Below are 57,671 nucleotides of genomic sequence, written 5' to 3'. Positions count from 1 at the left end.
CGACACATGGTGTGCCTCCGGTATAACCTTGCCTGGGACGAGCTGGATTCCCTCGTGAAATGCCGGTGGGATTACGCGGTACCGGCCCACCTTGCGTGGTGCATGGAGGTTGCCCGGGGGTACGGGCAGCTGAGCCAGGGACTTCCGCTCGCAGCCCGGGGCACCTTGGAGCCTGTGGTCGCTGAACTGCACGACGCCGGCCTGCCGCCTGTATCGTGGTTGGCGTCGTCGCTGCTGGCCTACTCGGAAGCGATGTGCGGCGAGCTTGAGCAGGCCATGTCACGGGTCGACCCGGTCCCGGCGGCAACCGAGGACGTGAAAGGCAAAGACCTCCTCCATCAACTCAGCGCTCTGTTTGCTGCGGCCGCACGCGACACGTCGTCTTCGCAACGTGGACACCTTTTTGATTTGGCCGAAGACTTCCACAAGGGGCAAAGCCCTTTGCTGGAAGCCGAGGCGTTGTCCCTCCTGACGCTCAATGCGAGCAGTACCGCCGTCGACGATCTTGTCCTGCAGCGCCGCCTGGGTGAGCTGAGCCGCGCCGTGGAGGGTGCGGGCGGAGCGTCGATGAGTGCCTTTGCTTCCGCTTTGCTGGGTAACGATCCCAGGACGCTGGAGTCGGCCGGGCGCAGCCTGTCCACGGACCGGCAGTTCGCGCAGTCCGCCGTGTGCTATTCGCGGGCTGCCACTGGCTATGAGGCACGGATGCGCAGCGCAGCAAGCCGCCGCGCGATGGTGATGCGCGGGCGCCTGCAGGCCGTCTTTGAAAGCGCGGATGTTCCTTCCCCGGGATGGTTGCCGGGGACGGCCGGCCGTTGACGTGCTGCACGGCACATCCCGGGGGACGGTTCACCGTGGGATAATTGAGTGTCCCTGAAGGATCCCCAAGGAGCGCCCCTTTGACCGTCGTATCAACGCCCGCCTCGCTGCAGCAGTCCGTGCCCGCCATGGACAATGCCGAGGTCTTGCGGATCCGGAACGACTTTCCCGTCCTGGACCAGCTCGTCAACGGCAAGCCGCTGGTCTACTTGGATTCCGGGGCAACTTCGCAGAACCCCCTGAGCGTCATCGAGGCTGAGCAGGAGTTCTACGAGCAACGCAACGCAGCAGTTCACCGTGGAGCGCACCACCTAGCGGTAGAGGCCACGGATTCTTTTGAGGGCGCCCGGCAGACCGTTGCGGACTTCATCGGGGCCCGGTACGAGGAAACCGTGTGGACTTCCAACGCCACCGAGGGCCTCAACCTCATCAGCTACGCCCTCTCCAACGTCGCCTTGTGGGCTGCCCAGGGTCGCGGCAGTTCGACGCTCAAGGATCTGGCGATCGGTCCGGGCGACGAAATCGTGGTCACGGAGATGGAGCACCACGCCAACCTGATCCCGTGGCAGGAACTGGCTTTCCGGACCGGCGCCACGCTCAAGTTCATTCCCATCACGGACCAAGGTGCCCTGCAGCTCGACGCCGCCGCTCACATCCTTGGGGAGCGGACCCGCCTGCTTGCCTTCACCCATGCTTCCAACGTGCTTGGCACCATTAACCCCGTCCGGGAGCTCGTGGCGCTGGCCCGCGAGGTGGGTGCCTTGGTGGTTCTGGACGCGTGCCAGTCCGTGCCGCACATGCCCATCGACGTCAAGGAACTTGACGTCGACTTCGCGGTTTTCTCGGGGCACAAGATGCTGGCACCTACGGGTGTCGGGGTCCTGTACGGCAAGCAAGAGCTGCTGGACGTGCTGCCGCCGTTCCTCACCGGCGGCTCGATGATCACCACGGTCACCATGGAACGCGCGGAGTACCTCCCTGCACCCCAACGCTTCGAGGCCGGCACCCAGCGCATTTCCCAAGCGGTGGCACTCGCCACAGCTGTCAACTACTTGTCAGAGACCGGCATCGACCGCATCCACGCGTGGGAGGCTTTCCTTGGGCAGCGCCTGGTGAAGGGCTTGGAAAGTATCGACGGAATCCGCGTTGTGGGTCCGGCATCCGGGGCCGAGCGGATTGGACTTGCTGCCTTCGATGTTGCCGGCGTCCACGCGCACGACGTCGGACAGTTCCTTGACGATCGGGGGATCGCTGTCCGCGTGGGCCACCATTGCGCCCAGCCGCTCCACCGCCGCTTGGGCCTGACCGCCACAACCCGGGCGAGCACCTACCTTTACAACACCACGGACGACGTCGATGCGTTCCTGGACGCCGTTTCCGGAGTCCGGGCCTATTTCCAGGCCTGATCCCGCCGGACCAGGGACCATCACACTTCCACGAACAGGCAACTTTCACCATGAGTCTTGACCAGCTGTACCAGCAGATCATCCTTGACCATTCCAAGCAGCGACACGGCAGCGGACTCGCCGGGACCGAGGCTCCCCCCGGAACAGTTACGGGCCAGTCGCACCAGCTCAACCCGGTGTGCGGGGATGAGGTAACGCTTCGCCTTGCAGTCTCGGACGGGACCGTCCGGCAGATCAGTTGGGACGGTGCGGGCTGCTCCATCTCCATGGCGTCAGCGTCGGTGTTGACGGACCTCGCGGAGGGCATGTCCGTTCAGGAATTGCACACCGTGATTGATAACTTCCGGGATGTCCTGCGTTCCCGCGGAAAAGTCCAGGCAGACCCCGAAATCCTGGGGGACGCAGCTGCGTTCGAAGGTGTGGCCCGTTATGCCGCCCGGGTCAAGTGCGCCATGATTTCCTGGGTGGCCGCTGAGGACGCCCTCAACCAGGCCACCGCCTAGCTCCCAGCGGGCAGGTCCCCGCAAGTACCTCCCCGTCAGGTGCGGGAAAAGACGTCCGGTACGCCATCGCCGTCGTCGTCCCGCTGCTCTTCTGCCGCCACCAGCCGGTACCGCTGGTTACGGGCTTTTAGCACGACGGCGGCAAGCAACGCCGAGATCAGGGAACCTGCCAGGATGGCCACCTTGGCGTGGTCGTTGTGAGCCGAACCTGCCCCGAAGCTCAACTCGCCGATCAGCAGTGACACGGTGAACCCGATGCCGGCCAGGAGTGCCAGGCCGAACAGGTCGATCCAGGCGATGCTGGAGTCCAGGCTGGCGCGGGTCGTCTTGGTGACCAGGTAGGTGGTGCCGAAAACGCCCACGGCCTTGCCCGCAACCAATGCGGCCACTACACCTACAGCAACAGGGTCGGTGAAAGCGGCAGCCATGCCGTCGAATCCGCCCAAGGCAACGCCAGCGGAGAAGAAGGCGAAGACAGGCACGGCGAAGCCCGCGGAGAAGGGGCGCAAACGGTGTTCAAAGTGCTCGGCGAGTCCCTCGGCGGGTTCGTCCTTCCTGCCGCTGCTGACCACCGGCACGGCAAAGCCAAGGAGAACACCGGCCACTGTGGCGTGGATTCCGGACGCGTGGACGAAACCCCACGTCGCCAGGGCGAGGGGGAGCAACAGGTACCAGCTTCGGATGCGTTTTTGGACGAGGAGCGTGAAGAGTCCAAGAGGGACCAGCGCAGCCAACAACATGAGCGGCTGCAGGCCCGTGGAATAAAAGAAGGCGATGATGCCGATGGCGATGAGGTCGTCCACCACGGCAAGGGTGAGCAGGAAAGTCCTTAACGCTGCCGGGAGATGCGTGTTGATGACAGCGAGCACGGCCAAGGCGAAGGCGATGTCTGTTGCCGTAGGGATTGCCCAGCCCTTGAGCGTTTCCGTGGCGGAGCCCAGGTTGAAGAGCACGTAAATCAGCGCAGGGACCACCACGCCGCCCACCGCTGCCGCAACCGGGACGACTGCCCGGGCTGGCCTGCGGAGTTCCCCGGCTACGAACTCCCGTTTGAGTTCAAGGCCTGCCAGGAAGAAGAAGACAGCGAGCAGGCCGTCGGAGGCCCAGTGGCCGAGGCTAAGCTCCAGATGCAAGGGTTCGTAGCCCAGTTTGAGGTCGCGAAGTGCGAAGTAGCCGTCAGCTGCGGCCGAGTTGGCCCAGATGAGGGCGACAACCGTGGCTGCCAGCAGGAGTGCGCCGCCCACGGTTTCAGTCCGGAGGATCGCGAGGATCCGGCGGTACTCGGGGTAGGTGGAGCGGGAGAAGACGGTGGTAGCCGGGCGTTCAGCCACAGTGGCTCCTTGCGGTAGTCGGGTATCACGAATCAACCGCCGACCAGGCTTCCCGGCACACCAGTCACCCATTCTACCCAACTGAGTCGCAGTAGTGCGCGTTTTGGACGTGCAAAACGTGCTCTGCTGCGACTCAGTTGGGTGAAACTTAGGCGACGAGGCCCACGACGCCGATAATCGCCGTCGCGAGTCCCAGCACCATGGACACGGTCACCAGGACGACGTGCACAGTGAGGAACTTGGTGGCCTTGCCTGAAGCGTCGCGGGCGCGGGGGTCCTTCATGACACGCTTAAGGAACTGCGGCCAGACGACCAAGGACCAGACGCCCGCCACGATCAGGATGATCGCGAGGATCGCGGGAATTTCCACGTTAGTGGCTTTCGAGCCAGGCCTGTGCCTGCTGCGACTGGATGTTCAGTGCCTTGCCGACCATTGGCTCCGCAGCGTCGGCGATCTTGCCGCCCAGGAACGGAACCGAGGACGTGACGTTGCCCTCGAGCTCGATCCGGGTGCTGCCACCTTCGGCCACGAGGCGCTGCACAGCGGTGACATCGAGGGGAGCGCCGGCAACCTTGAGTGCGATGTTGCTGGTGCGCGAGCCATCAGCGGCCGGCGCCTCCCACTTCTCGGTCTGGGTGACCTTCAAGGTTTCGCCAACGAACTTGCGGGCGATGTCCGGCAGCCGCGTGGTGGGCAGTGTCCGGACGGTGGTGGTGGTGAAGGCACCGGCGGTGTCGCCGTCGATCGTGAACGATTCCAGGGAGCCGCCCACCAGTTCGCTCGTGTGACGCAGGAAGTCTTCGTCAACGAATACAGCAGCTACGCGGTCAACGCTATGGGGCAGGGTGGTGGATGCGCTCAGGGCCATGGGTCCTCCGTGGATTTGGTGGTGTGGAGCTCTTTTAGCTCCCAACATCCTACGGGTTGTCGCTGGCCACTCCCGAACTCCGGGGCTCTCCCGCCTCTGGTTTTGCCTGATGTTCAGCCTGCTGTAAGGCAGTAGCCGCCGCAGAGATGTTCCTGGCCATGGAAGGGAAGATGACGCCGTGGAACGGGTAGACACCCAGCCAGTAGAGCCTTCCGCTCAAGCCGCGGGGAAAGAAAATGGCGCGCTGCTTGTAAAGGCTCCCGCCGCCGTCGGGCTCTACCGCCAACTCCAGCCATGCACGGCCCGGCGCCCGCATTTCGGCGCGGAGCCGCAGGAGGCGGCCACGGTCGATGGCCTCAACCCGCCACCAATCCACTACCTCCCCGGTGCCCAGCGTCTTCGGGTGGCGGCGCCCGCGCAGGAGCCCTGCGCCGCCCTGCAGCTTGTCCAGCCAGCCACGGACCCGCCAGGCAAGGGGCAACGAGTACCAGCCGTTCTTGCCGCCGATTCCCTCGATGACAGTCCAGACGTGCCCGGGACCGGCGTCGCTGTGGAACGTCCGCTCGTCCACATAGACCTTGTAGCCTGCCCAGTCGGGGTCGCTCGGCAGTGGATCGGCGTCGATGCCGGCGTTTGCCCACGTCGTCTCCACCTGCCCGTCCCGCTCCTTGCCCAACGCCAAGGCGACGGCACGCCGGTACGGCGTCAGTCCGCCGTCGGGTTGCGGAATGTAACGGTCGACGTCGTGCTCCCGCGACACAGCATCGTGCTGCAGTGACTGCACCAACGGCAGGGACATGGACCACGGAATGGGCGTCACCAAGGCCACCCACATCCCGGCCAGCTTGGGTGCGGGAACCGGGAGGGCGATCACCAAGCGGCGCGGCAAGCCCCGTTCCAGGGCGTACTCGTTCATCATGTCCTTGTACTTGAGGACGTCACGGGAGCCGATGTCGAAAGTCCGGTTCAAACGGTCCGGGAGCGTTGCTGCGGCCACCAGGTAGTGCAGAACATCCCTGACGGCGATCGCTTCGATCCTGTTCTTGACCCAGCTCGGGGCAGGCATCACAGGCAAGGTGTCGGCCAAATGCCTGATCATCTCAAACGACGCCGACCCCGAACCGATCACGACGCCGGCCTGGAACACAATGGAGTCCACCCCGGACTCAAGGAACACACGCCCCACGGTCTCCCGGGAACGCATGTGCGTGGAGAGCAAGGCGTCGTCCGGGTGGAGACCGCCGAGGTACACCACCCGGTCCACCCCGGCGCGTTCCGCGGCACTTGCCACAAGGCGGGCCATGGCCTCTTCTTTCGCCTCGAAACCACTGCCGGAAGCCATCGAATGGACCAGGTAATACAGCACGTCAACGTCCCGCAGCGCAGCCTCCACGCTGCCGGGCTCGGACAGGGAGTCCTGAATGACCTCCACGTCGCCGCGCCACGGGACGTCGGCCAGTTTCGGCGGCGTACGCACCACCACCTTGACGCGGTGCCCGGCCTCAAGGAGCCGGGGGACCAACCGCCCACCGATGTACCCGGTGGCACCGGTAACGAGGACCGTCTTGCTCGGCTTGTGGACAGATGGCTGCAAAGGGAACTCCTGGGGCTGAGGGGAGGGGTAGGCTGGAATGACCCGGCGTTCTTTGAGAATTTCCGGGCATTTGTGTTGCCTGCCCTTGGAACCACCCTAGGAGTTTCAGCCATGAGCCTCAACGGTCTGCGCCGTGCATTGGCGGAGGACAAGACTTTTGCGCGCGTCCGGACAGAGGCTCAGCGGCCCTATTCCGCCCGCAGCACGGACTACCAGATCAGCGCCCCTACCGGGATGCGGGCCGTGCTGTTGGCAGAGATGGCCGATGCCCTGGCGACCGAAAGTCCCGGTGCCCCCGTGGTGCTGGCAGTCACCGCTACCGGCCGCGAGGCCGAAGACCTCACAGCCGCCCTCGCGTCCTATCTTCCGGCCGACTCGGTTGCCACTTTCCCCAGTTGGGAGACCCTCCCGCACGAGCGGCTCTCGCCGCGGTCTGACACGGTCGGTCGCCGCCTCTCGGTCCTGCGCCGGCTGGCACACCCTGAAACCTCGACGGCGGCACCCCTCCGTGTGGTGGTCGCTCCCGTCCGCGCCGTGGTCCAGCCGATTGTGGCCGGCTTGGGCGACTTGGTTCCCGTGACATTGAAGGTGGGCCAGGAAAGGTCCTTCTCCGAGGTGGTCCGCGCCCTGGCCGATGCCGCCTATGCCCGGGTCGACATGGTGACGCACCGTGGCGAGTTCGCGGTCCGCGGCGGGATCCTGGATGTCTTCCCGCCCACGGAGGACCACCCCGTCCGCATCGAATTCTTTGGCGACGAAGTTGACCAGATGCGGTGGTTCGCCGTGGCCGACCAGCGCTCGCTGTCCGCACCGGGGATCCACCATCCCACCGAACTGCACGCACCGCCCTGCCGGGAAATCCTCATCACCCCCTCGGTGATGTCCCGCGCAGCAAGGCTCAAGGCGGACATGCCGGCCGCCGCCGACATGCTGGAGAAGATCGCGGGCGGTATCGCGGTGGAGGGCATGGAGTCCCTGGCACCGGTCCTCGTGGATGCCATGGTCCCCTTCGTGGACCAGCTCCCGGAGGGCTCCCTCGCGGTAGTCATCGAACCGGAAAAGGTACGCACCCGCGCCCACGACCTCGCCGCTACAAACGAGGAGTTCCTGGAAGCTGCTTGGGCAACGGCGTCCGACGGCGGTGCCGCGCCCCTTGATCTGTTGGCGCGCGCATCCACGGATCTGCACGCGGCCAGTTTCCGTTCCCTCACGGATACGCGTTCCTCTGCGCTGGAACACGGAGTGTCCTGGTGGTCCATCACGTCCCTGGCATCCGACGAGGACCTGGTCCTGGACATCGACGTCCTGAACCTGCACGCCCGTGAACCCCGCGGCTACCAAGGCGACGTCGCCGAGATGCTGGAGTTCATCGGCTCACGCGTTCGCGAGCAATGGCGGGTTGTGGTGGTCACCGACGGTCCCGGCCCTGCCCAGCGGCTGGTGGAGTTGTTCCACGATGCCGACATTCCGTGTGCCCGCGTGGACTCGCTGGACAAGGAGCCCCAACCCGGCATCATCGAGGTGACGTGCGCCGCCGTCGGACGTGGTTTTGTCCTGGACGGCCTCAGACTCGGCCTGTTGACGGAAGCCGACCTCCTGGGGCGGGCGACCGCCAGCTCCACCAAGGACATGCGGCGCATGCCGTCCAAGCGGCGCAACGCCGTGGATCCGCTGCAACTGCATGCAGGCGATTTCGTGGTCCATGAACAGCACGGAATTGGCAGGTTCGTGGAGCTCATCCAGCGGAAGGTGGCGGGGACGTCGTCGTCCGATTCAGGGCTGAGGGAGTACCTTGTCCTGGAGTACGCACCGTCCAAGCGCGGTGCGCCGGGGGACCGGCTGTTCGTACCGACGGACCAGCTGGACCAAGTGACTCGCTACGTCGGCGGCGATACGCCAGCGCTGAGCAAGATGGGTGGTGCGGACTGGGCCAGCACCAAGTCGAAGGCCCGCAAGGCCGTCAAGGAGATTGCCGGTGAACTGATCAGGCTGTATTCGGCACGCATGGCATCCCGAGGCCACGCCTTCGCACCGGACACCCCTTGGCAGCGCGAACTCGAGGAAGCCTTCCCCTATGTGGAAACGCCGGACCAGTTGACCACCATCAACGAAGTCAAAGCGGACATGGAACGCGAGATCCCCATGGACCGCTTGGTGTCCGGCGATGTGGGCTACGGCAAGACCGAGATCGCCGTTCGCGCAGCCTTCAAGGCGGTCCAGGACGGCAAGCAGGTGGCCGTCCTTGTGCCCACGACGCTTCTTGCACAGCAGCACTACGAGACGTTTACTGAGCGCTTCTCCGGGTTCCCGCTTCGCGTGAAGCCGTTGTCCCGCTTCCAGTCCAGCAAGGAAGCCAAGGAAACGGCTGAAGGCGTCAAGAGCGGCGCAGTGGACGTGGTCATTGGTACGCACCGCCTCCTGTCCAAAGATTTCGAGTTCAAGGACCTCGGTTTGGTCATCGTGGACGAGGAACAACGCTTCGGCGTCGAGCACAAGGAAGCGCTGAAGAAGATGCGCACCAACGTGGACGTGCTGGCCATGAGCGCCACCCCGATTCCGCGAACCTTGGAAATGTCGCTGACCGGCATCCGCGAAACGTCCACTCTGGCCACACCTCCTGAGGAGCGCCACCCCGTCCTGACCTACGTGGGTCCGTTCACCAACAAGCAGACATCCGCTGCGATACGCCGTGAGCTCATGCGCGAGGGACAGGTGTTCTTTGTGCACAACCGGGTGTCTTCGATCGAGCGGATTGCCGCGCAGATCCGCGAGCTGGTCCCCGAAGCCCGCGTGGAAGTGGCGCACGGCCAGATGTCCGAAAGCCGGTTGGAGAAGATCATCGTGGACTTCTGGGAGAAGCGTTTCGACGTCCTGGTCTGCACAACGATCATCGAAACCGGCCTGGACATCTCCAACGCCAACACGCTCATTGTTGACGGCGCGGACAAGTACGGGCTCTCGCAACTGCACCAGCTTCGCGGGCGCGTTGGCCGAGGCCGGGAACGCGCGTACGCCTACTTCCTGTACCCGTCCGAGAAGCCCCTCGGCGAGGTGGCCCTCGAGCGGCTCAAGGCCGTGGCTGCCCACAACGAACTCGGCGCCGGCATGCAGTTGGCCATGAAGGACCTCGAAATCCGTGGCGCCGGAAACCTGCTGGGCGGAGAGCAATCGGGCCACATCCAAGGTGTTGGCTTCGACCTGTACATCCGCCTGGTAGGTGAAGCCGTGGCCGAGTACCGCGGAGAGGCGGAAGAAAAGGCGGCCGAGATGAAGATCGAACTGCCGGTCAACGCCCACCTGCCACACGATTACGTGCCCGGCGAGAGGCTGCGCCTGGAGGCCTACCGGAAACTCGCGGCCGCGGTCACCAACGAAGCCATCGACGAAGTGCTTGCGGAACTGGTGGACCGGTACGGCGAGCCGCCGCTCCCGGTTCAAAACCTCATCGCCGTGGCGCGCTTCCGGGTTGGCGCCCGTGAAGCCGGGCTGTCCGACGTCGCACTCCAGGGAAACTTCATCCGGTTCTCGCCGGCCCGGCTGCCCGAATCCAAAACCATGCGCCTCAACCGCATGTACCCGGGTTCCCAGGTGAAGCCTGCGCTGGATGCCGTGCTGATCCCCAAGCCCAAGACCGCCAGGATCGGCGGACGGGACCTGCAGGACGCAGAGATCCTGGACTGGGCCAACAACGTCATTGAAGCGATCTTCACCGATGTACCCGTAAAGGCTGGCTAAATTCAATGATGGGAGGACACCACGCCGCGTCGGGAGCCGCGGCGTGGATAGCTATTGCCTCGACCGGCCCATACGCCTTGGGCTGGTACCCGCTTGATTCAACCGGCATCCTCATCGGAGCCATGGCGACGGCGGGCACGGCCTTGGTCTGCGATTGGGACCACCGCCACAGCACGATCGCGAATTCACTGCCGCCGCTGTCCAATGTGATCGCCGTCGGCATCGAAAAGGCGAGTGGAGGCCACCGCCAAGGGACACACTCGCTGCTGGGAGCCTCGGCGTTCGTAGTGCTTGCCGCCATGGCCGCGCAGTTCCAGATGGAGACGCCGGCAGGCAAGCTCTCGGTTGGTGCGGGCTTGCTGTGCATGTTCATGATCAACTTGGCGGCGAAGGCCCTGAACCTTTTCCCCAAGTCCGGCTGGATCACCAACTGGCTCTTCGCCCTGCTGATGGCCGGGTTGGTGACGTGGTTCGCGCCGGACCAATGGGGTTGGCTCCCGCTCTCGATGCTGACCGGGGTAGTGGTGCATATCGTGGGAGACATGATCACGGTGGGCGGTGTGCCCCTGCTGTGGCCGATTGTCATCAAACCTCCCAAGTTCCTCCGGAAATCAGTAGTCAGCGGCATATGGCGGGCCAACGGCGCGTTCTCGATTCCGCTGCTGGGGAGGGCCGGCTCCCGGCGTGAATGGCTCGTCCTGATTCCTGTCTCCGGTTACGCCATGGTGGGCATGTGCGCTTCCGCCTGGACGCTCGCCCAGCAACACTGGCCAGGAATGTTGGCTGCCTTGGGAGGCGTCCTGCAACTCCCTTAAGAGAGCTACGCCCTCAAGTCGCTTGAAGCTTCCATAAAGTTCGCGTCATGACTTGCGGCCTCCTTCCACTTCCAAACGGGCACGTGTACTCAGGATGGAAAACTTGGAGGGTTTAAATGGATTTGCTCCGTTCGCACGGCATCCATACGGGCAGTAGGAAAGGTCTTCACGCACAGAGGCGCGGAAATTCGTTGCGGCGCTCCCACGTCGATCTTGAGGTCATCATTCCGGCCTATAACGAGGCCGCAAGGATTCCCGGCACGATTACACAGACAGCGGATTTCCTGTCCGGCCAGCCATGGTCCTCAAGGATCGTCGTGGTGGACAACGGCAGCGTGGACGGAACGGGTGCCGTGGCCCGGCGTCTCTCCCGCGAGGCGGGAACTGCCGTGCCGATCTCCGTCATCGGCTGTTCGCGCCGCGGTAAAGGGGCTGCCGTACGTCGCGGCCTCCTCAGTGGCACGTCACGGTTTACGGGATTCTTCGACGCCGACATGGCTACGCCCTTGGAAACGCTGACTGTGGCGATGTCCCATCTCGAAGAGGGTGCGGCCGCGGTGATCGCCTCCCGGCACGCGCCGGGGTCCACTTTGGTGCGGCCTCAGCAGCTGGGGAGACGGGTAGGCGGGAGGGCGTTCCGTGCGTTGACAAGGACCAAGGTCAAAGGGATCTTCGATACCCAGTGTGGTTTCAAGTTCTTCGAACGGGACGCGCTCACCACTGCCATGGTGCAGTGCAGGGCCACCGGATTCGCTTTCGACGTCGAACTGCTTCTTCGGCTGCAACACCAAAATGCCAGGATCATCGAGTTGCCCGTTTCGTGGACGGACGGGGCTGCGTCCACCTTCCGGCCTATCCATGACGGGTTCGCGAGCTTCGCGTCTGTTATCCAGCTGCAAAGTCGATGCCATGACTGAAGTAGCGGCACCCCCAACAGCCGTGGCCGCACTCGCTGGAAAACGCATGCTTGTCCTGAACTGGCGCGACGTCAGGCATTCACAGGCAGGCGGTGCGGAGCAATATATGCACCAGATCTCCCGCAGATGGGTTGACAACGGAATCAAGGTCACGTGGTTCACGGGCCGGGAGGCCGGCCAATCGGCCGAAGACGAGATTGACGGTATCCGGATACTTCGAGCTGGCGGGCCTTTGGCCATCTACGCCCAAGCGGCCCGCAAACTTATCCAAACAGGAGGCAAATTCGACGCAATCGTGGATTGCCAGAATGGAATTCCCTTCTTCGCCCCGCTGTTCGTCTCCGGAAAAACACCGATCGTCCAATTGGTACACCACGTGCACCAGGATCAGTTCAGCACCAGGTTCTCCCCGCCGCTCGCTGCCGTGGGGCGGTTCCTTGAGAACAACGGTGCCAAAGCGGTGTACGGGCAGCGCGCCATTGCCGCCGTGTCGCCGTCCACGAGGTTGGAACTTCGGAAACTCGGATTCAGGGGACCCATTCACGTGGTCCCCAACGGTACCATCGACGTTCCGTTGACTGTCGGGTCGAAGGCCCCGAACCCCACCATCACGGTGGTCAGTCGACTGGTGCCCCACAAACGGCTCGATCTGCTGCTGGGCCAGTTTGCCGTTGCTGCGCGGAGCGTTCCCCAGCTGCACTTGGACGTTGTGGGCGATGGTCCGGAGATGCGTCGCTTGCAGCAGCTGGCCATGGATCTGGGCCTGGACCATGCGGTGACTTTCCACGGCTATCAACCCAACGCTGTCCGGGACAACCTGCTGAGCCTTGCCTGGCTCACCGTCTCGACGTCAGCCTCCGAAGGTTGGGGATGCTCGGTGGTTGAAGCTGCAGCCTGGGGTGTTCCCTGTGTGGCACTGCACGTTCCGGGCATCAGGGATTCGGTGGTGGACGGAAGAACGGGCTGGCTGGTGGAAACCCCCAGGGAATTCGGCGCTGCCCTTGTAACTGCCCTTGAAAAGATGGCTGAAACGGAGATCGCGCGCGATGTTTCGTCCCAATGCCAGGCGTGGGCCCGCTGTTTCACCTGGGACCGCAGCTCTGAACTCCTGGCCGCCGTACTACTGGAGGAAACCCACCGCCGCCAGGGTGCGGAGCCCACAACGTTTGCTTCGGACATGACAACACTGGCACGGTTTGAGCTCCCCGAAGGGGCCGATCTCCGTAGCGTGCTCCGCCCCACCGATGAGATCCGGGAGGTCGTGGGATACGTGGAGGTCCTGCTCAAGGGACGCGATGAATTCGAAGCCTCTGCTGCGTTGAACCGCATAGGTGTTGCCGGCGCGGAATTGCGCCCGGCAGGGCCGAGCACACTGCTCGCCGGGCCGGGAAGCGGCTTCACGCCTTCCGATGCCGTTGATGACCGGTAGCGGGGTCCTGTCGAGGAAGCAGGCAAGGACCGGCCAAGGAACCCAAGTGGCGGCAAACAGTGGCTTTCTGGCCATTTCCGCCGGGCTGGTAGGGGCGGTGAGCTATGTCTGCACACTCCTCATGGCCAACATGTTGGGAACTTCCGATTACACCCGGTTTGCCGCTGCGTCGATGTTGCTGGGAATTGTCGGCATTGTCGCTTCCGCGCTCGTTCCTCTGCCGCTCTCCCATGTCGTCGCTGTTCATCCGGCGGGGTCGGAGGAGCGTCGGGACGGCATGGCGTTTTCGGCTTTCGTCTCAGGCATGGCAGGCCTGGCGGCGGCACTGGTAACAGGGGGACTGACGCTTGCAATGGCCACGCCGGAACTGGCGGCGGCTGTCGCGTTGGGTGCTTTTGCCATCTTTATGGCGACTGCACCTGCAGGATGGCTGCAGGGGGAATTGAAGTTCACGTGGTACGCCCTGGCCAACGTCGGCGAGGTGGTTCTGCGATTCGTGTTCAGCTTGGTGGTCATAGCCATGGCTTGGGGTGCAGCGGGCGGAGTGGCGGGCTTCGTTGTGGGCGCCTTGGTACTCCTCGTAGCACCGGTGTCCTTCTATCGCGACCTGCAGTGGCGTCCCGGGGTCCTTCGGCAGAAGTGGCGTTGGGCGGAGACCAGCGATGTCGCTTTGGTCCTTTGCGTGGTGTCCGTACTCGTAGGCATCGATGTCGTGGTGGCTGGCTTCCTGGACGGGGGATCTGTAGACGCAGCGGGCTTCCAGGCGTTGGCCACCATCGCCAAGGGACCCGTCTACGTGGCCGCCGGATCGGCTTTGGTGGCGTTTCCGCTGCTCCGCAGTCCGGGCGCCCACGTAGCTCAAGTCCTTGGCGCCACGTTCACTTCCTTCGGGCAGCTCGCGATAGTGGCCTTCTCCGTCATCGCCACGGCACCCCCGATGCTGGCGGGCCTCATTGTTCCGCAGAGGTATCACGGATCCCTCGAGCTACTGCCATGGCTGGCGGCGGGTGGCCTGGGTTATGCCGTCCTCATGGTTCTCGCCACTATCCTTTTGGCTCTCCGCGCTTACCGCCGCTGCCAGCTCGGCCTCGCCATCGCTTGCCTTCTGGTGTTGGGTGGCTTGTGGGCGGGTTGGCGAGTGGATGCCGTGCGGGGCATGGGGATTGGCGGCGCCATCGGAGCCGTGGCTGCGGCGTTCGTGCTCGCGGTGATAGCCCGACGGGTCCTTGCCGTAACGGGACCGTGGAAAGGAAGCTCTATATGGGTGGCCGGTGTTGTGGCCCTGGTGGTGGTGTTGGCCGTGGCCGCTCAACTACAGCCTGTTGTGTGGTTCCTGCTGGCCGCAGCCACCGGAACAGCAGTCCTTGCCCATCAGCGGGGGTTGCTGCCCACCAGGAATGATTTCCGGCCATCACGACGGCGGCGGGCCGGCACCGCGGTCAGGCGGTCGGGCCGTCGGTCCAAGCCACCCACACCGTGGAAGAGTCGTCTTGCCTGGTTGGGAAGCCGCCTCCATTCGAGCGCCCCTGCTGCCTTCATCGTGGTGGTTGCTGTCGGGTTCGGCATTCGTGCTGTGGGCCTTGAGCGGGGCTTTGAGCTGTGGGTCGACGAAATGCTGTACGTCAGGCTCGGAGAATCCTTGAGTAACGGCGAATTCCCAACGCTGCCGGATGGGCCGTTTTTCCTCCACCCACCCGGCTACTTCCTGCTGGAAGCAGCCGTGATCAATGCCTTCGGGATCTCAGGGGACATCATCGACGTGACGATCCAGCTGCGCTGGCTCAACGCCGTCCTCGGTGCAGTCACAGTGGGCTTGGGTTTCCTGTTGGTGCGCCAATTGGCGACCATTACAGCCGGATGGTTCGCAGCTGCGGTTCTGTCCTTCGAGCCGTTCGTGCTGCGCAACAACAGCCACGCCTTCTTGGAGACATCGGCCATGGTGCCGGCGCTCGCCGGCCTCTTGCTGCTGGTGGATGTGAGGGAACCGGCAAGCCCGCTTCGCTCCTTCCGGCGCCTGGCCACGGTCGGGCTGCTGCTGGGGTACTCCATCCTGTGCAAGGATTTCTTCTTTATCTGCACCGTGGCTCCCGTCTTCGCGGCCGCCATGTGGAAGAAGACGCTCCCATGGCACAAAGCCCTTGCAGTCACGGGCTTTGGCTTTCTGCCGTACGCGGTCTACCTGCTGGTGGTGTCCCTCCATGGACATTTGCCCGGTTGGGCATGGGCCAAGAGCCACGGCCTGGTGCGTATGTCCGGTGTGGAGAAGACCACCGGTTTCACCGCGGAGGGGTCACCGAGCATTGTGTCCCGGCTCATCGAACAGGTGGGGAACTTCGGTACGAGCTATCTCCTCCTGGGCTTGTGCCCGGTGGTCGGATTGCTTTTGTGCTTCAGCCATCACGCCGGGCGGCGCCTCATCGGGTTGGCTGGCCTGGCGCTCGGCGCGGCGGGAATGTACAGCGCGTTGTTCGGCACGTTTGAGGAGCAGTACGGGTACGGCGTCATGGTGGTCGGGGCCATTTGTTCGGTCCTGGTGATCACGGAGCTTCGGGAGAGGTATCCGCGGGGCCGCCGCAAGCTGGCCGTCATCAGCGTGTGCTACGTGGTGTTGACCGTGCTGCTCGGATTCCGCACAGCCTTGACGCTTGATGACGGGTTTGTCAGGGCCAATGACTGGGTGCAGGCCAACCTGCCTCCAAACGCACGGATCAGCGTCACGAACAGCACCGGACATTTCGCCTACATGCATGATCCCCGCTTTGGCATCTGGCCGTCTGCGCCTTTGATGAAACAGAACGGCGTGAGTTACATCCTCACCCAATCGAAGCCCACGAGGCAGGGTTACGGGTACGCCAACCCCACAATGCTCGCCTGGTTGGAGGCGCACGCAACACCCATGGTCACCAGCCCGGGGCCAACCAATGGCGAAACCACCATTTGGTACGTGGATCCTGCGGTTCTTGATGCGGCTGCCCTGGCAAACGTAGGGGTGCCCTCAAAGGGCTACGGAACGGAAAGGTAATGATGAGAGTTCTGCATCTGGGCTTCGAGGACCCCCGTATGCCTGGGGCAGGCGGTGGATCCGTACGAACCCATGAAATCAACCGGCGCCTTGCTGCACAAGGCTTCGACATCACGGTGCTGACCACCCGCTATCCGGGGTGGCAGGAACGGATCCAGGACGGTGTGCGCTACGTGCCGATCGGCTTTGGTGACGGGCGAAACAGGTTCTTGCGGCTCGTGGAATATGTGCTGCGGCTCCCCTTCGAAGTGCGGCAGCGCCGGGCAACGGCAGATCTGGTGGTGGAAGATTTCTTTGCCCCGTTTTCCACCATGGCCGCACCGCTCTGGACCAAGCGCCCCACTCTTGGCGTTGTCCAATGGCTTCATGCCAGGGATAAAGCCCGGCAGTACAAACTGCCACTGCATTGGGTGGAACGATGGGGCGTCCGGAAGCACCGAAGACTCATCGCAGTGTCCCACGGAATCGGAGACAACCTGAAGACACTGAATCCGGCCGTCCATGTGGACGTCATCGGGAACGGCGTTGATCCCGCAGCCTGGAACCAAGAGCCGCGCCGGGGACGGGACGTCCTTTTCATCGGGCGTCTGGAATACGGACACAAAGGCCTGGACCTCCTTATAGGGGCATGGGCACGCTGCTGTAACCAGGTGGAGGGGAGACTCCTCATCGCCGGCACAGGCCCGGATGAAGCGAGACTGCGTGCACACGTCGATGATGCCGGCCTTTCTGAGCGTGTCCAGCTGCTCGGGTGGCTGTCCGGGGACGAAAAGTTCCGGGCCCTCAGCGATGCCCGGCTGGTGGTGGTGCCTTCCCGGCACGAGACCTTCGGACTCGTAGCCATCGATGCCCTGGCTACAGGGACACCGGTGATTGCCTTCGACATCGCCTGCCTGAGGGAGATCATCCCAGCGGGCGTCGGTTGGCTTGTCGAACCCTTCGACGTCGTGGCGTTCGCGGATGAAATATCCCGCAGGTACGCACAACCCGGCCTGGAAGCCGTGGCAGAGGAAGGAAGACGTTTCGCAGCAGGCTACAACTGGGATGCACTCGCCGACGCTCAGGCCGAGGCGTACCGCGCGGCCTTGACCTCACTTACCACAACAAGCTGACAGAACAGCATCGCAGAAAGGGCTTGGATGCAACAGCAAACACGTATCGAACGTTCCATGGCAGGAGATGCGCCTTGGCTGGTCCTGTCGCCCCACCTTGATGATGCGGTGCTGTCCTGCGGCGCGCTCATGGAAGCCGAGGCACAAAGGCGCCAAATCACCGTGGTCACCCTCTTCACCGAGGCAAGCACGGTGCCGCACACCCGCGCAGCACGCTCGTTCCTCGGTCAGTGCGGCATCAGCAAGGCCGGACAACTCTTCGAAGCCCGCCAAGCCGAGGACCGGGCAGTGCTGGACGGCATGGGTGTCCAGCACCTCCATCTGGGAGCCGTGGATGCCCTCTTCCGCAAGCGTGAACCGTTCCGGAAACGCAAACCCATCCGGTTCGTCGAAAGGGCATGGAACAAGCTGCCTCCCGAGCTAACACACCGCTACCCGACGTACCGGTTCGATATCGCCTTGGGAAGAGTGGCAGCGGGCGACCATGCGCTCATTGACGAGCTCCGGAACAAAGTTGCCGGGCTCATGGCGCGAACCGAGGCGGAACTGCTCTTCTGTCCGGTGGGAGTGGGGAAGCACGTCGACCACCTCATAACGCGTGAGGCAGGATCAGCGCATCCGGACAGCGTCGTGCTGTACTCGGACTTTCCTTATGATCTCGCGTCGCCACCGGACACGGCGCTGTTGGAACGGCGAGGCTTCCAGCCTTGGACGTGGGAGAAAGGCATCGTATCCAAGCCTTCACGGATACGGGAATATGCAACCCAAGCAGACGCCCTGTTTCCCGGTGGCGAAATACCTGTCAGGGCGGAGACCTATTTCGTTACCGACTGAACCGGCAGCCGCAGGAACGTTAGCGCTGAAAAAGGCCCGGGCCATTCCGCCCGGGCCTTATGCTCCCACCACTGCGAGGAGTGCTGTGGGGTTTTAGCTTTCGCCTGCCGAGTCTGAACGCCCGAGGATGGTCTGAGGGATCCAGAAGGCCAGGGCAAAGAGGCCCAAGCACACGGCCATCGGCCACGGGTTGTCCAGCGTCAGGAAGGACAGCGAGTAAATCGCACCGAGGAACAGGACGATGATCACCAGGAACAGGACAATGCTGGTGCCCAGGTTGTTCTCTTTTTCAATCGGGGCAGTGTTCTTGGACATTCATTCCTCCTCGGCCCCGCAGGGCTCAAATTCCGCGGCGGCTTCCGGGAGCCTCAGTAGCCGGATGAACCTTGTTCACCCTTGACGATGGCAATCCCGGAGCTCGCTCCGATACGTGTTGCACCAGCAGCAATCATAGCCTGTGCATCAGCGAGGGACCGCACTCCGCCGGATGCCTTGACGCCCAGGTCCGGACCCACCGTCTTGCGCATGAGGGCAATGTCCTCGGCGGTTGCGCCGCCGCCGTTGAAACCCGTGGAGGTTTTGACGAAGTCAGCACCGGCTTCCACCGCGGCTTCACAAGCGGTCACCTTTTGCTCATCGGTCAGCATCGAGGTTTCGATGATGACCTTCAGGATGGCCTCGCCGTTGTGGACGGCCTCCGCGACGGCGGTGATGTCCTCCACCAGGGCGCCCTTGTCATTGGCGCGGGCAGAAGCAATGTTGATGACCATGTCGACCTCGTCAGCGCCGTCAAGCACGGCGCCGCGCGCCTCGAACGCCTTGACATCGCTGGGAGTGGCTCCGAGCGGGAACCCAACAACCGAGCACGTCAGTACGCCGGATCCTTTGAGCGCCTTGGTGACGGTTTTGACCCAGATCGGATTGACGCAGACGGATTTGAATTTGTACTCGATGGCCTCGGCGCACACCTTCAGGACGTCAGCCTCGCTGGCCTCGGGCTTCAACAGGGTGTGGTCGATGTAGGAGGCGATGCCGGCTTGGTTGCTCATGGGATCCTTCCGTGCCGGGCGTGGCCGGCCCGATGGCCGCAGGGTTGTCACTGCCCGTCAAAGGACCATCTTGCCACATGGGCGGAAGCCGGCCGCGGGCCGGAACCGGTAGGAAAAATCACGCGGCGACGTGAGCTTGGTGCGCCGCGGCAGCAGACCCGGCGACGGCCGCAGCCAGCAGCCCCGAGGCGCACAGCATCGCGGAGGATTCAGCGGAGAGCAGCAGTCCCAGGCGAAGACCGTCGCAGGATGCCGCGTCGCCTATTGCCCAGATGCCCGGGACGGAAGTCGCAAGGTCCCGCCCGACCGCAATACCGCCGTCGGGAGATTTGACGAGGCCGGCACTTTCGGCGAGTTCGCTGCACGCCGTCCGCTCTTCGGCCAGGACCACAAGGTCGCCGTTCATGCTGCTGCCATCCTCGAAGAGGATCCCCGTTGCAGGCAGTGCAGAGCCGGCAATGGACGGCACGACGGCGGACGGACGCAGCGTGGTGCGCACCGGGCGGACGCCGCGTGCGCGGAGCACGGCCTCGGCTTGTCCGGCGGCAGGGCCGGTACCCACAAGGATTCCAAGGGGGCGGCGGCCGACCACGCGGGTGGCGTCCTTCACAGCTTCGCCGATGGCGCCGGCGTCGTCGATCGTGGAGTAGTTCAGTCCGAAGGTGGAGCCCGTAACCGGTGGCAGCGCGGGGGTTGAGCCGGTGGCGATGACGAGTTGGTCGTAGGTGAAGTCCAAACCATCCACGGTGGTGACGATGCGGGCATGGGGGTCGATGAAGCTGGCTGCCTGACCAAAGCGGACCGACACCTGGGGCAGTTCGGCCAGTTCCAGGAGCGCTTCCGGGCACTCGTCACGGTTGCTGAGCACGGTGATGGTGCCGGCGAACGGCCGCAATGCGTGGCGGGGCGCAGAGTTACCCGTGAGGCGCCGCACCAGGGCCTGCGCGGCCGGGCCTGCACCTGCGATGACGACGTGGAGGGGTGCTGTGGACATGGTGGGTCCTTTCGCTGGAAGACCTGTTGGTGCTGTTGGTCTTCAGCGTAGGGGGCCGGTTTTTCGTGGGTGTTTCCCTGCTGTTGCCATCGCGGGTAGATCCGTAGCGTGGTGTTTACCGGGCGGTAATAACGTGGGTCACATCCAAGGCAACACCCAACGGCAGCATGGTCAGTATCGGCGTAACAGTTCCCTTAGTCCGTTGGCAGCGAACCCCGCCACGGCGTCTGCCCGGTCCACGAAACCGTGCGCACCCACGGGTTCCACGGATGCCAGGAGGCCCGCGGCGTCGGCCAGGCTCATGGTCAGTTCTGCCGTAGCGTCGCCGATCGTCAGTTGCGCACGGCGCGAGTCCATCCACGCGTCCGGGCCGGGGTCGTCATGCAAGGTGCGGGTCACCGCAACGTCCTGCCAGCCGCCGTCGAGCTTCACCCGCGCCCGATAGGTGATGTCGGCGCCCCCGGTTTCCACGTGGCCCCCGGCCAGGAAGACGCGGCCACCGAACCGGGGGTGCTCCACGTAGCCCGTGAGCTGCGGTGGTTCGTCCACGGCGGCGGAGGGCAGCACTACCGTGGCCCTGAACGTGAGTGCATGGGCGCCGATGTCTCCACGGAGGGTGTCATTGAAACGCACTCCGGCCGGTGGTTCGGTCATAGCCGTGGCACCTGGGTCCTTGGCAAGGCCCGCCGGCGTCATGGAGTCCAGGTACGCGACCGCGTCCCGGTAGCCCATCCCGATCAGTGTGTCGGCGTCGATCCTGCCAAGGTAGAACTCCGGGTCCAGCGGCAGCGGATGTTCCGGCCGAACCATATGCAGCACAAAGTCGCGCCCCGCCCCGGCAGCCGCCTCGAAGTCCGCAAGGAGGGCACCCATGGCACTCATTTCGATCATGTGCACGTACTGTTCCAGGGGGCCGTCGCCCCAATAGGGCGAGTTTCCGATACACCAGATGAGCCACACTTCGTCCGCGCCGCGGCGCAGGGCTTCGGCGATGTTGGCGTCGCGTATCCAGACAGCGTCCGTCCACACTTTGCCGTCGCGTCGCAGCGGCCTGAGGAAGATGGGGAGCGACATGCCGGCGGCCATCAGTTCGGCATCGATGGCTGTGGCGTCTATCGCATGGGATCGTTTTTCGGTGAACTCCACAACGTTGAAGGAACCTTCGACGGCGCCCGGTTCCGCCGCGCGGCCACGGATGGCGGCGTCGTTGATCCCCAAGGCGGGAAAAACCTTGTTCAGGATTCCCTCGGCGTCACCGATGGCCGGCAGCGACCATGGCCCTTTGAGGTAGTCACCGAACGGGAGCGCCGAGCCGAAGTCTTTGACGTCAACACCTGACCAGCGTGCGCACATCTCCTGGGGCGACACTCCGGAAAGCACCATGCCGGCGGTGAGGATCCCGCCTGAGGTGCCGTCGACGTGCTGGAACTCCAGACCTTCCTCGGCGAGGGCCCGGAGGACGCCGGCCTGCCACGCCACGCGCATCCCGCCGCCGGCCAGCACAAGTGAGCGTTTCATGGGGTCCGGCCCTGGGGACCCACGGGACCCAAGTCCACAGCAGCCGGGCTGATGCGGCGCCAATAGACGAAGAGGAGGACCGCCGTCGCGAGGTCGAAGAACGCGACCAACAGGGCGATCGGTGCGAAGACGCCGTTCATTACCCCTATGCCCACGGCACCGAACGCTCCGGCCTTCTGGATGCCGGACCACAGGACCACCTCGGGCGACGGGACTGCATTGAGGAGGGTGTGCAGGAGCAGTCCGCCCACGACCACCATGAACATGCCTACTGTGCCGAACAGTTGGCGGGTTTCCGGCGTGGAGTCGGCGCCGATCAGCTGCAGGACGGTTCCGCCGAACGGTACCTGCACGGCGCCTGTCACCACGGTGATGATGGCGATGGCTGCAAGGATGGCGCGCAGGGGATCGGCGCGGGACCAGGCCAGCAGCCCGGGTTGCCGTGCATGGTGCGCGGGTTGGGCGGGCTGGTGCGCGCTCATGCGAAGGCCTCCCACAGTCGCCCCCGGTCAACCAGGAGCCAAACAATCGCTGCCCAGGTCAACGTGGAGACGTAGAACCGGATGTCGTTGAGCGTCATCCATCGTTTGAGCAGGCCGCGGAGTTCCGTGTCGTCGGCGAAGTCACCGCCCCGGATACGCACATTGATCGGAATGATGATGCCTTGGCCCACCCAGGTGAGGGCGATGATTCCCCCGAGGCAGATGATGGCGGGGATGAGGCGGATGGTGCCCCACTCGGACCAGACCAGGATGCCGCCGGAGATGAACATGATGGGCACGATCGCCGTGAAGAATTTGGTGGCGGCACGTGTGGGGATGCCGAAGTAGGTGTCCACGTTGTCCCGGGACAGGCCGTGCCACGTGGGGTAGAGGAAAAGCTTCAGGACCCACATGGTGCCCACGTACATGGTGGCGCCGAACAGGAAGTACAGCGCATTGACGAGGAGGAGCCAGTTCATTGGGCACCGCCAGTGACGGCGGCGCCTCGGACCCTGCTGCGGTCCGGCGGTGCCAACCACTCTTGCCCCTGCCCGAGGCTTACTACGCTGTCCAGCATGTCGCCGCCGCGGATCGCGGCTGCGTCCGCTTCCGAAGGCGCGGTCAGGAACCAGGCCTCGTAATGGTCGTCCAGGACGCCGTGCGCCTGCGGCAGCCAGGCAGTGAAGATCGGTTTGCTCTCCACCTGCAGGTTCTTCAATGGTTCGACGCCGGGCGCGTCACCAAGGATGAGGCGCGCCTTGGCTTGTGATCCGAGGGCGATGTCGCCGGTGGCCTCGAAGTAGATGTCCGATTTCCAGAGCATGTTGCGGAAGACGCAGTAGTTGGAGGCAGCGAGCTTGAGCGGCAGGGCCAACGGTTCCGGGCGTTCGATCTCGATGTAGCAGCCCAGTTGCCCGTCCTTGTCATACTGCGCGGAGACTGTGGAGTCCGTGACCACGAAGTCCAGGTTGGCTTGGTGCTTGGGCATGCCCCATATGCCCTTCCCGCCCTTCACGGAGATCTCGGAACTGACGGGAAGGTCCACCACGAATTGGCCCAGCTTAAATGTCTTCTGGAAGAGCAGCGGCAGGATGGGCGGGGCGGGCCTGCTGCCGTGGGTGATGGCGATGGCCAGCGAGTATTCTATGTACTTGCCGATGTCAGTGGATTTGTAGTTGACCACGGTGACCACCAGGAGCCCCTTGCCCCCAAGGCTGAATGGCCTCATTTCCGTTCCGGGGAGCGCCGCGGCTGCTGCCCTCTTGTTGATGGGGAAGGCCGCCATCAGCACGGGTGAATCATCGGAATTGACGGGCATCGTGTACTTGATGCCGTCGGCCAGGGCGTGCTGGCCACGGAGCCGTTCCTGCCTGCGGGGAACGGGCGAGGGCATGAGCTTGAGCACGGGGGCGACCAGCTCGGTGATTGTTTTCATGAGTTCAGCTCCTGTGCTCCGTTTAGCTCCTGGACAATGACCGGAAAAGTGTCTTGCCATGCGTGGTCGCCGAAGAAGACGTCCAGATGGCCGTAGCCGGGGATGAGATGAAGTGAGTCTTTGCCGGGGCGGTGCTTCTGGAAGAACTCGAAGGTGCGTTGCTGGCTTTCGGGCAGGAAGCAGCGGTTGTCCAACCCCGCTATGAACGCGAACCGGGCATCAGTTCGGGGAGCTTCAGCCACGAAGTTGTCCGGCAATTCGGGGTGGTCCCCGGCAGCCACCATGTGGCCTTCCCTGATGCTGCGTCCCATTTCCTCGAAGAACGTCACGGGAACTTCTGCGAACTCGCCGCTGAGCCATTGGTGGGTGGCGTCGTCGAGGTTTTCATGGGCCCAAAGGGCCGGGCGTCCGCTGCCGTACGTGAAGCTCACCATCTTGCAGACAGTGTTGTCGCACTCGTGGTGCGTGGCTTTCACCAGGCCGCGGATGGCACGCGTGAAGTACCCTTGCGACTTGTAGCCCCACGCGGGGGACAGGTATGGCGTGAAGGCTTTGACTACGGGCGTGAGGTAGTCGATTTTGAGCCGCGAGAAAGCCGGGACCACCGGATGCAGGGAAACGGCGTTGGAGACGATCGTGTCCACCTGGGGAAGCAACCCGGCAACAGCTGACATCGTGAACGATGTGGAGCCTTGGCAGTGGATGACGGCTTTCATGGTTTCCGCGCCGGTGGCTGCGAGCACATGCTCGACGGCGGCGGGATGGTCGTTGACGGCCGCATCCGCGAGCGTCCAGGACAGGGGGTCGAGGTCGATGGATGCCCGCCAGTTCAGCATCCACACATCCCATCCGTCCTCCAGCAGGACGTCCACGACGGTGGTCCGGACAGGTGGCCTGAACAGCTCGGCCCTCACGCCGGAGCCATGGACCAACAGGACCGGACCTTTCGTGGCCTCCGCCGGCGAGGTCACATGGACCAGGCTGAGGGGCGTGTTGTCCCGGGCACGGAACGGGATGACCTCGGTCCGGTGCTCGGCACGGGTGATCATCATGATGCGGTTCCCTTCCGTGCGATGGTGATGGGTTTTTCAAGCAGCCGCACGGCGGGCAGGCCGGAGGCCGGAACCAGCCGCGCGCCGTCGTCGTTGGTTGGAAACTGCCAGTCGCGGCAGATGGTGTCCACCACCAGCGGGTAGACGGTGAGGTTGCCGTCGGCGGCGAGGTGGAGGCGGAGGAAGCCCTTGTGGTCCTCGATCGATTGCCCGGACATCTTCCACGAAGACACCTCGCCAGTGGGAGTTGTCAGAATGAAGAGCGCGAAAGCCTCGCTGCCGAGCGCCCAGCCGCCAGCGTAAACCACCGCGAGCGCCAGGACGAAGGTCAGGAAATTCGGCCAGTTTTCGGGCCAGGGAAGCAGGATGACGACGGCGGTACTCACCGCGAGCGCGGACAACTGGTAGAGCGCGCCCCGGGTGAAGACCACGATTCCCGCCTGGGCTGCACCGAGCCACCGGGCGGACAGGGAGACGACCGCGAGCAGGAGCGGCATGGCCAGAATCAGGACGACGGCGAGCAGCGGCGTGTTTCCCTGGGCGAGGCTGCGGAGGCTGTTCCCGAAGGACTCACCGCGGAACGCGCTGAGGAGGGTCCACAGTGTCAAGGCTGCGATCACGTGGAGGGTGCCCAAGGACAGGCCGAATCCGGGGTTGCGGAGGGGAAGCCATGACGGCGAGAAGGGGTTGGCGAGCCGTGGCCCCAGGAGGTGTGACTCTGCCGGGCCGGGGTAGGTGGATGGTGCGCGGGTAAACCGGCGGGCTTTTGCTGGGTTTGCTGTGTTCACTGGGTCGGGCGCGCTGGAGGTCCCGCCCGGGGCGCTCGCATGGGGTGGCAGGAGGAGGTCTTCCGGGAGCCAGTGCACGTCCGAGAGGTAGGCGCCGCCCAGGCCGCACGTCATCATTTGTGTCTTGGTGGGGTCGGGCCCGGGGCGGTCGGGTCCCACTGTTTCTTCGTAGCGGGAGTAGTGGTGGAGGTCGCCGCTCAGCCACAGCCGGACGTTTGCGCCCGTGGCCTCAAACGACCCCGTCGCCGGGTCAAAGCGCCGGCGTAGGTAGTCCTGTTCGAAGAAGTTCACTTGCCGGAACTCGTTGGGTCCTGTGTGGTTGGCAGCCGCGTCCACCGGGGCAGCGTCCACCCAAAAGGGCGCGGCGACGCAGAGAATGATGGCGTCCCCGGGTTGCAGTTGCAGGGTGACGTTCCGGTAAAAGTAGTCCAGCTGCGGTTCGTCGATGTATTGGCCAAGTTGGCTGTCCAGGCCCAGGAGCCACCAGCCGGGGGTGCCTTCCCGTCCGGGTGACGGGGGTTCGCCCGTGAGGCGGACCGCGAAGTAACTCCGGGTCTGTATGGTCCGCCACGCCCCGATGCTCCGTTGCCGGGTGAACATCCGGATGAATGACGTGAGGCCGTCGTACCAGTCGTGGTTGCCGGGGAGCGCGAGCATGACCGGTACCTCGTTGCGGGGCCTGCTCTGCGTTTCATTTCCGGCATTTGGGGCGTTATGCGGGCCCCGCAATGCAGGATTTGGCAGCGCCGTCCGGTAGGGCCCGGCCATCCGGTCCTCGTATGCCGCGGGGGAGGCCACGGGATATACCTCGTCACCACCCAGGACGAGGACTTTGGCCCGTGGAAGCTCCAGCCCCTCCACTGTCAGCTTGTCCTGGGCCAGGAGCGAGGCGACGGTGTACGTGGCGTCGAAGCCATCGCCCAGGTCTGCGGTGAAATCAAGCCACAGCTCTGCCGGAGGAACCGGCCGGTCTCCTTCGGATTCTTCAAGCGCCGCTCCGTTTCCCAGCGCCCCCGGGTGCGGCAGGCCGCGGCTCATTACCGGCGGTTGAGCGGGTTGGCCCGGGACCGGGAGCTTGTCCAGGCGAAGGGGATCTGAGGGGAAGCTGCCTTCAAGCTCCCGTTTGTCCCCAAAATCGGCGAAGACCGTTGCGGCCATGACTTTCAGTGCCGTCCTCGCCAAGGACCTGGGCGAGAGCCACCGGACCGCAGGCTGGGGAGTGAAGCCCAGGACAGCGCACTGCTTGGCGAGCTCCCGACTTTTCATTGCCCAGGCGGGGTCTCAGGAGGAACAGCATCCAGACGGGCCGTCGGCCGCGGAGGGAAGCGAAGCGGGAACGGCACCCTCTTGACCGCCCGGCCGTAAACCTGCCACAGTTCACCGGCGAACAACTTCATGAAGGCAGCAAGACCCGCGGCGGGTGCAGGTCCTTCCGCGCGGAACGTGGTCAGTTGCTTGGCGAAGTCGAGCGGACGGATGTAGAGGATGCCTGCACCCACCACTCCCTCCTCCCCGCCGATGACCTCGCCGGCTTCCGGCGGCACGTGCCCGCGCAGGATCGTGGCATAGAGGATAGTGGTGTCCTGCCAGATATCCAGCCCGGCCTCGTTGTGGATCAGTTTGTGTCCAGTGAACGTGAACGGTGTTCCACCCGGATCGCGTAGCCAGAGCCGGTACAGCATGCGCCGGGCTGGTCTGCCGTCATCTGAGGTGGCCTCGACGAACAGGTTGAACCAGCCGCGCTCCACCGGCAACCTGCCCCCGAAATAGTCCGCGAGGACATAGCCATCGGCCTTCGCAGGATGGCTCGGGTCAGCGACGAAGGCCTCAATATCCTCTGCGGTGATCGTCAGTTCGAACATGATCCTGCGGCTGCGGTCCCGGCCCAGGCTCCGGCCCTTTTCCGGATCGGTGACTCCGGGGCTGAACCAGCCATGCATTTGCTCAGTGAAGCGTACGGATGTCGCGTCTTGCGAAACGCCTGCTGCTGCGGGACGCAGGCCCCGGGCGCGAGTCTCCGGTTTCGCCTCCGCCCGGGCGGCGGGAGTTTCCTCGCGGGCGGCCTTGCCTTTCGTGGCGTCCGGTGCCAATGCCCGCGGAGCCGACGCACCGACGTCGACGACGGCGCCGGCGTAGTCGCGCGGAAGGGCGGCCCCAGTCCGGGCGGCCATGGAAGGGGTGATGCCCCGCCGTCCGGGTCCGCCATCGTCACCCAAAATGTGCGCGCACGCGCGTTCGGCGAAAGCGGAAATCGTCAGCGACGGGTTGGCCCCCACCGGACCCGGCATTGCCGCGCCATCCACGACGTACAGGCCCGGGTATCCAAACACTTCTCCGTAGGAATCGCACACCGCTTCGCCGGGGTGGCGGCCTGATGGTGCGCCGCCAATGGGATGGACAGTGATGACGCGCTTTACCCACCACAGGGGGTTGTCGATGAAATCGCCGTCGAGGTCCTTGGCGATCGAGGCCATGGTTTCGCGGACCCGGCCGAAGTACTCCTTGGAGGTGGCCATGGTCCACGCAATCGCGAGGCGGCCGTCGCGGAGGGTCATGACGCCGTCGGGAATGTCCCGGCCCATGCCAAGCAGCGGCACCGAACTGGACGACAACCGACCGTCACCCAACGCTGCGGCAAGGTCGGCGGACACGTTGGAGCGCCCGGCATCGAACAGCCTGTCCTTCAGCAATTGCCCGGCCACTTTCGCGGTGCGTTTGACGGTGGTTCCGAGCTGGGCTGTCTCGATGAGCCAGTTGATAAAGGCTGGATACCCGGCGTCCTCCACGTAGTAGCCGCGACCGTCGCCGTCGTCGTCATTCAAATCAGGGATCCTGATGGCCGTGGTGATGACGGGACCGCGGCTGCCGGTGAGCGTCCGCACGCCGGGACGGGAGCCGTTGGTCGGGGGAGTCTTGGCGTCCATGATGAACGTCAGGAGGTCGCCGTTGCCGCTGAAGCGTGTGCCAAGCGCATCGCTGAGTGCCGGGAGCGAGCCGCGGTTGCGTAGCAGCAGGAAGTTGGTTCCAAAAGTGCCCGCGCCCAGGATGAGCCGGCGGCAGTGGATGATTTGTTCTGTCAGCAGGCCGCCCTGGTTTTCCGGCCGATGAACTACGTAGCGGACCTCATAGCCGCCACCATCCAAGGGCCTGATACCCCGCACATCGTGGAACGTCCGGACGTCCGCGCCCACGGCGGCAGCAGCTGAAATGTAGTTATGGTCCAGGGTGTTCTTGGCACCGGCGTTGCAGCCGATGTCGCACTCGCCGCTGAGCGTGCACGTTGTCCGGACGGTGTTGGGGCCGTGAATGCTGCCATAGTCCGGCAACGGGAGCGGTTGGTTGGTCCTTGGTTCGCCGTCACGTTCGGCCGCGAAGGTGACGGCAATCGGCGGCCTTGAGATGGCGAGACCCAGATTGGCTGCTGTTTTCTCCATCGCCAGGGTCTTTGCCGTGTCCTTGTACGGATAGGGAACCGGGCGGAGCATCTCCTCTGCCGCTTTGTAATACGGATCAAGGTCGGCTCGGGTGAACGGCCAGTTCTCGTAGCCGCCGCCGGGAATGGGCGACTCATTGACGAACCATTTTTCATCTTTGCGCAACAGCACATTGGCGTAGATCAGGGAGCCGCCGCCCAGCCCGCTGGACACGAGCCCTTCGGTGCCGCGGAAAGTCCACGCGTCGAAGAGCCCGTACAAACCGCGGTCCGGGTCCCAGAAGTTCCGCCCCATCTCCGACGGCGACCGTGCGAAGCTCCCCGGCGGGTACGGTTTGCCTCGCTCCATGAGCACCACGGATTGCCCTGCTTGGGCCAAGCGAAGGGCGGCCACCGAGCCGCCGAATCCGGAGCCCACCACCAGGGCGTCGACTTTTTCGATGCCGTCGCTGCGGCGTGGTTGATCAAAAGCGGGTCCCGGACCCGAGTTTCCAGTGTTCGCGTTCCCCAGCCGAACCATGGCCGTTCCCCTCAACCGAGAGCTGACCTGGAGTCACCCGAGTGTGGCCGGGCGATGCCTCCGCGGATTATGGCCCTTATGTTCCCACCGGGCCGGGATTCTGTCCATGAGGTGGAGTAATCCGCGTGTAGACCATGTCGAAGTCGTGCTCCAACGGTCCGCCAGGGTAGGAGCCACGTTCCAGCCGGGCTGTGATGGTGTTGCCGTCCTCGCTGAAGCGGCCCACGAACCGCTGGGGCCAATCCGGGCCGTCCCTGAAGAGGGTCCACACGTTGTCCCTGAGCGTCATGTCGTAGATCCTGGCGACACCGCGTGAATCGAAGTAGTGCTGCTGGAATGCCCCGTCCGAGCCGGTGGCACCGATGATGCTGACCGCGTTGGGATACTCGGGCCGTTCCACGGTGGAGCGCTGGATGAGGAACCCGCCGCCCTCCAGCCACTCAAAAGTGGTCCGTCCTCCGGTCTGGGCGCTGGGGATGCTGGTTTCCCATTCGCCGACCAGGATGTTCAGTTGCTCCAATGCGGGTTCTTGTTCGCGTGCCATGCCGCTCCTTCCATCTGTTTAAGGTAAGTCGCGGAGCCCGACACGCATAGGGCCACAGCGGTGGCATGATGGGCGCATGAGCCGAGTCACCTGCGATCTCACTGTGTCCTTGGACGGCTTCGTCGCCGGTCCCAACCAGAGCCTGTCCGAGCCCTTGGGCGAGGGCGGAGAAGACCTGCACCGCTGGCAGTTCGAAGAGCGGGAAGAGAACGCGGCCGAGATTGCGGGGATCCTTGAGGCCGGGGCGTACATCATGGGCCGGAACATGTTCGCCGGTCCCGGACCGGGAGCGTGGGCTGAGGATTGGCGAGGCTGGTGGGGTGAAGAGCCGCCCTACCACGCTCCGGTTTTCGTGTTGACCCATCAGGTCCGCGAGCCGTTGGAGATGCAGGGCGGTACCACCTTTCATTTCGTCAATGACGGGATTGAGGCTGCCCTGTCCCGGGCAAGGGAAGCAGCGGGTGGCAAGGATGTGGCAATAGCAGGCGGTGCTTCGACTGCGAGGCAGTTCTTGTCGGCGGGATTGATCGATGAGCTACGGCTCCACACTGCGCCCATCGTCCTGGGCGGGGGCGAGCGCCTTTTGGACGGGGTACGCGATATCAGGCTGGAGCCAACCGCCGTGAGCAACAGCAGGTTCGCCTCCCACGTGCGCTACCGGATGCTGCGTTAGCCGCGGTGGTTGCACCCCGAATGGCTGCGGCTCTTAATTGTCCGGCGCCCGCTGTACACTAAAGTATCGAACATATATTCGAATAAAGGTGTGTTGTGGGCGTGATAGTCGGCCCCCGCGTGATAGATGCGGGCTTTTCCCTGGTTTCGGTGCTGCTGGCTCCGGTCGCGGTGGCAGCGGGGTATCCGTCGCCTGCCCAGGACTACTTCGATGGGCGGATTGACCTCAACGAGCACTTGATCAAGGACGTCACCAGCACCTTCGTTGTAAGGGTCACGGGACAATCGATGGAAGGGGCGGGTATCAGCGACGGTGACGAGTTGATCGTTAACCGGGCGTTGGAGCCCAAGGATGGGTCCGTCGTCGTGGCTGTCCTGGATGGTGAGTTGACCATCAAGAGGCTCCGCGTCACGTCCGACGGAGTGGTTCTTCAAGCGGACAATCCCAAGTATCCGGACATCAGGGTCCCGGCGTTGTCGGAGTTGACTATCTGGGGCGTCGCCACGACGTGCCTCCACCACATCTAACGTGCGGGTGGCGCCGTGGAGTTGCGAACCACCAGCTGCGGCGTCAGGCGCTTGTCCGCGACGGGAGCATCGGGATGATCGAGGCGCTCCAAGGCTACGACGCCTGCAACCCGGCCGAGCTCAACGGCGTGCAGGTCTACGGACGTGAGGTCGATGCCGTGCAGTCTTGCGATCCTTGAATCGTCGTAACCCACCAGGGAAAGGTCCGTGGGTACTGTCAACCCGCGGGCGTAAGCGGCCTCACGGACACCCAAGGCGAATTGGTCGTTGTGCGTGAAAATCGCCGTGGGGCGGTCCGGTGCATCCAGTAAGCTGGCAGCCGCGCGCGTCCCGGCTTCCTGGGTGTAGTCCTCCGCTGTGACCACCCGGGGCTCCAGGCCCGCCTCTTTCATGGCGCGTTCGTAGCTCTTTCGACGCACCGTGTGCCCCTCGTACTCCGGCCCCGCGAAGTGGGCGATGCGCTTGTGCCCCAGGGCGAGGAGGTGTTCGGTCGCCATCCGGGCGCCCGCGTCGTCGTCGGAATACACGCTGTCCACGCCATCCACCTGGCGGGTCACGCTCACCAGGGGCACCACTTGGGCCAACTCCCGCACGTCGGTGTCCGGGTCCAGTAGCGTCGCGGCGATGATGATGCCAACGCGCGCCTCAATCAGGGAGTCAATGGCGCCCTGGTCCACGCCGTCGACGGACCGGGAAACGCTGAGGATCAGCCGATTGCGGTCGTGGGGAAGCGCCATCCTGACGCCGCTGAGGATGTCGGCGTACACCTCGTTGCGGATGTCCATCAGGTAAAGGCCGACGGCGGAACGGTGCTTGCGTGCCAGATCGGCGGCTACTGCGTTGGGCCGGTAGCCCAGACGCTTGGCGGCGTCAAAGATGGCCTGCTTGGTTTCGCCGCTGACGCCGGGGGCGCCCCTGAATGCGAAGGATACGAGTGTTCGGGAGACGCCTACCTCGCGCGCGACATCGCTTTGCGTCGCGGGGCGTTGCTGCCGGTCGGGAGCCATAGCTCATCCTCCCACGCCTCGAAGGGGAAATGTTCGTCATTTGTTAGTTTGACCTTACATTTACGCCTTTCGCGCGTTAGTCTGTATTTAGAGCGGGTGAGTATGACCCGCACCACACCTGACAAAGGAGTCCTGATGTCTGCTACCCAGATGCAGCGGGATGGCGCCCCCAGCGCCGCGCTTCCTCCGCTGAGCAACGGCCCCCATCGCAAGCGGCTGGGCCTTGTTGCCCTCGTAGCCACGTTCGGCGGCCTGTTGTTCGGCTACGACACTGGTGTCATCAACGGTGCATTGCGACCAATGACGGTCGACCTCGCGCTGACGCCGCTGACCGAAGGGATCGTCACCAGCTCGCTGCTGTTCGGGGCCGCAGCCGGGGCGGTCGGCGGAGGCCGGTTGTCCGATAGCTGGGGCCGCAGGAAGACCATCATCCTCCTGGCCATGCTGTTCTTCGTCGGAACCCTCGCCTGCGTGTTTGCGCCGAGCTTCGAGGTGATGGTTATTGGCCGGGTCATCCTCGGCCTTGCTGTGGGCGGCGCGTCCACCGTGGTTCCCGTCTTTCTGGCTGAGCTGGCGCCCTATGAAATCCGGGGTTCCCTCGCGGGCCGCAATGAACTGATGATTGTCATCGGCCAGCTCGCCGCATTTGTCGTCAACGCAATCATTGGCAACATCTGGGGTGAGTTCGGGGGAGTCTGGCGGATCATGCTTGCCGTTGCCGCGCTGCCGGCCATCGCCCTTTTCTTCGGGATGCTGCGGATGCCCGAGTCGCCGCGTTGGTTGATTTCCAAGGGCCGCAACCAAGAGGCTTTGGCTGTCCTCAAGACGATCCGTTCCGAGGACCGCGCCGAGGCTGAAATGGCCGATGTGAAGCACCTGGCCGAAGAAGAGAAGGCCTCCAAGGCGACGTCGTGGGGTGCCCTGAAGGACAAGTGGATCCTCCGGATCGTCCTGGTGGGCATTGGCCTGGGCGTGGCCCAGCAGCTCACCGGCATCAACTCGATCATGTACTACGGCCAGTCCGTGTTGGTTGAGGCCGGGTTCGACTCGAGTGCCGCCCTCATCGCCAACATCGCACCGGGCGTCATTGCGGTCGTGGGTGGCATTATCGCGCTCTCGCTCATGCAGCGTGTGAACCGCCGGACCACACTGCTCCTTGGCTTCACGCTCACCACGGCATGCCACTTCCTGATCGGCATCGCTTCGATCGTCCTCCCGGTCGGCAATGCTGCCCGCCCGTTCGTCATCCTGTTCCTGGTGGTTGCCTTCGTGGGGTCGATGCAGACCTTCCTCAACATCGCCGTTTGGGTGATGCTGTCCGAGATTTTCCCGCTGCATGTTCGTGGATTCGCCATCGGACTTTCGGTGTTCTGCCTGTGGATTGCCAACGCCCTCCTTGGTCTTTTCTTCCCGACCCTCGTGGCGGGCGTGGGGATCACCGGCACGTTCTTCCTGTTCGGGGTGGTGGGCATCCTGGCACTCGTCTTCATCTACACCCAGGTTCCCGAAACGCGTGGTCGCACGCTGGAAGCCTTGGAAGAGGACGTCACCACCGGCGCGATCTACCTGGTGCACAAGAAGGAGTCCGCGAACTCCTAGTTTGCACCCAACTGAGTCGCAGTAGAGCGCGTTTAGACCCGTCAAAACGCGCTCTGCTGCGACCTACTTGGGTGGGGCGTTTTTTGTCGGGGCGTAGCAGTACAGTGGATGTATTCGAAGATCTGTTCGAATAGTCGGCGTGTCATCCAAGGGGATGCCGGCACGCCTGCTATGGCCCGAGCGAAGGATGCGCATGTCCAAACCAGTCCTCATGCACCGGATGCAGGAGATCGCCCACGTGGATATCAACTGCTTCTATGCCTCGGCCGAACGCGCCTTCAACCCGGCCCTGGAAGGCCAGCCAGTGATCGTATTGTCCAACAACGATGGCTGCGCAGTCACCAGATCACCGGAGGCCAAGAAACTGGGGATCAGTTTGGGAGATCCGTGGTTCAAGCTGGCGCCACGAGCCAAGGAGTGGGGACTCGTAGCACTGTCCAGCAACTACGAGCTTTACGGAGACATCAGCTCGCGGGTCATGGAGCTGCTGGGACGGTACTCCGCCTGGCAGGAGGTCTACTCCATCGACGAGGCCTTCCTCGGAGTGAGGGGCGAACCCGGCAGCCTCCTGGAACTTGGCCGCACCATCAAGGAAGCCTGCCGCAGGCATGTCGGAGTTCCAGTCTGTGTCGGCATTGCGCCTACCAAGACCCTCGCCAAGTTGGCCAATAAGTGGGCCAAGCACAATCCGGACTTCAACGGCGTGTGCCGGTGGGAATCCGTTCCCGAGGAACAGCGCGAAGCCCTCATGTCCCGCTTGTCCGTCATTGAAATCTGGGGAGTCGCCACGAGGCTCACCAAGCGCCTGAACGCGATGGGAATCTTCTCGATATTGGACTTGCTCCGCGCAGATCCTGTTGCGCTCCGGGACAAGTTCTCCATCGTCATGATGCGTACGGTCCTGGAACTGCAGGGCACGCCGTGCATCCCCATGGAAGAGGAAAGGATCGGGCGGGACCAGTTGATCTTCTCCCGCTCTTTTTCGACCCCCATCACGACGACGGCCGAATTACGGCAGGTGCTCAGCGTCTACGGCCAGATGGCAAGTGCCCGGCTCGCAAAGCACGATCTTCAAGCAAAGCTGTTGACGGCCTTCGCAGCAACATCCGTCTACAACCCCAGCGACAAATCCTTTCCCACGGTCAACGTCAGGCTTCCCATGCCCACCGCAGATCCGGTGCTGCTGACCAAAGCTGCGCATGCCCTGATCCCAAGGATCCAGGAAGGTGTCCGTTACGCGAAAGCCGGGATCATGGTCACGGACCTACGGCCCAGCGGCAACCAGAAACCACTGGAAACCTTCGAGAACCGCCATGAAGAACGCGGCATCGGCACACTGCTGGAAGACGTCAGCAAGCGCTATGGTCGTGGCTCCATCGGCCTGGGCCACGCGGGCATCAGGGGAGGCCCGGACTGGTCCATGAAACGCGACATGCTGAGTCCCCGCTACACCACCAACTGGGACGAGCTTCCGTTGGTAAAGGCGGCGTAGCGGGGAGGCAGGAACACCTATGCCCGGAGCCGGTATCCCCGCTTCACCACGGTTTCCACGAGCTTGCCATCCGGAAGCGAGGACCGCAGACGGCTCACGGTCATATCCAACGCGTGCACGGAACCACGGAGATCCAGGAGGTCCGAGAGCGCCTCGCGGGACAACACAGCACCGCCGGCTCCGAGGAGCGCCCGGAGCAGGAGCAGCGGCGCCGGAGCGAGTTCCACTACTTCGCCGTTGATCCGCAGGCACCGTCCGCGCAGCTCGATCGTGGCCGACTTCGTTTCCAGCCGGCGCACGTGGTTCAGGGACAAATGCTCCGTCACCAGGCGAATCAGCGCCCCCATGCGGTAACGGTCGGGAATGAGTGGCGCCAGCCCGGCGTCGACCAGTGGCTGGGCGGTGACCGGCCCCACGGCGGCAACAGTGACGGGGCCCTTCAGTGCCTCAATAAGTTGGCGGTAGAGGCCCATCTCGTGTGCTGTGCTCCACATCGCGTCCACGGCAGGGGCGCTGGTGAAGGTCAGGACGTCCAGGTTTCCGCTGCACACAGCTTCGATGAGTCGGGGCAGCTTGTCCTCGCCGTCGGGCTTCACCCAGCGGTACGGAGTCACCGTGAGCACATTGGCGCCGGACATCCGCAGCCGCTCCAGCTGGCGGACGTCGGTGTATCCGTGGAGCTGCACGGCTACGGTCTTGCCTCGGACGCCTTCGGCCAGGAGCATGTCCACCAGTGTCGCCGTGGTTTCGTCGCTGCTGATTCCGACGTCGGCAAGCCCGGCGGCGCGGACGGCACCACGGGCTTTGGGTCCACGGACGAACATGCGGCAAGCGGACAACGTTTCCAGGAGTTGCTCGCCGATGCCAAAGGAATCCGCGGCTTCGCACCAGCGGCGCATTCCGTAGGCGGTGGTGGCGATGCAGATGTCCGGCTTGGCCGCAATGATGGCGCGGGTGTCCTCAATGAGGACAACGTCTTCCTGCACCGGCGCGATCTTGAGGGCGGGCGCATGTAGCACGCTCGCACCGCGCCGCTCGAGGGCTTCGATGAGGTCCCGGGAACGGCGGTGCGAGGTGACGCCGATCCGGAAGCCGTCCAATGGTGCTTCGGCGGCCTCGGAAACGTCCGGGGAAACGGTGGCGTCCTTGGCTTCGAGAACACTTTCAACAGTCATGGGTCTACCTTCAGGCTTCAAGGAGCGAAGCCGCGAGCCGGCTCAGTTCAGCGGATGCTTCGGCATGATTACGGTTGGCTTCAGCCACCCTGACCACCTCGCCAATGACCAGCACGGCCGGGTTGCTGCAACCTGAAGCTGCAGTTTCAATCGTACCGAGATCCGCGATGGTGGTGCGTTGGCCCGGGCGGTAACCCCGCTCCACCACAGCCATCGGCATGTCGGAAACCATCCCGGCCCGGCGCAGGCCCGCGGCCAGCTGTGGCAGGGTTCCGATGCCCATGAGCACAACGATGGTGCCGCCCAGCCCTGCCAAGTGGGTGTGCTCCTTCTCGGTGAGCGGAGCATGACCGGAAACGACGGTGAACATGTGGCTAACTTCGCGGTGGGTCACCGGAATGCCCGCCGCCGCAGGGACGGAAATGGCACTCGTGACACCGGAAATAACGCGGACGGGAACGCCGGCAGCAACACAGGCCGCCACCTCTTCGCCACCGCGGCCGAAGACGTACGGGTCACCGCCCTTGAGCCGGACCACGTTCTTGCCCAAGAGGGCAGCTTCCACCATGAGCTTCTCGATATCACGCTGCGTCACCTTGTGGTGGCCCGGCTGCTTTCCCACGTCGACGAGCTCGGCAGACGTCAGGTCGGCGAGCTCCTGGTAGGGGGCAAGACGGTCGTAGAACACGACGTCGGCATCCCGCAAGGCGTCGACGGCCCCTACTGTGAGCAGATCCAGGGCACCAGGGCCGCCGCCCACCAAGGTCACCTGGCCTTCGTCGCCGGGAGCAGGCTCAAACGCTACGGGAACCCCGGCATCGCGGCACCGCTGAACCAGCGGCAGCCAGCCGGTCCCGCCGTCGTCCACAACTGCCACCAGGAAGGGACGCTCCGGCAGTGGCCCGTCACCCGGTGCCCCGGCAGGGGTGCTGAGGCGGTAGACGGTGGCGCCGGCCGCCTGGTAACGCCGCACTGCTTGGCGGGCCGTTTTCTCCGATCCCGTGACGAGTACGTCGCGGCCGGTGAGGTCAATGGTGAGCTGCATGGAGTCCTCCTAGTGTTCTGCGCCGGCAGTACTGCGGACCGGGATGGTGGAGGCGATGAGCACGCCGCCCTTTTCCTCGTTCGTCGCGGGGCGGATCTGGCCTCGCTCCGGAACGAAGGAGATGGACTCGTCCTTCTGGTTGGGGGCGTTGACGAAGGAACGGAAACGGCGGAGGCGCTCGGGGTCCTTCAGGGTTTCAGCCCATTCGTCCTCGTAGGTGTCGATGTGCTTGGCCATCGCGGCTTCGAGCTCTTCGGCGATGCCTAGAGAGTCATTCACCACCACGTCCTCAACGTGCTTCAGCCCGCCGTCGAGTTCTTCCTGCCAACGCGCGGTACGCTGCAGGCGGTCTGCCGTTCGGATGTAGTACATGAGGTAGCGGTCGATGTACTTCAGCAGGGTTTCGTCGTCCAGGTCCTTGGCAAGCAGCTGGGCGTGAGCCGGCGTGGCGCCGCCGTTGCCGCCCACGTACAGGTTCCAGCCGTCTGCCGTGGCGATCACGCCGACGTCCTTGCCGCGGGCCTCGGCACACTCACGGGCGCAACCCGAAACACCCATCTTCAGCTTGTGCGGGCTGCGCAGGCCGCGGTAGCGCAGCTCCAAGGCGATGGCCATCTGCACCGAGTCCTGGACGCCAAAGCGGCACCAGGTGGAACCAACGCAGGACTTCACAGTGCGCAGGCTCTTGCCGTAGGCCTGGCCGGATTCGAAACCGGCGTCCACCAGTTCCTTCCAGATTTCCGGGAGCTGTTCCAGCCGGGCACCGAACATATCGATGCGCTGGCCACCAGTGATCTTGGTGTAGAGGCCGTACTTCTCCGCAACAGCAGCGATGACGCCCAGGCCCTTCGGGGTGATTTCACCGCCGGCGATGCGCGGAACCACGGAGTACGTGCCGTCTTTCTGCATGTTGGCCAACGCACGGTCGTTGGTGTCCTGCAAGGTGCCTCGGCCGGCATCCAGGACATACGCGGAGTGCTGGCTGGCAAGGATGGAAGCAATGGTTGGCTTGCAGATATCGCAACCGGCACCAGTGCCGTACTTGGCCATGATGTCTTCGAAGGACGTGAGCTCCAGGACGCGGATCGCGTCGAAGAGCTCCTGGCGGGACAGGCTGATGTGTTCGCAAAGGGCCTTGGAGACCTCAACGCCGGCCTTCTTCAGTTCGCTTTCAAGGAGCTTCTTCAACATCGGGACGCAGGAACCGCACTGGGTGCCGGCACGGGTGCAGCCCTTGAGCTCGCCAAGTTCCTGCACTGGCGCGTTGCCTTCGCAGGCGCCGCAACCATTGATGGTGTCGCGGATAGTACCGGCGGCCACGTTGTTGCAGGAGCAAAGGATGGCGTCGTCGGGAAGTTCGGTTTCCGGTGCTTCGCCGCCGCCTGCCGCGCTCAGGAAGGCGCCGGGTTCAGCGGGGAGCTCGCGGCCCAGGAGCGGACGCAGGCTCATGTATGGGGAAGCATCTCCCACGAAGATGCCGCCCAGCAGGGTCTTGGCGTCATCCGTGGTGACAATCTTCTGGTACACACCGCGGGCCGGGTCGGCGTAGACGATTTCCAGGGAGTGCTCAGTCCTGGCAAACGCGTCACCAAAGCTGGCTACGTCCACACCGGACAGCTTGAGCTTGGTGGCCGTGTCAAAGCCGGGGAACGTTGCCTCGCCGCCGTGGAGACGGTCAGCCACGATCTCGGCCATGGTGTTGGCTGGCGCAACAAGGCCCAGGCACATGCCGCCAAAGTTGGCTACCTCGCCGATCGCCCAAATACCGTCCACCTCGGTGGCACAGAAATCGTTGATGACCACACCGCCGCGCTGGCCCAGGCTGAAGACCTGCTCTTCCCCCTCGGCGGCACGGAACAGTTCGTCGCGCGGTTTCACGCCGATTGCCACGATCACGAGGTCCGCAGGGATAGTGCGGCCGTCCGCCATGAGGACTCCGGTGACCTGGCCGTCGGCGTCCGTCACTACCTCGGAGGGGAAAACGCCGCCGTGCACTTCGAAACCCTTGGCTTCGATCAGGCGGCCAAGCGCCTGGCCGGCGCCCTCATCGAGCTGTGTGTTCATCAGCCATGGTGCGCCGTTGATGACAACCGGGGTTGCGCCAAGCTGCTCCGTACCGGCAGCGGACTCCAGGCCCAGGAGGCCACCACCGATGGTGACGGCGTTCACCTTGCGTCCCAGCTTCGCACCGAGGTCGGCGATCGCCTTGTTGATGGCCCACACGTCTTCGAGCGTGCGGTACACGTGGGTGTGCTCGGCTCCCGGGATCGGCAAACGCATGGCGTCCGAGCCCGAAGCGACCACCAGTTCGTCGTACTCGTACTTGTTGCCGGCGGCGGTGAGGACGCTCTTTGCGTCGGCGTCGATCTTGATGGCGCGCTCGCCGGTCTTCAGGGTCAGTGCCTCGTGGTCCCACATGGACGCCTCACCCAACGTAAGGTCCACATCCGTTTCCGTCAGGGCCTTGCTCAGTGCCACGCGGTCGTAGGGAAGGTGGGCTTCCTCGGTGAGCACCGTGACCTGCCAGCCTTCAAGACCGCGGTTGTACATGGCGTCAGCGAAACGGTGGGCTGCAGGGCCGCCTCCGACAACGACGATGCGGCGCGGGTTCTCTGTACTTGAAGTGTGTCCGGTCACTGGTGGGCCTTTCGCAGTTGTTGCAGACGGATCTCCGCAACTTGTGAATCCAGCCTAGGGAGGGGCAGTTTCGCTTCAGTTTCCCGTTTGTTTCGTGATCTTAACTTCTGCATCACGAACGCATTTCGCGATCTGTGAGGTCTCTTTTACGCGCCGGACACAAACGCAGACACCGCATGAAACACCCGCGCCCTAGCGTGGAGGAGTGGCCGCAAGCGTGGCCCGGTCCGGGGGAGTGACGGTGGAATTGCCAGCACCCGGACACAGTGAGAGGGGCTGAAAATGACCGTAATTCTTGACCGTGCCGAGGACCTGGCCACAGCAACCTGGCACAGCGTGTGCCCGCTGGACGAACTCGAACTGGCCTGGGGCGAAGCGGCACTTATCGAGGGCCGGCAGGTGGCGTTGTTCCGCACCGCGCCTGACCAGGTATTCGCCGTCGCGCAGCAGGACCCGGCAACGCTGGCCAACGTGATGGCCCGCGGCATCATCGGATCCCGCGGCAGCCGGCCGACCATCGCGTCACCGCTGCACAAGGAGGTCTACGACCTCGAAACCGGTGAGTGCTTCACGCACCCTGAGCTGAAGCTCGCAACGTATGCCACCCGGATCGTGGACGGCTACATCGAGGTTGAGCTCTAAAAGGAGCTCCTACAGGCCCAGCGCTTCGCGGACATCCCGCAGGACGTCGTCCAGGGATGTCCGCGCTGCAAGCCGCGCAGCGGGTAGCTCTGCTGCGGACTCCACTGCCTGGATGACCTCCAGGTAGCATTTCAATTTCGGCTCCGTGCCGCTTGGCCGGATGATCACGCGGCTCTGGTCCCGCGTAATGTACAGCAAACCGTCCGTGGGCGGCAGGCCTTCGCTTCCTTCCGAAAGATCCGTGAAGACCTCGACGGCGGACCCTCCGAACGCTTCCGGCGGGTTGACCCGCAAGCGGTTCATCATGGCATCCAGCAGCCCAAGGTCGGCCACGCGGATGCTCAATTGGTCGCTCGCGTGCAGTCCGTGCACCAAGTACAGGTCATCGAGCGTGTCGAAGATCGACTTTCCCTCGGCCTTGGCAGTTGCCGCCAACTCCGCAATGAGCACCGCCGCCGAGATGCCGTCCTTGTCCCGGACCAGGTCCGGTGCGACACAGTAGCCCAAAGCCTCCTCATACCCGTAGGTGAGGCCGGGGACGCGGGAAATCCATTTGAAGCCCGTGAGTGTTTCCTCGTGCGCGTAGCCCGCTGCTGCAGCGATCCGGGCGAGCAAGCGCGAGGAGACAATCGAGTTGGCAAAGACACCCGCCCGAGGCTCGTCACCGGAAACGGTCGCGAGCCGGGCAACCACGTGCGCGCCGAGCAGCGCACCCACTTCATCGCCACGCAACATCCGCCAGGTTCCCGTGGCGGGATCCACCGCCGCAACCGCGGCCCGATCGGCGTCGGGATCGTTGGCGAGGACGATGTCCGCATCAGCGTCTGCGGCAGCCGCCAGGGCGAGGTCCAACGCTCCGGGCTCTTCGGGATTGGGGAATGCGACCGTGGGGAAGTCCGGATCCGGTTCTGCCTGTTCCGCAACGAGGGTGACGTCCGCAAAGCCTGCCGAATTCAGCACGGACACAACCGTTTCTCCGCCCACCCCATGCATGGGCGTGAGGACGATTTTCAGGTTCCGGGCCGGGAAATGTTCCCGGTCCACCAGGCCGGCCATGGCAGTTTCGTATTCAGCGGCAATCGATGCGGGCAGGACGGTCCAGCCGTCGTCCGCCAGGGCGATCGAGTCCAAGGCACCTACGGCGTCGATCTTCGCCGCAATCTCCGCGTCGTATGGCGCCACAATCTGGGCGCCCCGCCCGCTCTCACTCACGGCATTCCGCCCGAGGTAGACCTTGTAGCCGTTGTCCTGCGGCGGGTTGTGGCTGGCCGTGACCATCACGCCGCCGTCGCAATCCAGGGCCTTGACAGCGTAGGCGAGTATCGGCGTCGGAAGCGCGCTTGGCATCAGCAACGCCTCGATGCCCGCTGCCGTGAAGATCGCCGCCGTCTCTTCGGCGAAGATGTCCGAATTGTAGCGGGCATCAAAGCCGACGACGGCGCGCGGCCGGGTTCCCGGCGACGCAGCGGCGACGGTTTCGTTGAGGAAAGCCGCCAAACCCGCCGCAGCACGCCGGACGACCACACGGTTCATCCTGTTCGGACCGGGGCCCAGTGCTGCACGAAGCCCGGCCGTACCGAACTGCAGCGTGCCGTTGAAGCTGTCACCGAGTTCCTGTACCGAACCGGGATCTCCGTCTTCGGCCAGCCCGATGAGTTCGCGGAGAGCGGCCGATGTGGCGGGGTCCGGGTCCTGGTCCGCCCACTCCCGGGCGTCCTTAATGAGCTGTTCGAATGCGGCATCGCTGCTTGATGTCATAGGGACAAAACTATCCTCAATGACTGCCTCCTCGGCAACGAGGCGTGGGGACGGGTTATAAAATCCGGGACGTGACCACGAAGTCCGTGTCACCGTCCGTGCTGAAGACCGAGGATCCCGTGGTGTCCCACTCAGGGAAGAAAGTGTCGGAGATGACGGCGGAGCCGTCCTGCGCGAAGACCTCCACGGATGAGGAATCCAGGAGGATGCGCAGGTGGACTTTCTGGTCAGAACCGCCGGAGTCGGGCAGCGAAACCTCGTGATAAGGGCTGAATTTTTCTGAGAAGTTGGTGGTTCCGGCCCGGGAACGGTCAACCTTCAGTGTGCGCGACTCCCTCGTGTAGGAGATCCGCAGTCCTGCCTGGCCGTCCGCTGACGAACGGAGGACAACCCCTGCCTCGCGTGCCGACGCAAGGTCCATCTCCACGTCGATCAATTGCGTGCGGCTCCGGAAATCGTTGCCCAGGTCCTCCAGCGATGAGCTGACGGTGAGGTTTTTGCTCTTGACCTCACCGGAACGTCCTAACGCGTCCACCGCAGCGGCCGCGATGGCTGAGCGCAATTCGAGCCTTTTCTCCCCGCGGACGAGCTTGAGTTCGCGTGGAATGGCCATGGAACCCCGCCACGGCGTGGTGGGGACGTGCTGGGCGTAGTCCCAGTTGCCCATCCAGCCAAGCAGCACGGGCTTTCCGCCGGGAGCGCCGGAGATGGAGTTGGCCGCGTAATAGTCAGCCCCGTGGTCAAGCCACTGACTTTCGTGGAGCGGCGCGTCAGGTGCGGCCGCGTCCTCGGCAACAAAACGCGTGCCATCGAATTCGCCCACGAAGTACTGCATGCCCGAGCCGCCGGCGATGCCGCCGGGGTTGATGCTCAGCAGCATGACCCACTTCTTCGCTGTGGACCCGTCCACATCCATCTGCACCAGCTCGGGCACTTCCCAAAGCCCGCCCTGGGCGCCGGCGCCGGAGAAATCGCTCAGGAAGTCCCAGCGCAGCAAGTCCGTGGATTTGAACATCTTGACCACCTGGGCGTCGGCGACAACGGTGGTCATCACCCAATAGCGGCCTGGTTCGTACCAAGTGACCTTGGGGTCGCGGAAGTTGTTGTTGGTGGGCGACAGGTTCAGCACGGGGTTGCCCTTGTACTTCTGCCATGTGGCACCCTTGTCCAGGCTGAAAGCCACCGACTGGGCCTGTGCGCCCTTCGGGAGGGCCCCGTTGTTGCCATAGGCGCTCGTGTACAGGGCAACCATGGGCGGGTTCTCAGCGGAGCCCAGGCCCGACGCGTTGTTCGTATCCATCACGATGCAGCCCGAGAAAATCTCTTCCTCCGCGCTGGCTTCCATGGCCACAGGCTGCTGTTCCCAGTGCACCAGGTCCGTGCTGGTGGAGTGGCCCCAGGACATGTTGCCCCAGGAGTTTCCGCGGGGGTTGTACTGGTAGAAGGCGTGGTATGTGCCGTCGTGGTAGACGAGGCCGTTGGGGTCGTTGAGCCAGTTCTTTTCGGCGGTGAGGTGGACTGCCGGCCGCCACGGGTCCGAAGCGGCAGGTTGCGGCGCGCGCGAGGCGGGGACCGGCGTCGGGCCTTCCGCGGTGCGTTGAGCAGTGCAGGCGGCGGCTGAGAACGAAACCACGACGGCGGCACTGGCCGCGAGCAGTTGGCGGCGGGACAGCTTGGGGCTGGTTGAGGCGGGGTTGGGGAAAGTCATGGGGGTAAATCCTGGGGGGGTTGGGGTGGCGGGGCCGGCCTTTCTGATGCCGGCCCCGCCGTGGCCATATGGCCGGGGTGGTCCGGCCTACTTGTAGAGGCCTTCGCCGCCAACGCGGACGTTGGTGGGGAGGTAGCCGAAGGGGCCAAGTCCGTTCTGGCCGAAGCTGCGGTCAACCTGCGTCACGCCCGCCTTGAAGTTCATCTTCACGGTGGGGGACAGGGAGCCGCCGCGGACGCCGTCGACGTTGTCGATGAAGGACTGCACGAGGCCGCCCGGCTGGACGTAGTGCGAGTACGCCTGGAACTGGCGGCCGTTCTGGCGCGGGTCCGGACCTTCCGGTGCGTTGGCCGGCATGTTGAGGTCCGTGGGCGAGCCCAAGGCCAGGCCGCTGTTGTTGACCGGCTGGTAGTCGGAACGGATGCCGTCGCCTACGAAGCCGTAGACGCCGTCCGGGCCGCGCATGCCATCCGCGTACGTGAACTGGTGGCTGATAGTGAACAGGTAGTACTTGTTCTTGCCGTCCTCGTTCTGGATGTAGATCTGCGGACGCTCAGTCTGGTCGTTCACGCAGTTGGCGGACAGGATCGGGGGCAGGAAGCTCCACTTGGTCAGGTCCTTGGTGTCCGCCACGGCCAGGCCCACGTTGGCGGTCTGGTACCAGGCGCCGGTGGTGTTGTTCACCTGGTCAAGGGTTTCTGCGTTGGGATCGCCGGGGCGGTAGCCCAGGTCTTCCTGCTTGCACTTGTAGGAACCGCGGGTGCCGCCGGTGTTGCCTTCGAAGACCATGAACGTCTTGCCGGGGTGGGCGGGGTCAACGAATGTGTACGGGTCGCGGAACGCGAAGCCCGGGTTCTGGGCCTTGTTCTGGTACCACTTTCCGTCCGGCTCCAGGAGCTTGGTGTGCTGGAAGCCGTCGAAGGTCACGCCGTCCTGGTTGGCGTGGATGTTGCCCAGCGCCTTGGCGATCACGGCGTCGGGCGCAATGCCTCCACCGCCGGCGTTGCGCTCGGCCACGTCATAGAACGTGGTGGCCGTGTAGAAGACGTTGATCTTGTTGCCCTGCATGAGGCGCGTGGAGCCGGACCATTCCGTGTTGCCGATGGAGGAGTTGGGCAGGAACAGATGTCCGCCGTAGTTCCACTTGTCCTTGGCAGGATCCGCGTTGGTCTTCCGGAAGAAGTAGCCGATGCGGGCGTTCCAGTGGCGCTGGTCGAAGCCGTAGCCTGCGTGGCGGTCGGCTACGAGGGCGAAGATGACGTCCCAGCCCTTGTAGCTGATCTGGTTGGCGTGCTCGTCGGTCAGGGACCAGGTGTCCCATACCCAGACGTCGTCGTTCATGGCCGGGAAGTCCTTGGGGATCTCCGGCATCGTGACGTCGGGGCTCATGGAGTTCTCGCCGGGAGCGACGTTGGGATCGCTCTGCGCCATGATCTGCTTGGCATCCGCGCGCGTCCACTTGGAGGTGAAGTTGGCGGCAGGGTCGTAGGCCTGCTGCGTGTGCTTGGTCGGCAGCGGGAAGCCGGGCGTGGGTGCCGGCATGGTGTTCGACGGCGGGTCGGCCGGCAGGTTGGCCTGCGCCGCCGGTGACACCAGCAGGATGCTGCCGGCCACGCCTGCTGCGGCAGCCAAGGCGGTTGCCTTGCGAAGCCGGCGGCGAGGCCGTTGAGGGGTTGAGTGCGTGTTCATGCTTGCTCTTCTCGCGGAGTGTTGGACTTCGTGGAGTGGGGCGCATGCCCTGGGTTCCCCTGAATGGGGCTCTCAACTCAGGCGTCCTTCGATCCGCTGGTGGCGTCTTCGAGGGACGCCATCGTTTCGAGGTAGCGCGGGGTCCTTCATGGGGACCCGCGGCAGTGGCTCCGGCACGTCGACTTACCGGGGCGATCTCCACGCTAAACACGTGTGAGGGAACAAATCAAAGCGTGTTTCGGAGCGAAGAAGGGCCTGGGAAGGGGGAGGCGTGCAAGCGCTTACATTGCCACTGCGCGCGCGTGCCATTTCCGTCGCTACGAAGTCAAATGTTTCTCGATAAAACAGACTTATTCTGAGAATTCACTGTGTGTTTACAAACGCGGAACATGACTTGACGGCCCGGTTCAGTTCCCGTATGCCCTCACCCAACTAGGTCGCATTTGTGCACGTTCTGAGCACCGAAAACGCGCACAACTGCGACCCAGTTGGGTCTGCTCAATTCCAATCGATGGACGTAAAATGTGGTAGCGAGTCCGGACCTGAAGTCATGGTCCCCGCCACCAGAGCTGGTGCAGTATGTGTGAGTTACCGAAGCGGCGTTGGCGCTCATCGATTACTCCACTGCGGCTTGTCATCACCGTGATTGCCCTGGCAACCATCGTGGCAGGCGGGCTTTTGCCGGAATTCCTGTCGGCCCTCCCTGTCGGTGCCGGGCTCCTGACCCTGGCCGTGGCTGTTCTCATGCCTGCCGTCAAGGAGATCGACTTCGGGCTTTCACCCAACATCAAGCTGTCTCCGGCGCTCAAGGATCGCCAGGCTGAACTTCGGAGCGTCTTCGAGCAGCAGAAAGGGTACTTGGAGTACTGCGCCCACTTGCTGTGCGACGACCCCGGGGTGACCAAGGAACTCCTGGAAGCGGCATGGTCGGAGGTGACCATAACGTGGAAGGGTCCGGTCACGCCGCAACTGCGTATCTACACGCTGTGCGTCTTCGTCCAGCTCCTGCGGCGGCATATGAAGTGGTTCCGGCCACCGAAGCCAACGCGGCAACGGATCGAGGAAAACCCTCTGGCGGCCTTGGCGCTCGAGGAGCGGATCGTCGTCGTCCTTCATGAGTTCGCAAGCCTCACCGTCGGTGAGATTGCAGGCCTGACGGCGCTGCCGGCCACGCACGTGGGCAAGGCGCTGGCACGCGCCGAGCGCATTACCGGCCACGCTTCCTTGGAAGGCGGGAAGGCATGAGGCCGGAGGTGCGGCAGCGTATCCACGCCGAGGCGGCATACCGCGTCGGCGCCTACCCGGCTGATATGGACCGTGCGCTGGGCGTAGGAATGGAGCATGTCCGCCGACGCCTGATCCGAACATGGGCGATAGTGATCGCCGGCGTGCTGGCTTTGACGGCAGCCTTGGTGGCAGTCCGGGTCTTCCTGGCCCAGGAGCCTGCAACGCTGCAAACCATCGCGGTAAGCGCCCCGGCGAGTTCCCTCCGCCCGGAAGCCACCGTTCGCTTGTCAGCTGAGGGGACGTACAGCGACGGTTCACGCAGGACATTGGGGGAGGGCGTGGCGTGGGCCTCGGAAAACCCGGAGGTGGCTGACGTTACCCCGAACGGGGAGGCGACCGCCGTCGCCACCGGCGTGGCAGCAGTGACGGCAACTTTCGACGGCGTCTCCGGACGGTTCGAGCTGACCGTCACGGCGCCGGGAACAGCCACGCTGACGTCCGTCCGCATCAATCCAGGCGAGGCCTCCGTGGATGTCGGCGGCAAGGTGGAGCTGACTGCCGAGGGAACGTACAGTGACGGATCACTCGGGAAGCTCGATGTGACGGCGTTCTGGGCTTCGGACAACCAAGCCGTGGCCCGGGTGGACGGCAATGGCCTGGTCACAGCCGTCGCTCCCGGCAGTGCCACCATTTCCGCCTCCGAAGGTGAGTTCCGGGGGACGTCGAAGGTCACTGTGACCACGCCACCACCGGCGCGGATCACGGGGTTGGCCATCGATCCCGCCGCAGCGACCATCCCCCAAGGACAGACCCGGCAATTTACTGCTGTGGCTTCCTACTCGGACGGGACCTCACAACCGGTCACTGACGTCACGTGGAGCGCCAATCCCGGCAACGCAGCAACCGTGAGCGCCTCCGGTTCGGTTACCGCACGCAGCCCCGGCCAGACCCTTATTGAGGCCATCCATGTCGACGGTGAGGGCAAGCAGTGGAAAGCCCAATCAAAGGTCGACGTCGTGCACGCGGTGGTTGCCGTCGTCGTGAGTCCCGCAGGGCCGCACGCGCTCGAGCCCGGTCAAACCCTTCAACTTGGCGCGAAGGTAACCTACACGGACGGGAAACCCGGAAACCCCGACATCAAGTGGGCGTCGAGCCGCCCGATCTTCGTCTCTGTCAGCCCCGCAGGACTTGTACGCGGAGGAACGCGTGGGCAGGCCACCATTACCGCCACCGTTGATGGGGTGTCGAGCAATCCGGTGACGGTTACGGTCGGACCCCTCGCCCCGACGCCGGGACCCGTCGGCTAAAGCTTCGCGATGATCTCCGCCAAGAGCTTGGAGATGCGCTTGCCGGCCGCCTGCCCTGCCTCAAGTACTTCAGCGTGGCTCAGAGGCACAGGACTAATGCCGGCCGCGAGGTTGGTGACCAAGGAAATCCCGAACACTTCCATCCCCGCATGGCGGCCGGCGATGGCTTCCAACGCCGTTGACATGCCCACGAGGTCCGCACCGATGCGCTTCGCGTACTGCACCTCGGCCGGGGTCTCGTAATGCGGGCCGCTGAATTGCGCGTAGACGCCTTCCTGGAGGGACGGGTCCACCTCGCGGGCCAGGCCGCGGACGCGTGACGAGTACAGATCGGTGAGGTCCACAAAAGTGGCACCCTCAAGCGGCGATGTGGCGGTCAGGTTGATGTGGTCGCTGATGAGCACGGGCGTTCCGGGTGCCCAGTCCTCGTTCAGGCCGCCGCAGCCGTTGGTGAGGACCAGCGTTTTGCACCCGGCGGCGGCTGCGGTGCGCACACCGTGGACCACGGACCTGACGCCCTTGCCCTCGTAGTAGTGCGTCCTGGCGCCAAGGACCAGCGCGCGCTTGCCTTCCTTGGTCAGGACGGAGCGGATGGTGCCCACGTGGCCTACTACTGCCGGTTTGTGAAACCCGGGAACCTCGGACGCACTCAAGGTTGCCGTGGTTTCGCCGATGAGGTCCGCGGCCTCGGCCCAGCCGGAACCGAGCACCAGGGCCACGTCATGGGATTCCACACCGGTCTCGGCAGCGATATAGTCCGCAGCGGCTTTTGCAGCTTCGAATGGGTCTGTGTTCATCAGCTCTGTGTTACTCACTGGTACAAGCTACCCTGCCTCAACGCCACATCGGTAGGTACGGGGCCGTGGTGAGGCTTGACTGACTGGCAGCCGGACGGCGTATGAGCGAGAATTGAGAATTGTGACCACCCAAGTTGACTTCAGTTCCCCACGAATCGCGATCCTGGGAGGTGGTCCCGGAGGTTACGAAGCCGCCATGGTGGCCGCTTCGCTCGGCGCCAAAGTCACCATCATCGAACGGGCAGGCCTTGGCGGCTCGGCTGTCCTGACCGACGTCGTGCCTTCCAAGACCCTTATTGCCACCGCAGACCTCATGACCCGCGTCGGCGAGGCGGATGAGCTGGGCGTCAAGTTCGATGGCGATGGTTTCAGTTCCGAGCCCCGCGCCGACCTCAAGCACATCAACGACCGCGTGCTGGATCTCGCCCGTGGCCAGTCCAATGACATCCGCCTCGGCCTGGAGCGCCTGGGCGTGGAAATCGTCATTGGATCCGGCAAGCTGCTGGACAACAACACCATCGAGGTGCTGACCATCGACGGAACGCGCACCATCGATGCCGACGCCATCCTCCTGGCCGTGGGCGCCCACCCGCGGGAGCTGCCCACTGCCAAACCCGACGGCGAACGCATCCTCAACTGGGCGCAGATCTACAACCTCAATGAACTGCCGGAAGAGCTGATCGTTGTGGGCTCCGGCGTCACGGGTGCCGAGTTCGCTTCTGCCTACAACGGTTTGGGTTCCAAAGTCACGTTGATCTCCAGCCGCGACCAGGTCCTTCCCGGCGAGGACACGGACGCCGCCAAGCTTCTGGAAGGTGTCTTCGAGCGTCGCGGCGTGCGCGTTCTGTCCCGTTCCCGCGCCAACGCGGTTGAGCGGACCGACGACGGCGTTAAGGTCACCTTGGGTGATGGCTCGGTGGTCACGGGCTCGCACTGCCTGGTGTGCGTCGGTTCCATCCCCAACACCGCAGGGATCGGCCTTGAGGAAGCAGGTGTGACGCTCAGCGAATCCGGGCACATCAAGGTGGACGGCGTTTCCCGGACCACTGCGCCCAACATCTACGCTGCAGGCGACTGCACCGGTGTGTTCGCGCTGGCCTCCGTGGCGGCCATGCAGGGACGTATCGCCATCGCGCACTTCATGGGTGACGGCGTGAAGCCGCTCAAGCTCAACCAGGTGGCATCCAACATCTTCACGTCACCGGAGATCGCCTCCGTGGGGGTTTCCGAGGCGGACCTCGCTTCCGGGAAGTACCAGGGCGATGTCGTCATGCTCTCCCTGCTCAGCAATGCCAGGGCCAAGATGCGCAACACCAAGGACGGCTTCGTCAAGATCATCGCCCGCAAGGGATCCGGTACCGTGATCGGCGGCGTAGTGGTGGGACCGAACGCGTCGGAGCTGATTTTCCCGATCTCCTTGGCCATCACCCAGAAGCTGCACGTGGACGACGTCGCCAGCGCGTTCACTGTGTACCCGTCGCTGACCGGCTCCATCTCGGAGGCCGCGCGCAGGCTCCACGTGCATATGTAACCTATGCCGCCTGGCGCCCGTTTCGATGCCTGGCTGCGAATTAGATGGTTGTGGAACCGTCTAATACGCAGGGAGCCGTCGACACGGGCTCGTCGCGTCTCTAGGCTTTCAGAGCGCTTACTGCTTCGGCCATGGGCATGTGCAGCGCAGGGCCGTGGCCCGGGAGGATCACGTGGGCCGGGGCGTCGCTCAGTGAGCGTGCCGCTGTGAGGGCACCCGTCGGATCCGAGTGGTACATCCTGTGCAGCATCTGCGGACCACGTTTGCCGCTGATCGGATGACCACTGACGAACGTGTCACCCACCGCGATGGCTGCGGCTTCGGGGAGCAGGATGGCGACATTACCCGGAGTGTGTCCGGGTGCGGGGACGGCCTCGGGACGTCCGGGGAGGCTTGCCAACAGCTCCGGCGTCCAAGCCTCAGCCAGCGTAGCGGGCTCTGCCTGAAGTGCCTTGGCCTTCAGCACGTGCAGCATCCAGCGGAAGACGCGTGGCCGCCATGCCCTTGCCAGCACCTGGCCGATGGTGACCTGATGCTTTTCCTTGCCCTGCACGTGGGCGAGTTCCTCCGGGGAGCAGAGGATGGGCGTGCCGTAGGTCCTGGAGAAGTATGCAGCCGAGCCGGTGTGGTCCACGTGGCCATGCGTGATGAGCATGGCCTTGGCATTTTCCGGGTCCAACCCCAGCTCCCGGATGGATCGCAGCACCAGGTCCCGGTCGGCCGGGTATCCGCCGTCGATCAGAAGGAAGGCGTTGTCCGGGGAGCCCGAGGCATCGCGAACGATGATCCAGTTGGACGCCGGTCCCTCCACGAAATGCACGCCGGGTACGGGTTCAGTGATGTTCACTCCGGAAGTCTATTCCGCCGTTTCGTGGCTGCGCTGCGCACTGTGCCGGGCGCACGGCACACTGCGCAGCGAGCCCACGAATTGGACGACCTCGCGGACCGAACTAAGCGGCCGCGGCCTGGAAATGCCTTTCGATCAGGCCCTTGATGTCCTCGTGGCAGCCTCCGCAGCCCGTACCGGCGCGTGTGGCCTTGGAAACTTCGGCAACCGTGCCGCAGCCCTCAAGGACCGACTCTTCGATGCTGGCTGCGCTTACCCCGGCGCAACGGCACACGGTCCGTTGCGGATCGTTGCTGTTGGCGCCCCCGGAGTCGAGCTGGTCAGGACCATCCAGGCGCAGCAGCAACGAGCGGTCCGCCGGGAGTTCGGAGGCACGCTCGAACAACACCACGAGTTCGGCCGCGGTCCTCGGCATTCCCACGGCAACGAGTCCTTCCAGCACTCCGCCGCGGGTGGTCATTTTGACGTAGCGCCCATGCTCGGGATCGGCCCACTGGGAGATTTGCCGGCGCGGACGCCCGGAGGTCGCTCCTGCTTCGAGGAGTTCCTCGTCCCACGGATCGGCCTGGTTGTCGCCTGCCACGGAAAGGTTGATGCCGCGCGCCTTCAGGACGACGACGCCGGGCTTTTCGGCAGGCAGAGGCTCCAGCGAATCCGCGGCCTCCTGCCCCTCCCGCGCCAACACCACCAAGTATTCGGCCAGCCATTCCGCCTGACGCCATCCGGGACCAACCAGTCCGGCCGGACCACCCGCTGTGCGGCAATCCAGGCAAGAGGCATCCGGGCAACGGACCTCGGCGCAGTCGCCGATCGCGAACATGTGCGGCTCGTGATACGTCCGGAGGCGGTGGTCCACCAAGATCCCGGCGCCGGTAGGCAGGCCGCAGCCCTCAGCCAGTTCAATCCGGGGCCGGACGCCGCAGGAGAGCACCAGCAAGTCGCCGTCGATCGCAGAACCGTCGTCGAGCAGCAGTGCGGAGAAACTGCCGCCGGGACCGGCTGTTTCCACACCGGTGGAACGGGCGTTCCCGGCCATCCTGACGCCCCCGGCGCGCAGGCTGTTGGTGAGGACTGAGCCGCTGCCACGATCGATGCTCCGGCCCAGAGGGAAGGGTCCGTTGTGGACCACGGTGGCCTGGGCGCCTTCCTCGGCCGCCGCAAGTGCCGTCTCCAGGCCCAGCACGCCCCCGCCCAGGACCACTACGCGCTTGCGGGCGGCGACGGCTTCGCGGAGCACTGCCGCATCCCTGAGATCGCGCAGGGCTGTGACTCCTGCGGGTAGAACGGGGCTGGCAGGATCAGGGTTCAACCCGGTCAGGTTGGGAATGACGGGCCGGGAACCCGTTGCGAAGACCAACCGATCGTAGTGTTCCGGAGTCCCGTCGGAAAGCACCACTTGTTGCCGTGCGCGGTCGATCCTCCTGACCTTGACGCCCAAACGGACATCCACGCCGTCGGCCATCAACTCGGCCTCGTCAGCAATCGCCAGCGCCTCGGCGGTGGTCCGACCGACGCCGAGTTCAGCCACCATGACGCGATTGTAGGCGGCCTCGTTCTCCTGGCCCACAATCAACAATTGGACCAGCCCGCTGCGGACCGCGGGGAGCAGTTCGTCCACCAGCCGGGCCGCAACCGGACCGAATCCAACAACAACAATGCGCTCGCTCATGAAGCCTCCTTGGCGTGCAGTGAAAGTCCCGCTTCAGCAAGAACCGGGGAAACCGGGGTGGACGTTGCCCGCCGGACCCATACGCGACTGGTCTTGAATTCCGGCATCCCGGAAGTAGGATCCGTGACCGCCTCAGTCAGTCGGTTGGCGTTCTCCTGGCCGGGGAAGTGGAACGGCAGGAACACGGTGTCCGGACGCACTGCAGTGCTGAGCTCGGCACGGCAAAGGACCTCGCCGCGTTCATTGGTCACCGTCGCATAGTCGCCTTCCGCGATGCCCCGGGACGCGGCAGTGGCAGGGTGGATAACCAACCGGACCTGCGGTTGCGCCGACAACAGCTCGGAAACCCGGCGGGTCTGGGCACCGGACTGGTAGTGCTCCAACAGCCTGCCGGTTGCAAGGGCCAGTGAATCGTCGGCAAACGAGCGTGTGGCCCGCTTGGACGGTGTCACCGGAACCATCACCGCCCGGCCACCCGGGTGCGCGAAACCGTCGGCAAAAAGCCGGGGGGTTCCGGAGCTGCCGGAGGGGTAGGGCCAGTACGCAGCCTCCCCGCGGTCGAGCATGGCGTAGTCGATGCCGGAGTAGTCCGCGATGCCACCGGCAGACGCCAGCCTCAGTTCTTCAAAAACCGTCTCAGGATCGTCGCTGAAGGTGGAAGGCGCTTCCAGGAGCTCCGCAAGCCGGGACATGAGCCAGAGTTCGCTGCGGACCCCTGGGGGAGGAGTGAGTGCGCGGCGGCGACGGATCACACGGCCCTCAAGGTTGGTCAGGGTTCCTTCTTCCTCCGCCCACTGCGTCACGGGAAGCACCAAATCCGCTTCCAAAGCCGTCTCCGACATGAAGAAGTCGCAGACCACCAGGAAGTCCAGGCTGCGAAGTCCCTGTGTCACGGCGTTCGTGTCCGGCGCGGACACCACCACATTGGCGCCGTGCACGAAAAGGCAACGGACGCCGTCGGGCTTTCCGAGCGACGTGAGAAGTTCGACGGCGGGCAGGCCGGGACCGGGGATCAGTGACTCCTCGATGCCCCAGACCTTGGCGATATGCGCGCGGGCGGCAGGGTCGGTGATTTTGCGATAGCCGGGGAGCTGGTCGGCTTTCTGGCCATGCTCGCGGCCGCCTTGGCCATTGCCCTGTCCGGTGAGCGTCCCGTAGCCGCTGCGGGCGGAACCGGGCAAGCCAAGGAGGAGGCTGAGATTGATGGCGGCGGTGGCGGTGTCGGTTCCGTCCACGTGCTGTTCGACGCCCCGGCCGCTGAGGATGTAGCTGCCTCCTGCGCGGGCACCTTGTGCCAACCGGCGAGCGGTTTCGCGGATGAGCGTCGCAGGGACACCGGTGATCGATTGCACGCGCTCGGGCCAAAATGCCGAGAGGCTGCGGACCACGGCCGCATAGCCGGAGGTGTTCTTCTCCACGTATTCCGCGTCCACCAAACCTTCGTGCACTACGACGTGCGAGATGCCCAAAAGGAGAACCAAATCGGTTCCGGGGGTCGGCTGCAAGTGGAGGCCGCCGCCGTCGGACGTAAACGCGGCAGTAGCCGAGCGGCGCGGGTCCACCACGATCAAGCCGCCGGCATCGCGGGCACCCTGGAGGTGCTGGACGAACGGGGGCATGGTTTCGGCAACGTTGGAGCCGAGCATGAGGATGACTGACGCGGTGTCGAGGTCGGTGACGGGGAAGGGGAGTCCGCGGTCCACGCCGAACGCGCGGTTGCCGGCAGCGGCGGCGGAAGACATGCAGAACCGGCCGTTGTAGTCGATGCGCGAGGTGCGAAGAGCCAGGCGGGCGAACTTGCCCAGCATGTACGCTTTCTCGTTGGTGAGGCCGCCACCGCCGAAAACACCGACGGCGTCGTTTCCGTACTGCCGCTGAGTGTCCTTGACCGCTGCCGTAATGAGCCTGAGGGCCTGGTCCCAGGAGATTGGCTGGTGGACGCCGTCCGAACCCTTAAGCATGGGCTCGGTGACCCGCCCGTTGTGGCGCAACAACGACGCCGATGTCCAGCCTTTGCGGCACAGCCCGCCCCGGTTGGTGGGGAAATCACGCCCGGAAACTTCAAGGGGCGGAGTGGGCTGGGAGGGCTCTGCGGCAGGCGCGGGCGCCGGCCCCGGCGCGACGGATGCAGTCGCGGCCGGGGTCAGCGTCATGGCGCACTGGAGCGCGCAGTAAGGGCAGTGGGTATCGGCGCCGTTGGGCATCTAGATGTGTCCGATCGTGTTGCGCTTCCGAGCGGGGCGGATGTAGAAGGCCCAGCAGACGGTGAGCATCAGCACATAGGCTCCAACGAATCCGTAGAACGCCGGGGTATAGGAGCCGCTGGCGGAGTTGGACGCGTTGAGTACCTGCGGAATCACGAATCCGCCGTAGGCACCGATCGCGGAGATCAGGCCGAGGGAGGAAGAAGCCAGGCGTCCGGTGACGGCGCTGGTGGCGCCGGAGCGCGCTGCGCGGCTGGACGTTGCGAAGATGACCGGGATCATGCGGTACGTGGCGCCGTTTCCGAAGCCGCTGGCAAGGAACAGCAGGAGGAACAGGGTGAGGAAGAGCCAGAAGCTCTTCAGCGGCAGGGTCCAGATCATCGTCAGGGTAATGACGGCCATGGAAGCGAAGGACGCGATCGTCATCCGGGCACCGCCCATGCGGTCAGCCATGCGTCCGCCGTATGGCCGGGCAAGGGATCCGAACAAGGGACCGAGGAAGGCGAGGGACAGCGCCACCGCGCCGACGTGGATGGAGGAGAACTCCGGGAAGTAGTCCTTGATGAGCTTGGGGAAGACACCGGCGAAGCCGATGAACGAACCGAACGTGCCGATGTAGAGGAACGCCATGATCCACAGGTGCGGCTCCTTGAGCGCCGCAACGGAACCGGCGATGTCACCTTTGGCGCTGGTGAGGTTGTTCATGTACTTCCAGGCGCCGAATGCGGCGATGAGGATCAACGGGATCCAGATGATGCCTGCCATGGGCAGGTTGACGGTGCCGGCTGCCAGCAGGGTGATGGCGATGGGAACAACAAGCTGCGCGACGGCGGCACCCAGGTTTCCGCCCGCGGCGTTCAGTCCCAGCGCCCAACCCTTTTCGCGGGCAGGGTAGAAGAAAGTGATGTTGGCCATCGAGCTGGCGAAATTGCCGCCGCCAAAACCGGCGAGGGCTGCGACGAGGAGCATGACACCGAAAGGCGTTTCCGGGTTGGAGACGCAGATCGCCAGGCCGGTTGCCGGGATCAGCAGGAGCAAGGCCGAGACGATGGTCCAGTTGCGGCCGCCGAACTTCGGGACCATGAAGGTGTACGGGATGCGGAGCGTGGCGCCGACGAGGCTGGGAATGGAGATGAGCCAGAAGATCTGGTTGGTGTCGAACTTGAAGCCTGCTGCGGGGAGCTGGACCACCACGATGGACCAAAGCTGCCATACGACGAAGCCGAGGAATTCGGCGAAGATCGACCAGTAGAGATTGCGCTTGGCGATGGACCGGCCTTCGGCTTCCCACTGTCCCTTGTCTTCGGCATCCCAGTTGGCGATCCAGCGGCCGGGGCGGTGTTCAAGGGCGGGGGCGGCAGTGGCAGTGGACTGGATGGGAGCCAGTTCATCTGCAGTGCGGTCAACAGTCACGGGAGTGCCTCCTTGGTGGGGGACGTTGTTCTTCCAAGGTAGGTTTCGTGCATTTCGCGGACCGTCGCGGTTTGTAAACGTGCTGTGACATTTCCCTATCACCGGAGTCACCAGCTCGTGAGACGATGGTGAGGTTGTGGCGCGGACCACAACGTGAGATTTTCCCTTTCGTCCGGATGGTGGACTTTGTTGTCCACTCAATGGACACCGGGAACTATGATTGAACTCTCGAATATTCCTTCGCCGGACAGGCTCCAAGGGGCATCGGCCGGCGTGAACGAAAGCTGCTACTACACATGTCTTCCACTGCACCCTCCAAGGAAGGTGAGTCCACCCAGCCGGTGAACTCGCGGGGCAAGGTGATCTTCGCCAGCCTGATCGGCACGACGATCGAGTTCTACGACTTCTACGCCTATGCCACCGCGTCGGTCCTCGTCTTCCCGAAGCTCTTCTTCCCCAACGCCACGGACATCAACGCCCTCCTCAGCGCGTTCGCCATCTTCGGTGTCGCCTTCTTCGCCCG

At 64.3% G+C, this 57,671-nt stretch carries 46 protein-coding genes (2 of these 46 cut by a window edge); 19 read left to right on the top strand and 27 right to left on the bottom strand.

All coding sequences use genetic code 11. The annotated features are described in order from the left end of the window. From AB0N65_RS13375 to sufU, 3 genes are all read left to right on the top strand, one after another. Positions 1-819, top strand: the 3' portion of a protein-coding gene (locus AB0N65_RS13375; RefSeq protein WP_364162141.1) for an ATP-binding protein. 1,626 nt of this gene lie to the left of the window's left edge; 819 of the gene's 2,445 nt are visible here — the last part of the coding sequence; its start codon lies beyond the left edge, outside the window; its stop codon occupies positions 817-819. 80 nt (positions 820-899) lie between these two features. Beyond that, on the top strand, positions 900-2,225 hold the full coding sequence (locus AB0N65_RS13370) for a cysteine desulfurase (RefSeq protein WP_364162138.1): 1,326 nt from the start codon (positions 900-902) through the stop codon (positions 2,223-2,225). A 50-nt stretch (positions 2,226-2,275) separates the two neighbouring features. Beyond that, positions 2,276-2,728 (top strand): Fe-S cluster assembly sulfur transfer protein SufU, encoded by a 453-nt coding sequence (gene sufU, locus AB0N65_RS13365; protein WP_364162135.1) that lies wholly within the window; start codon positions 2,276-2,278, stop codon positions 2,726-2,728. Between the two features lie 35 nt (positions 2,729-2,763). Here the strand turns inward: sufU and nhaA are convergent, their stop codons facing one another. From nhaA to AB0N65_RS13345, 4 genes are all read right to left on the bottom strand, one after another. Beyond that, positions 2,764-4,059 carry a Na+/H+ antiporter NhaA gene (gene nhaA, locus AB0N65_RS13360; protein ID WP_364162132.1) on the bottom strand — a complete coding sequence of 432 codons (1,296 nt, stop codon included), beginning with the start codon at positions 4,057-4,059 and terminating at the stop codon, positions 2,764-2,766. Positions 4,060-4,207: 148 nt separating this feature from the next. Next, positions 4,208-4,429, bottom strand: coding sequence for a hypothetical protein (locus AB0N65_RS13355; protein WP_364162129.1), 222 nt, complete (start codon positions 4,427-4,429; stop codon positions 4,208-4,210). 1 nt (position 4,430) lies between these two features. Next, positions 4,431-4,928: a DUF2505 domain-containing protein gene (locus tag AB0N65_RS13350; RefSeq protein ID WP_364162127.1), complete on the bottom strand. Its 498-nt coding sequence runs from the start codon at positions 4,926-4,928 to the stop codon at positions 4,431-4,433. 49 nt (positions 4,929-4,977) lie between these two features. Further along, positions 4,978-6,522: an SDR family oxidoreductase gene (locus AB0N65_RS13345; protein WP_364162124.1), complete on the bottom strand. Its 1,545-nt coding sequence runs from the start codon at positions 6,520-6,522 to the stop codon at positions 4,978-4,980. 111 nt (positions 6,523-6,633) lie between these two features. On the opposite strand from AB0N65_RS13345, the gene mfd reads away from it, so the two are divergent. From mfd to AB0N65_RS13310, 7 genes are all read left to right on the top strand, one after another. Next, positions 6,634-10,257: a transcription-repair coupling factor gene (gene mfd, locus AB0N65_RS13340; RefSeq protein WP_364162121.1), complete on the top strand. Its 3,624-nt coding sequence runs from the start codon at positions 6,634-6,636 to the stop codon at positions 10,255-10,257. 5 nt (positions 10,258-10,262) lie between these two features. Then, positions 10,263-11,072 (top strand): metal-dependent hydrolase, encoded by an 810-nt coding sequence (locus AB0N65_RS13335; RefSeq protein ID WP_364162118.1) that lies wholly within the window; start codon positions 10,263-10,265, stop codon positions 11,070-11,072. Positions 11,073-11,188: 116 nt separating this feature from the next. Further along, complete coding sequence (locus AB0N65_RS13330) at positions 11,189-11,989, top strand: glycosyltransferase (protein WP_364162115.1); 801 nt, start codon at positions 11,189-11,191, stop codon at positions 11,987-11,989. Further along, positions 11,982-13,418 (top strand): glycosyltransferase family 4 protein, encoded by a 1,437-nt coding sequence (locus AB0N65_RS13325; RefSeq protein ID WP_364162112.1) that lies wholly within the window; start codon positions 11,982-11,984, stop codon positions 13,416-13,418. The genes AB0N65_RS13330 and AB0N65_RS13325 overlap by 8 nt, the downstream gene beginning before the upstream one ends. Before the next feature lie 46 nt (positions 13,419-13,464). After that, positions 13,465-16,440: an oligosaccharide flippase family protein gene (locus tag AB0N65_RS13320; RefSeq protein ID WP_364162109.1), complete on the top strand. Its 2,976-nt coding sequence runs from the start codon at positions 13,465-13,467 to the stop codon at positions 16,438-16,440. Then, positions 16,440-17,552 (top strand): glycosyltransferase family 4 protein, encoded by a 1,113-nt coding sequence (locus AB0N65_RS13315; RefSeq protein WP_364162106.1) that lies wholly within the window; start codon positions 16,440-16,442, stop codon positions 17,550-17,552. Before AB0N65_RS13320 ends, AB0N65_RS13315 begins: the two co-directional genes overlap by 1 nt. Positions 17,553-17,579: 27 nt before the next feature. Further along, the gene (locus AB0N65_RS13310) at positions 17,580-18,386 is read left to right on the top strand and encodes a PIG-L family deacetylase (RefSeq protein ID WP_364162103.1); all 807 of its coding nucleotides are present in this window, start codon (positions 17,580-17,582) and stop codon (positions 18,384-18,386) included. Between the two features lie 93 nt (positions 18,387-18,479). On the opposite strand, the gene AB0N65_RS13305 is transcribed toward AB0N65_RS13310, so the two are convergent. The 11 genes from AB0N65_RS13305 to AB0N65_RS13255 all read right to left on the bottom strand — a co-directional run bounded on the left by AB0N65_RS13305 (position 18,480) and on the right by AB0N65_RS13255 (position 30,201). Continuing rightward, entirely contained in the window at positions 18,480-18,701 is a 222-nt protein-coding gene (locus AB0N65_RS13305) for a hypothetical protein (RefSeq protein WP_201434580.1), read from the bottom strand. 53 nt (positions 18,702-18,754) lie between these two features. Further along, complete coding sequence (gene deoC, locus AB0N65_RS13300; protein WP_364162099.1) at positions 18,755-19,435, bottom strand: deoxyribose-phosphate aldolase; 681 nt, start codon at positions 19,433-19,435, stop codon at positions 18,755-18,757. A 118-nt stretch (positions 19,436-19,553) separates the two neighbouring features. Further along, entirely contained in the window at positions 19,554-20,429 is an 876-nt protein-coding gene (locus AB0N65_RS13295) for an FAD-dependent oxidoreductase (protein WP_364162096.1), read from the bottom strand. A gap of 171 nt (positions 20,430-20,600) precedes the next feature. Further along, a complete protein-coding gene (locus AB0N65_RS13290; protein WP_364162093.1) occupies positions 20,601-21,947 on the bottom strand; it encodes a patatin-like phospholipase family protein in 1,347 nt (448 codons plus the stop codon). Further along, positions 21,944-22,429, bottom strand: coding sequence for a hypothetical protein (locus tag AB0N65_RS13285; RefSeq protein ID WP_364162090.1), 486 nt, complete (start codon positions 22,427-22,429; stop codon positions 21,944-21,946). The genes AB0N65_RS13290 and AB0N65_RS13285 overlap by 4 nt, the downstream gene beginning before the upstream one ends. Then, positions 22,426-22,908 carry a hypothetical protein gene (locus tag AB0N65_RS13280; protein ID WP_364162087.1) on the bottom strand — a complete coding sequence of 161 codons (483 nt, stop codon included), beginning with the start codon at positions 22,906-22,908 and terminating at the stop codon, positions 22,426-22,428. Before AB0N65_RS13280 ends, AB0N65_RS13285 begins: the two co-directional genes overlap by 4 nt. After that, complete coding sequence (locus AB0N65_RS13275) at positions 22,905-23,864, bottom strand: acetoacetate decarboxylase family protein (RefSeq protein ID WP_364162084.1); 960 nt, start codon at positions 23,862-23,864, stop codon at positions 22,905-22,907. Before AB0N65_RS13275 ends, AB0N65_RS13280 begins: the two co-directional genes overlap by 4 nt. Continuing rightward, complete coding sequence (locus AB0N65_RS13270) at positions 23,861-24,916, bottom strand: esterase (RefSeq protein WP_364162081.1); 1,056 nt, start codon at positions 24,914-24,916, stop codon at positions 23,861-23,863. Before AB0N65_RS13270 ends, AB0N65_RS13275 begins: the two co-directional genes overlap by 4 nt. Then, positions 24,913-26,970 (bottom strand): hypothetical protein, encoded by a 2,058-nt coding sequence (locus AB0N65_RS13265; protein WP_364162078.1) that lies wholly within the window; start codon positions 26,968-26,970, stop codon positions 24,913-24,915. Before AB0N65_RS13265 ends, AB0N65_RS13270 begins: the two co-directional genes overlap by 4 nt. Beyond that, positions 26,967-29,657, bottom strand: a complete 2,691-nt coding sequence (locus AB0N65_RS13260) for a GMC oxidoreductase (protein WP_364162075.1) — start codon at positions 29,655-29,657, stop codon at positions 26,967-26,969. The genes AB0N65_RS13265 and AB0N65_RS13260 overlap by 4 nt, the downstream gene beginning before the upstream one ends. 76 nt (positions 29,658-29,733) lie before the next feature. Beyond that, positions 29,734-30,201, bottom strand: a complete 468-nt coding sequence (locus tag AB0N65_RS13255; protein ID WP_364162072.1) for a hypothetical protein — start codon at positions 30,199-30,201, stop codon at positions 29,734-29,736. 76 nt (positions 30,202-30,277) lie between these two features. On the opposite strand from AB0N65_RS13255, the gene AB0N65_RS13250 reads away from it, so the two are divergent. Together AB0N65_RS13250 and AB0N65_RS13245 are read left to right on the top strand one after the other, a co-directional pair. Continuing rightward, positions 30,278-30,874: a dihydrofolate reductase family protein gene (locus AB0N65_RS13250; protein ID WP_364162069.1), complete on the top strand. Its 597-nt coding sequence runs from the start codon at positions 30,278-30,280 to the stop codon at positions 30,872-30,874. Positions 30,875-30,969: 95 nt separating this feature from the next. Further along, a complete protein-coding gene (locus tag AB0N65_RS13245; protein WP_364162066.1) occupies positions 30,970-31,401 on the top strand; it encodes a S24 family peptidase in 432 nt (143 codons plus the stop codon). On the opposite strand, the gene AB0N65_RS13240 is transcribed toward AB0N65_RS13245, so the two are convergent. After that, positions 31,398-32,408: a LacI family DNA-binding transcriptional regulator gene (locus AB0N65_RS13240; RefSeq protein ID WP_364162063.1), complete on the bottom strand. Its 1,011-nt coding sequence runs from the start codon at positions 32,406-32,408 to the stop codon at positions 31,398-31,400. The genes AB0N65_RS13245 and AB0N65_RS13240 overlap by 4 nt on opposite strands. A gap of 135 nt (positions 32,409-32,543) precedes the next feature. On the opposite strand from AB0N65_RS13240, the gene AB0N65_RS13235 reads away from it, so the two are divergent. Together AB0N65_RS13235 and AB0N65_RS13230 are read left to right on the top strand one after the other, a co-directional pair. Next, entirely contained in the window at positions 32,544-34,007 is a 1,464-nt protein-coding gene (locus tag AB0N65_RS13235; RefSeq protein ID WP_364162060.1) for a sugar porter family MFS transporter, read from the top strand. 193 nt (positions 34,008-34,200) lie between these two features. Continuing rightward, positions 34,201-35,499: a Y-family DNA polymerase gene (locus AB0N65_RS13230; protein ID WP_364162057.1), complete on the top strand. Its 1,299-nt coding sequence runs from the start codon at positions 34,201-34,203 to the stop codon at positions 35,497-35,499. A gap of 17 nt (positions 35,500-35,516) precedes the next feature. Here AB0N65_RS13230 and AB0N65_RS13225 read toward each other — a convergent pair whose 3' ends face one another. The 3 genes from AB0N65_RS13225 to nirB are packed head-to-tail and all read right to left on the bottom strand — an operon-like array spanning position 35,517 to position 40,356. Then, positions 35,517-36,674, bottom strand: a complete 1,158-nt coding sequence (locus tag AB0N65_RS13225) for a uroporphyrinogen-III synthase (protein WP_364162054.1) — start codon at positions 36,672-36,674, stop codon at positions 35,517-35,519. A gap of 10 nt (positions 36,675-36,684) precedes the next feature. Next, positions 36,685-37,719 (bottom strand): uroporphyrinogen-III C-methyltransferase, encoded by a 1,035-nt coding sequence (gene cobA, locus AB0N65_RS13220; protein ID WP_364162051.1) that lies wholly within the window; start codon positions 37,717-37,719, stop codon positions 36,685-36,687. Positions 37,720-37,728: 9 nt separating this feature from the next. Continuing rightward, positions 37,729-40,356 (bottom strand): nitrite reductase large subunit NirB, encoded by a 2,628-nt coding sequence (gene nirB, locus AB0N65_RS13215; protein WP_364162048.1) that lies wholly within the window; start codon positions 40,354-40,356, stop codon positions 37,729-37,731. A gap of 282 nt (positions 40,357-40,638) precedes the next feature. On the opposite strand from nirB, the gene nirD reads away from it, so the two are divergent. After that, a complete protein-coding gene (gene nirD, locus AB0N65_RS13210; RefSeq protein ID WP_364162045.1) occupies positions 40,639-40,998 on the top strand; it encodes a nitrite reductase small subunit NirD in 360 nt (119 codons plus the stop codon). A 9-nt stretch (positions 40,999-41,007) separates the two neighbouring features. Here nirD and AB0N65_RS13205 read toward each other — a convergent pair whose 3' ends face one another. The 3 genes from AB0N65_RS13205 to AB0N65_RS13195 all read right to left on the bottom strand — a co-directional run bounded on the left by AB0N65_RS13205 (position 41,008) and on the right by AB0N65_RS13195 (position 46,153). Further along, on the bottom strand, positions 41,008-42,756 hold the full coding sequence (locus tag AB0N65_RS13205; RefSeq protein WP_364162042.1) for a phospho-sugar mutase: 1,749 nt from the start codon (positions 42,754-42,756) through the stop codon (positions 41,008-41,010). Positions 42,757-42,811: 55 nt separating this feature from the next. Next, positions 42,812-44,464 (bottom strand): glycoside hydrolase family 32 protein, encoded by a 1,653-nt coding sequence (locus AB0N65_RS13200; protein ID WP_364162039.1) that lies wholly within the window; start codon positions 44,462-44,464, stop codon positions 42,812-42,814. A gap of 87 nt (positions 44,465-44,551) precedes the next feature. Beyond that, positions 44,552-46,153: a glycoside hydrolase family 68 protein gene (locus tag AB0N65_RS13195; RefSeq protein WP_364162036.1), complete on the bottom strand. Its 1,602-nt coding sequence runs from the start codon at positions 46,151-46,153 to the stop codon at positions 44,552-44,554. 579 nt (positions 46,154-46,732) lie between these two features. On the opposite strand from AB0N65_RS13195, the gene AB0N65_RS13190 reads away from it, so the two are divergent. Beyond that, complete coding sequence (locus tag AB0N65_RS13190) at positions 46,733-47,398, top strand: hypothetical protein (RefSeq protein ID WP_364162034.1); 666 nt, start codon at positions 46,733-46,735, stop codon at positions 47,396-47,398. Further along, positions 47,395-48,687, top strand: coding sequence for an Ig-like domain-containing protein (locus AB0N65_RS13185; protein WP_364162031.1), 1,293 nt, complete (start codon positions 47,395-47,397; stop codon positions 48,685-48,687). Before AB0N65_RS13190 ends, AB0N65_RS13185 begins: the two co-directional genes overlap by 4 nt. On the opposite strand, the gene AB0N65_RS13180 is transcribed toward AB0N65_RS13185, so the two are convergent. Beyond that, on the bottom strand, positions 48,684-49,484 hold the full coding sequence (locus AB0N65_RS13180) for a purine-nucleoside phosphorylase (RefSeq protein WP_364162028.1): 801 nt from the start codon (positions 49,482-49,484) through the stop codon (positions 48,684-48,686). The two genes, AB0N65_RS13185 and AB0N65_RS13180, sit on opposite strands and share 4 nt — an antisense overlap. Before the next feature lie 121 nt (positions 49,485-49,605). Here AB0N65_RS13180 and AB0N65_RS13175 point away from each other — a divergent pair, with 121 nt between their 5' ends. After that, positions 49,606-51,015 carry an NAD(P)H-quinone dehydrogenase gene (locus AB0N65_RS13175; protein ID WP_364162025.1) on the top strand — a complete coding sequence of 470 codons (1,410 nt, stop codon included), beginning with the start codon at positions 49,606-49,608 and terminating at the stop codon, positions 51,013-51,015. A 100-nt stretch (positions 51,016-51,115) separates the two neighbouring features. On the opposite strand, the gene AB0N65_RS13170 is transcribed toward AB0N65_RS13175, so the two are convergent. From AB0N65_RS13170 to AB0N65_RS13155, 4 genes are all read right to left on the bottom strand, one after another. Beyond that, a complete protein-coding gene (locus tag AB0N65_RS13170) occupies positions 51,116-51,862 on the bottom strand; it encodes an MBL fold metallo-hydrolase (protein WP_364162022.1) in 747 nt (248 codons plus the stop codon). A gap of 103 nt (positions 51,863-51,965) precedes the next feature. Next, a complete protein-coding gene (locus AB0N65_RS13165; RefSeq protein WP_364162020.1) occupies positions 51,966-53,531 on the bottom strand; it encodes an FAD-dependent oxidoreductase in 1,566 nt (521 codons plus the stop codon). Then, on the bottom strand, positions 53,528-55,735 hold the full coding sequence (locus AB0N65_RS13160) for a molybdopterin oxidoreductase family protein (protein WP_364162017.1): 2,208 nt from the start codon (positions 55,733-55,735) through the stop codon (positions 53,528-53,530). Before AB0N65_RS13160 ends, AB0N65_RS13165 begins: the two co-directional genes overlap by 4 nt. Then, the gene (locus tag AB0N65_RS13155) at positions 55,736-57,148 is read right to left on the bottom strand and encodes an MFS transporter (RefSeq protein WP_364162014.1); all 1,413 of its coding nucleotides are present in this window, start codon (positions 57,146-57,148) and stop codon (positions 55,736-55,738) included. It abuts the gene before it with no gap. Between the two features lie 296 nt (positions 57,149-57,444). Between AB0N65_RS13155 and AB0N65_RS13150 the strand changes: the two genes are divergently transcribed. Continuing rightward, a protein-coding gene (locus AB0N65_RS13150; protein WP_364162011.1) for an MFS transporter crosses the window boundary here: on the top strand, positions 57,445-57,671 show its beginning. It continues 1,183 nt past the right edge of the window; the window shows 227 of its 1,410 coding nt (coding positions 1-227); its start codon is at positions 57,445-57,447; its stop codon lies beyond the right edge, outside the window.

The organism is Paenarthrobacter sp. NPDC089322, assembly GCF_040684895.1.
Taxonomy (GTDB): Bacteria; Actinomycetota; Actinomycetes; order Actinomycetales; family Micrococcaceae; genus Arthrobacter.
Note: the sequence above shows the minus strand (reverse complement) of the source record. Positions and strands in the feature narration are given on the sequence as shown.

Excerpts from the sequence above, each read along its gene's own strand:
- deoC (WP_364162099.1), bottom strand. The coding sequence starts at position 19,435 with ATGAGCAACCAAGCCGGCATCGCCTCCTACATCGACCACACCCTGTTG.
- AB0N65_RS13310 (WP_364162103.1), top strand. The coding sequence starts at position 17,580 with ATGCAACAGCAAACACGTATCGAACGTTCCATGGCAGGAGATGCGCCT.
- AB0N65_RS13160 (WP_364162017.1), bottom strand. The coding sequence starts at position 55,735 with ATGCCCAACGGCGCCGATACCCACTGCCCTTACTGCGCGCTCCAGTGC.
- mfd (WP_364162121.1), top strand. The coding sequence starts at position 6,634 with ATGAGCCTCAACGGTCTGCGCCGTGCATTGGCGGAGGACAAGACTTTT.
- AB0N65_RS13265 (WP_364162078.1), bottom strand. The coding sequence starts at position 26,970 with ATGAAAAGTCGGGAGCTCGCCAAGCAGTGCGCTGTCCTGGGCTTCACT.
- AB0N65_RS13260 (WP_364162075.1), bottom strand. The coding sequence starts at position 29,657 with ATGGTTCGGCTGGGGAACGCGAACACTGGAAACTCGGGTCCGGGACCC.
- cobA (WP_364162051.1), bottom strand. The coding sequence starts at position 37,719 with ATGCAGCTCACCATTGACCTCACCGGCCGCGACGTACTCGTCACGGGA.
- AB0N65_RS13205 (WP_364162042.1), bottom strand. The coding sequence starts at position 42,756 with ATGACATCAAGCAGCGATGCCGCATTCGAACAGCTCATTAAGGACGCC.
- AB0N65_RS13185 (WP_364162031.1), top strand. The coding sequence starts at position 47,395 with ATGAGGCCGGAGGTGCGGCAGCGTATCCACGCCGAGGCGGCATACCGC.
- AB0N65_RS13275 (WP_364162084.1), bottom strand. The coding sequence starts at position 23,864 with ATGAAAACAATCACCGAGCTGGTCGCCCCCGTGCTCAAGCTCATGCCC.
- AB0N65_RS13325 (WP_364162112.1), top strand. The coding sequence starts at position 11,982 with ATGACTGAAGTAGCGGCACCCCCAACAGCCGTGGCCGCACTCGCTGGA.
- AB0N65_RS13335 (WP_364162118.1), top strand. The coding sequence starts at position 10,263 with ATGATGGGAGGACACCACGCCGCGTCGGGAGCCGCGGCGTGGATAGCT.
- AB0N65_RS13255 (WP_364162072.1), bottom strand. The coding sequence starts at position 30,201 with ATGGCACGCGAACAAGAACCCGCATTGGAGCAACTGAACATCCTGGTC.
- AB0N65_RS13285 (WP_364162090.1), bottom strand. The coding sequence starts at position 22,429 with ATGAGCGCGCACCAGCCCGCCCAACCCGCGCACCATGCACGGCAACCC.
- AB0N65_RS13235 (WP_364162060.1), top strand. The coding sequence starts at position 32,544 with ATGTCTGCTACCCAGATGCAGCGGGATGGCGCCCCCAGCGCCGCGCTT.
- AB0N65_RS13230 (WP_364162057.1), top strand. The coding sequence starts at position 34,201 with ATGTCCAAACCAGTCCTCATGCACCGGATGCAGGAGATCGCCCACGTG.
- sufU (WP_364162135.1), top strand. The coding sequence starts at position 2,276 with ATGAGTCTTGACCAGCTGTACCAGCAGATCATCCTTGACCATTCCAAG.
- AB0N65_RS13195 (WP_364162036.1), bottom strand. The coding sequence starts at position 46,153 with ATGAACACGCACTCAACCCCTCAACGGCCTCGCCGCCGGCTTCGCAAG.
- AB0N65_RS13165 (WP_364162020.1), bottom strand. The coding sequence starts at position 53,531 with ATGAGCGAGCGCATTGTTGTTGTTGGATTCGGTCCGGTTGCGGCCCGG.
- AB0N65_RS13250 (WP_364162069.1), top strand. The coding sequence starts at position 30,278 with ATGAGCCGAGTCACCTGCGATCTCACTGTGTCCTTGGACGGCTTCGTC.
- AB0N65_RS13225 (WP_364162054.1), bottom strand. The coding sequence starts at position 36,674 with ATGACTGTTGAAAGTGTTCTCGAAGCCAAGGACGCCACCGTTTCCCCG.
- AB0N65_RS13315 (WP_364162106.1), top strand. The coding sequence starts at position 16,440 with ATGATGAGAGTTCTGCATCTGGGCTTCGAGGACCCCCGTATGCCTGGG.
- AB0N65_RS13270 (WP_364162081.1), bottom strand. The coding sequence starts at position 24,916 with ATGATGATCACCCGTGCCGAGCACCGGACCGAGGTCATCCCGTTCCGT.
- AB0N65_RS13180 (WP_364162028.1), bottom strand. The coding sequence starts at position 49,484 with ATGAACACAGACCCATTCGAAGCTGCAAAAGCCGCTGCGGACTATATC.
- AB0N65_RS13190 (WP_364162034.1), top strand. The coding sequence starts at position 46,733 with ATGTGTGAGTTACCGAAGCGGCGTTGGCGCTCATCGATTACTCCACTG.
- AB0N65_RS13280 (WP_364162087.1), bottom strand. The coding sequence starts at position 22,908 with ATGAACTGGCTCCTCCTCGTCAATGCGCTGTACTTCCTGTTCGGCGCC.
- AB0N65_RS13295 (WP_364162096.1), bottom strand. The coding sequence starts at position 20,429 with ATGTCCACAGCACCCCTCCACGTCGTCATCGCAGGTGCAGGCCCGGCC.
- AB0N65_RS13350 (WP_364162127.1), bottom strand. The coding sequence starts at position 4,928 with ATGGCCCTGAGCGCATCCACCACCCTGCCCCATAGCGTTGACCGCGTA.
- nirD (WP_364162045.1), top strand. The coding sequence starts at position 40,639 with ATGACCGTAATTCTTGACCGTGCCGAGGACCTGGCCACAGCAACCTGG.
- AB0N65_RS13290 (WP_364162093.1), bottom strand. The coding sequence starts at position 21,947 with ATGAAACGCTCACTTGTGCTGGCCGGCGGCGGGATGCGCGTGGCGTGG.
- AB0N65_RS13305 (WP_201434580.1), bottom strand. The coding sequence starts at position 18,701 with ATGTCCAAGAACACTGCCCCGATTGAAAAAGAGAACAACCTGGGCACC.
- AB0N65_RS13330 (WP_364162115.1), top strand. The coding sequence starts at position 11,189 with ATGGATTTGCTCCGTTCGCACGGCATCCATACGGGCAGTAGGAAAGGT.
- AB0N65_RS13240 (WP_364162063.1), bottom strand. The coding sequence starts at position 32,408 with ATGGCTCCCGACCGGCAGCAACGCCCCGCGACGCAAAGCGATGTCGCG.
- AB0N65_RS13200 (WP_364162039.1), bottom strand. The coding sequence starts at position 44,464 with ATGACTTTCCCCAACCCCGCCTCAACCAGCCCCAAGCTGTCCCGCCGC.